The 56,937-nt window shown below is 74.6% G+C and carries 50 protein-coding genes and 1 pseudogene (1 of these 51 only partly in view); 24 read left to right on the forward strand and 27 right to left on the reverse strand.

The features are described from left to right. Together ABZV78_RS11230 and ABZV78_RS11235 are read right to left on the reverse strand one after the other, a co-directional pair. Positions 1–365: pseudogene (locus ABZV78_RS11230) on the reverse strand (hypothetical protein); the annotation flags it as partial. A gap of 164 nt (positions 366–529) precedes the next feature. After that, positions 530–889: a YsnF/AvaK domain-containing protein gene (locus ABZV78_RS11235; RefSeq protein WP_355637590.1), complete on the reverse strand. Its 360-nt coding sequence runs from the start codon at positions 887–889 to the stop codon at positions 530–532. A 458-nt stretch (positions 890–1,347) separates the two neighbouring features. On the opposite strand from ABZV78_RS11235, the gene ABZV78_RS11240 reads away from it, so the two are divergent. Beyond that, entirely contained in the window at positions 1,348–2,550 is a 1,203-nt protein-coding gene (locus ABZV78_RS11240) for a GH25 family lysozyme (RefSeq protein WP_355637592.1), read from the forward strand. A 60-nt stretch (positions 2,551–2,610) separates the two neighbouring features. On the opposite strand, the gene ABZV78_RS11245 is transcribed toward ABZV78_RS11240, so the two are convergent. From ABZV78_RS11245 to ABZV78_RS11285, 9 genes are all read right to left on the reverse strand, one after another. Continuing rightward, positions 2,611–3,774, reverse strand: a complete 1,164-nt coding sequence (locus ABZV78_RS11245; RefSeq protein WP_355637594.1) for an acyl-CoA dehydrogenase family protein — start codon at positions 3,772–3,774, stop codon at positions 2,611–2,613. Next, positions 3,771–5,852, reverse strand: coding sequence for a biotin carboxylase N-terminal domain-containing protein (locus tag ABZV78_RS11250; protein ID WP_355637596.1), 2,082 nt, complete (start codon positions 5,850–5,852; stop codon positions 3,771–3,773). The genes ABZV78_RS11245 and ABZV78_RS11250 overlap by 4 nt, the downstream gene beginning before the upstream one ends. Before the next feature lie 11 nt (positions 5,853–5,863). Further along, a complete protein-coding gene (locus tag ABZV78_RS11255; protein ID WP_355637598.1) occupies positions 5,864–7,465 on the reverse strand; it encodes a carboxyl transferase domain-containing protein in 1,602 nt (533 codons plus the stop codon). Beyond that, positions 7,462–8,601, reverse strand: coding sequence for an acyl-CoA dehydrogenase family protein (locus ABZV78_RS11260; RefSeq protein WP_355637600.1), 1,140 nt, complete (start codon positions 8,599–8,601; stop codon positions 7,462–7,464). Before ABZV78_RS11260 ends, ABZV78_RS11255 begins: the two co-directional genes overlap by 4 nt. Then, the gene (locus ABZV78_RS11265) at positions 8,598–10,277 is read right to left on the reverse strand and encodes an acyclic terpene utilization AtuA family protein (protein ID WP_355637602.1); all 1,680 of its coding nucleotides are present in this window, start codon (positions 10,275–10,277) and stop codon (positions 8,598–8,600) included. The genes ABZV78_RS11260 and ABZV78_RS11265 overlap by 4 nt, the downstream gene beginning before the upstream one ends. Next, on the reverse strand, positions 10,274–11,068 hold the full coding sequence (locus ABZV78_RS11270) for a TIGR03084 family metal-binding protein (RefSeq protein WP_355637604.1): 795 nt from the start codon (positions 11,066–11,068) through the stop codon (positions 10,274–10,276). The genes ABZV78_RS11265 and ABZV78_RS11270 overlap by 4 nt, the downstream gene beginning before the upstream one ends. Positions 11,069–11,084: 16 nt before the next feature. Continuing rightward, positions 11,085–11,729, reverse strand: a complete 645-nt coding sequence (locus ABZV78_RS11275) for a TetR/AcrR family transcriptional regulator (protein WP_355637606.1) — start codon at positions 11,727–11,729, stop codon at positions 11,085–11,087. A gap of 359 nt (positions 11,730–12,088) precedes the next feature. Beyond that, complete coding sequence (locus ABZV78_RS11280) at positions 12,089–12,832, reverse strand: metallophosphoesterase family protein (RefSeq protein ID WP_355637608.1); 744 nt, start codon at positions 12,830–12,832, stop codon at positions 12,089–12,091. Positions 12,833–12,943: 111 nt separating this feature from the next. Continuing rightward, the gene (locus ABZV78_RS11285) at positions 12,944–13,621 is read right to left on the reverse strand and encodes a Crp/Fnr family transcriptional regulator (RefSeq protein WP_007073398.1); all 678 of its coding nucleotides are present in this window, start codon (positions 13,619–13,621) and stop codon (positions 12,944–12,946) included. Between the two features lie 219 nt (positions 13,622–13,840). On the opposite strand from ABZV78_RS11285, the gene ABZV78_RS11290 reads away from it, so the two are divergent. The 6 genes from ABZV78_RS11290 to ABZV78_RS11315 all read left to right on the forward strand — a co-directional run bounded on the left by ABZV78_RS11290 (position 13,841) and on the right by ABZV78_RS11315 (position 19,173). Beyond that, complete coding sequence (locus ABZV78_RS11290; protein WP_355637610.1) at positions 13,841–14,503, forward strand: adenosylcobinamide amidohydrolase; 663 nt, start codon at positions 13,841–13,843, stop codon at positions 14,501–14,503. A gap of 86 nt (positions 14,504–14,589) precedes the next feature. Further along, on the forward strand, positions 14,590–15,780 hold the full coding sequence (locus tag ABZV78_RS11295; RefSeq protein ID WP_355637612.1) for a CapA family protein: 1,191 nt from the start codon (positions 14,590–14,592) through the stop codon (positions 15,778–15,780). A 59-nt stretch (positions 15,781–15,839) separates the two neighbouring features. Beyond that, on the forward strand, positions 15,840–16,619 hold the full coding sequence (gene nth / locus ABZV78_RS11300) for an endonuclease III (protein WP_355637614.1): 780 nt from the start codon (positions 15,840–15,842) through the stop codon (positions 16,617–16,619). Beyond that, positions 16,616–17,218 carry a TlpA disulfide reductase family protein gene (locus ABZV78_RS11305; protein WP_355637616.1) on the forward strand — a complete coding sequence of 201 codons (603 nt, stop codon included), beginning with the start codon at positions 16,616–16,618 and terminating at the stop codon, positions 17,216–17,218. Before nth ends, ABZV78_RS11305 begins: the two co-directional genes overlap by 4 nt. Beyond that, the gene (locus ABZV78_RS11310; protein ID WP_355637618.1) at positions 17,215–17,907 is read left to right on the forward strand and encodes a CoA pyrophosphatase; all 693 of its coding nucleotides are present in this window, start codon (positions 17,215–17,217) and stop codon (positions 17,905–17,907) included. The genes ABZV78_RS11305 and ABZV78_RS11310 overlap by 4 nt, the downstream gene beginning before the upstream one ends. Positions 17,908–17,994: 87 nt before the next feature. Further along, on the forward strand, positions 17,995–19,173 hold the full coding sequence (locus ABZV78_RS11315; protein WP_355637620.1) for a MarP family serine protease: 1,179 nt from the start codon (positions 17,995–17,997) through the stop codon (positions 19,171–19,173). 15 nt (positions 19,174–19,188) lie between these two features. On the opposite strand, the gene ABZV78_RS11320 is transcribed toward ABZV78_RS11315, so the two are convergent. From ABZV78_RS11320 to eccCa, 4 genes are all read right to left on the reverse strand, one after another. Then, positions 19,189–19,911, reverse strand: coding sequence for a phosphatase PAP2 family protein (locus tag ABZV78_RS11320; protein ID WP_355637622.1), 723 nt, complete (start codon positions 19,909–19,911; stop codon positions 19,189–19,191). A 30-nt stretch (positions 19,912–19,941) separates the two neighbouring features. Beyond that, on the reverse strand, positions 19,942–20,739 hold the full coding sequence (locus tag ABZV78_RS11325; RefSeq protein WP_355637624.1) for a phosphatase PAP2 family protein: 798 nt from the start codon (positions 20,737–20,739) through the stop codon (positions 19,942–19,944). 100 nt (positions 20,740–20,839) lie between these two features. Beyond that, entirely contained in the window at positions 20,840–22,090 is a 1,251-nt protein-coding gene (gene mycP / locus ABZV78_RS11330) for a type VII secretion-associated serine protease mycosin (RefSeq protein ID WP_355637626.1), read from the reverse strand. 152 nt (positions 22,091–22,242) lie between these two features. After that, entirely contained in the window at positions 22,243–26,187 is a 3,945-nt protein-coding gene (gene eccCa, locus ABZV78_RS11335) for a type VII secretion protein EccCa (protein ID WP_355637628.1), read from the reverse strand. Between the two features lie 100 nt (positions 26,188–26,287). On the opposite strand from eccCa, the gene eccD reads away from it, so the two are divergent. Next, positions 26,288–27,685 carry a type VII secretion integral membrane protein EccD gene (gene eccD / locus ABZV78_RS11340; protein ID WP_355637630.1) on the forward strand — a complete coding sequence of 466 codons (1,398 nt, stop codon included), beginning with the start codon at positions 26,288–26,290 and terminating at the stop codon, positions 27,683–27,685. A gap of 63 nt (positions 27,686–27,748) precedes the next feature. Here the strand turns inward: eccD and ABZV78_RS11345 are convergent, their stop codons facing one another. Then, positions 27,749–28,255: an inorganic diphosphatase gene (locus tag ABZV78_RS11345; protein ID WP_091266984.1), complete on the reverse strand. Its 507-nt coding sequence runs from the start codon at positions 28,253–28,255 to the stop codon at positions 27,749–27,751. Positions 28,256–28,921: 666 nt separating this feature from the next. On the opposite strand from ABZV78_RS11345, the gene dacB reads away from it, so the two are divergent. From dacB to ABZV78_RS11365, 4 genes are all read left to right on the forward strand, one after another. Next, on the forward strand, positions 28,922–30,352 hold the full coding sequence (gene dacB, locus ABZV78_RS11350) for a D-alanyl-D-alanine carboxypeptidase/D-alanyl-D-alanine-endopeptidase (RefSeq protein WP_355637675.1): 1,431 nt from the start codon (positions 28,922–28,924) through the stop codon (positions 30,350–30,352). A gap of 80 nt (positions 30,353–30,432) precedes the next feature. Next, a complete protein-coding gene (locus ABZV78_RS11355) occupies positions 30,433–31,503 on the forward strand; it encodes a zinc-dependent metalloprotease (RefSeq protein WP_355637632.1) in 1,071 nt (356 codons plus the stop codon). 1 nt (position 31,504) lies between these two features. Continuing rightward, on the forward strand, positions 31,505–32,485 hold the full coding sequence (gene tilS / locus ABZV78_RS11360) for a tRNA lysidine(34) synthetase TilS (RefSeq protein ID WP_355637634.1): 981 nt from the start codon (positions 31,505–31,507) through the stop codon (positions 32,483–32,485). A 109-nt stretch (positions 32,486–32,594) separates the two neighbouring features. Next, the gene (locus ABZV78_RS11365) at positions 32,595–34,223 is read left to right on the forward strand and encodes a gamma-glutamyltransferase family protein (protein ID WP_355637636.1); all 1,629 of its coding nucleotides are present in this window, start codon (positions 32,595–32,597) and stop codon (positions 34,221–34,223) included. Here the strand turns inward: ABZV78_RS11365 and ABZV78_RS11370 are convergent, their stop codons facing one another. After that, positions 34,224–35,186, reverse strand: coding sequence for a helix-turn-helix domain-containing protein (locus tag ABZV78_RS11370; protein ID WP_355637638.1), 963 nt, complete (start codon positions 35,184–35,186; stop codon positions 34,224–34,226). A gap of 150 nt (positions 35,187–35,336) precedes the next feature. Between ABZV78_RS11370 and ABZV78_RS11375 the strand changes: the two genes are divergently transcribed. From ABZV78_RS11375 to folE, 4 genes are all read left to right on the forward strand, one after another. Then, positions 35,337–35,474 (forward strand): hypothetical protein, encoded by a 138-nt coding sequence (locus ABZV78_RS11375; protein ID WP_192579893.1) that lies wholly within the window; start codon positions 35,337–35,339, stop codon positions 35,472–35,474. Positions 35,475–35,573: 99 nt separating this feature from the next. Then, positions 35,574–36,149, forward strand: a complete 576-nt coding sequence (gene hpt, locus ABZV78_RS11380) for a hypoxanthine phosphoribosyltransferase (protein WP_091267002.1) — start codon at positions 35,574–35,576, stop codon at positions 36,147–36,149. 378 nt (positions 36,150–36,527) lie between these two features. Beyond that, positions 36,528–38,537: an ATP-dependent zinc metalloprotease FtsH gene (gene ftsH, locus ABZV78_RS11385; RefSeq protein WP_355637640.1), complete on the forward strand. Its 2,010-nt coding sequence runs from the start codon at positions 36,528–36,530 to the stop codon at positions 38,535–38,537. A 35-nt stretch (positions 38,538–38,572) separates the two neighbouring features. After that, on the forward strand, positions 38,573–39,238 hold the full coding sequence (gene folE / locus ABZV78_RS11390) for a GTP cyclohydrolase I FolE (RefSeq protein ID WP_355637677.1): 666 nt from the start codon (positions 38,573–38,575) through the stop codon (positions 39,236–39,238). Between the two features lie 70 nt (positions 39,239–39,308). Here folE and ABZV78_RS11395 read toward each other — a convergent pair whose 3' ends face one another. Together ABZV78_RS11395 and ABZV78_RS11400 are read right to left on the reverse strand one after the other, a co-directional pair. Next, positions 39,309–39,989: a hypothetical protein gene (locus ABZV78_RS11395; protein WP_355637679.1), complete on the reverse strand. Its 681-nt coding sequence runs from the start codon at positions 39,987–39,989 to the stop codon at positions 39,309–39,311. Between the two features lie 17 nt (positions 39,990–40,006). Next, complete coding sequence (locus ABZV78_RS11400) at positions 40,007–42,523, reverse strand: FtsK/SpoIIIE domain-containing protein (RefSeq protein ID WP_355637642.1); 2,517 nt, start codon at positions 42,521–42,523, stop codon at positions 40,007–40,009. 212 nt (positions 42,524–42,735) lie between these two features. Here ABZV78_RS11400 and ABZV78_RS11405 point away from each other — a divergent pair, with 212 nt between their 5' ends. After that, positions 42,736–43,296 carry a hypothetical protein gene (locus tag ABZV78_RS11405; protein WP_355637681.1) on the forward strand — a complete coding sequence of 187 codons (561 nt, stop codon included), beginning with the start codon at positions 42,736–42,738 and terminating at the stop codon, positions 43,294–43,296. 6 nt (positions 43,297–43,302) lie between these two features. On the opposite strand, the gene ABZV78_RS11410 is transcribed toward ABZV78_RS11405, so the two are convergent. Genes ABZV78_RS11410 through ABZV78_RS11440 form a run of 7 tightly spaced genes read right to left on the reverse strand, consistent with a single transcriptional unit; the run spans position 43,303 to position 51,731 of the window. Further along, entirely contained in the window at positions 43,303–43,902 is a 600-nt protein-coding gene (locus ABZV78_RS11410; protein WP_355637644.1) for a hypothetical protein, read from the reverse strand. 13 nt (positions 43,903–43,915) lie between these two features. After that, on the reverse strand, positions 43,916–45,091 hold the full coding sequence (locus ABZV78_RS11415; RefSeq protein WP_355637646.1) for a M23 family metallopeptidase: 1,176 nt from the start codon (positions 45,089–45,091) through the stop codon (positions 43,916–43,918). Next, positions 45,088–45,648, reverse strand: a complete 561-nt coding sequence (locus tag ABZV78_RS11420; RefSeq protein WP_355637648.1) for a hypothetical protein — start codon at positions 45,646–45,648, stop codon at positions 45,088–45,090. Before ABZV78_RS11420 ends, ABZV78_RS11415 begins: the two co-directional genes overlap by 4 nt. Continuing rightward, on the reverse strand, positions 45,645–47,576 hold the full coding sequence (locus tag ABZV78_RS11425) for an MFS transporter (RefSeq protein ID WP_355637650.1): 1,932 nt from the start codon (positions 47,574–47,576) through the stop codon (positions 45,645–45,647). The genes ABZV78_RS11420 and ABZV78_RS11425 overlap by 4 nt, the downstream gene beginning before the upstream one ends. A 1-nt stretch (position 47,577) precedes the next feature. Next, positions 47,578–50,991: an ATP-binding protein gene (locus ABZV78_RS11430; protein ID WP_355637652.1), complete on the reverse strand. Its 3,414-nt coding sequence runs from the start codon at positions 50,989–50,991 to the stop codon at positions 47,578–47,580. Between the two features lie 49 nt (positions 50,992–51,040). After that, positions 51,041–51,403 carry a hypothetical protein gene (locus tag ABZV78_RS11435; protein ID WP_091267032.1) on the reverse strand — a complete coding sequence of 121 codons (363 nt, stop codon included), beginning with the start codon at positions 51,401–51,403 and terminating at the stop codon, positions 51,041–51,043. Between the two features lie 13 nt (positions 51,404–51,416). Continuing rightward, on the reverse strand, positions 51,417–51,731 hold the full coding sequence (locus ABZV78_RS11440) for a hypothetical protein (RefSeq protein WP_148430941.1): 315 nt from the start codon (positions 51,729–51,731) through the stop codon (positions 51,417–51,419). A gap of 361 nt (positions 51,732–52,092) precedes the next feature. Between ABZV78_RS11440 and folP the strand changes: the two genes are divergently transcribed. The 7 genes from folP (at position 52,093) to ABZV78_RS11475 (ending at position 56,748) form a co-directional block, all read left to right on the forward strand. After that, a complete protein-coding gene (gene folP / locus ABZV78_RS11445) occupies positions 52,093–52,959 on the forward strand; it encodes a dihydropteroate synthase (protein ID WP_355637654.1) in 867 nt (288 codons plus the stop codon). Between the two features lie 52 nt (positions 52,960–53,011). Next, a complete protein-coding gene (folB, locus tag ABZV78_RS11450) occupies positions 53,012–53,371 on the forward strand; it encodes a dihydroneopterin aldolase (protein WP_148430943.1) in 360 nt (119 codons plus the stop codon). After that, on the forward strand, positions 53,368–53,895 hold the full coding sequence (folK, locus tag ABZV78_RS11455; RefSeq protein ID WP_355637656.1) for a 2-amino-4-hydroxy-6-hydroxymethyldihydropteridine diphosphokinase: 528 nt from the start codon (positions 53,368–53,370) through the stop codon (positions 53,893–53,895). The genes folB and folK overlap by 4 nt, the downstream gene beginning before the upstream one ends. A gap of 19 nt (positions 53,896–53,914) precedes the next feature. After that, a complete protein-coding gene (locus ABZV78_RS11460) occupies positions 53,915–54,445 on the forward strand; it encodes a DUF3180 domain-containing protein (protein WP_355637658.1) in 531 nt (176 codons plus the stop codon). A 119-nt stretch (positions 54,446–54,564) separates the two neighbouring features. Next, positions 54,565–55,785: an ABC transporter permease gene (locus ABZV78_RS11465; RefSeq protein WP_355637660.1), complete on the forward strand. Its 1,221-nt coding sequence runs from the start codon at positions 54,565–54,567 to the stop codon at positions 55,783–55,785. A gap of 70 nt (positions 55,786–55,855) precedes the next feature. Further along, positions 55,856–56,164 carry a hypothetical protein gene (locus tag ABZV78_RS11470; protein WP_148430946.1) on the forward strand — a complete coding sequence of 103 codons (309 nt, stop codon included), beginning with the start codon at positions 55,856–55,858 and terminating at the stop codon, positions 56,162–56,164. Positions 56,165–56,247: 83 nt separating this feature from the next. Next, positions 56,248–56,748 carry a hypothetical protein gene (locus ABZV78_RS11475; RefSeq protein ID WP_355637662.1) on the forward strand — a complete coding sequence of 167 codons (501 nt, stop codon included), beginning with the start codon at positions 56,248–56,250 and terminating at the stop codon, positions 56,746–56,748. A 6-nt stretch (positions 56,749–56,754) separates the two neighbouring features. Here ABZV78_RS11475 and ABZV78_RS11480 read toward each other — a convergent pair whose 3' ends face one another. Further along, a protein-coding gene (locus ABZV78_RS11480; RefSeq protein ID WP_355637664.1) for an ATP-binding cassette domain-containing protein crosses the window boundary here: on the reverse strand, positions 56,755–56,937 show its 3' portion. It continues 810 nt past the right edge of the window; only the last 183 of its 993 coding nucleotides appear in the window; its start codon lies off the right edge, out of view; its stop codon occupies positions 56,755–56,757.

The following is a 56,937-nucleotide window of genomic DNA, read 5'->3' on the forward strand; positions in this document are numbered from 1 at the left end:
ATGACGATGGCCACGAACGCCCGGGGCAGCCAGGCCACCACGCCGTGGATCAGGTCCGAGATCGGGTTCGGGCCCCAGATGCCGAAGGCGAGCTGCAGGGTCACCAGCAGCACCGCGTAGTAGGCCAGCTTCGCGACGATGTCGCTGGCGTCGTACTTCGAGCGGGCGAGGGCGGTCTTGATGCCGCCGCGCTCGACGGCCCGGTCGAAGTGGACCCGCTCCAGGACCTTGTCCACGATCTTCAGCACGGCCTTGGCGATCAGCCAGCCCACCACCAGGATGGCGATGAAGGCGACCGCCTTGGGCAGGAACAGCATCACCGAACGGAACGCGTCACCCACCGCGTCCCCGAAATTGTCTCTCATCGAATCGGCCTCCAGTCGATAGAAGCATTTCCCGGCGCAGATGTACCCACGCGCGCAAAGGGGAAAACGAAGGCGCGACCCGCGGTGGTGAATTGCGGGCGCAGACGCCAGGCGGCGCCGTTCCGGAAAGTCGGGCCGGCGCCGCCTGGCGTCTGATCGTCAGCTCAGGTCGCGCGACCCCGGTCGGGCAGGTCGGCCTCGATGCGCTCCTTGCGGACCTCCCCGCCCACGGTCTCAGTGTCGGTGACCGTCTCCTTGCCGAGGCGGACACGCTCGACCGGCACGGTCTCCTTGGCCACCACCGGGCGCTCCTCGTGCAGGGTGACCTCGTGCTCCTCCTCGCTGATCGCCGGGCCGTCCATCGCCCTGCCGATGTTGGCGTCGGTGACAGGCTCCCGCTCCAGCCGCACCTCCTCGCGCTGCACCGGCACGCTGACCTGCTGCTGTTCCGTCACCACGTACTTGCGCAGGCGGGCCGTGCCGGCCTGCTCCCGCTCGGTGCCGACGTTCGGGGCGTCCTTCACCCGGTCCTTCTCGAACGGACGGTGGTCACCTGTTCCTGGCCAATCATGCGGTCCCTCTCCTTCCGTCGGTGCGGAATCAGTACCCACGAACGTGGCGGGAAACCTTTCTCAAAGGCGTTTCACCGCAGGCGGATCCGGCGTTACGGAATCGCCTGTTCATTAGCCGTCAACGACAATAATCGGGCCCGTCGATCGAAGCGCGGTATCGTGAGCGGGACCGGACGCCAGAGGTATACATCGATTCCTCCGAGGGGCCGCTCGCCCAGGCCGCCGCGGGCGGGACACCGCGCAGCCGGTCCGGCGGGTTACAGTACGGCCGAACCCGCTCCGGCCGATCCCGAGCCGAAGGCGAAGAGCGATTCCGCCGCCGTGATCCGCCCCTTGGCGACCGGCGGCCCTCGACCTCCCGACCAAGGAGTTTCTCGACAGCCATGTCAAGAAGATGGGTCTCTGTTCTGATGTCCGCCGCGCTCGCGCTCGGCGCGCTCGGCATGTCGCAGCCGGCCAGCGCGGCCGACGCCGCTCCCGACGGTGGTGGCCGGGCGAACGCCGGCGTCAAGCCGGGCGCGCGCACCACCTCGGCGTCCACGAGCGCCGACACCCCGGCCGGCTACACGATCCGCGGGATCGACGTCTCCAGCCACGACCACAACCTCGGCGCCATCGACTGGCCGGCCGTGGCGGCGAACGGCTACAAGTTCGCGTACGTCAAGGCCACCGAGGGGCAGACGTACCGCAACCCCTACTTCGCCGAGGACTACGCGGCGGCCAAGGCCGCCGGCCTGCTCGTCGGCGCCTATCACTTCGCCCGCCCGGACGGGCGTGACCCGGTCACCGAGGCGAACTTCTTCGTCGACAACGCGCAGTTCGCCAAGGACAGCCAGACGCTGGTGCCGATGGTGGACATCGAATGGCCCTACTGGAGCGGCGCGCCGACCTGCTACGGGCTGACCACGACGGAGATGTCGACCTGGATCCGGTCCTTCACCGACCAGGTCAAGGCCCGCATCGGGCGGCCGGTGATGATCTACACGAACACCAACTACTGGAACCCGTGCACCGGCAACAACGCGACCTTCGGCGCCAACCCGCTGGACATCGCCGGCTACACCGCCACCCGCCCGCCCCTGCCGGCCGGCTGGACGACCGAGACCATCTGGCAGTACGCCGCCGGCGACCCCAGCAAGCCCGGCAACTACAGCCAGAACGTGTTCAAGGGCGACTACGCGGCCCTCACCCGGCTCACCGGCGCTCCGGCGGTCGCGGCCCCGGTGGCCCTCCGCGCCCGGATCAACAGCCGCTACGTGGTGGCCGAGAGCGCCGGTGCCAAGCCGCTCATCGCCAACCGGACGTCGATCGGCCTGTGGGAGCAGTTCGACATGGTCGACGCGGGCGGCGGGTTCGTCGCCTTCCGCTCGCGGGCCAACGGCAAGTACGTGGTGGCCGAGAGCGGGGGCACCAAGCCGCTGATCGCCAACCGGACGTCGGTCGGCGCCTGGGAGAAGTTCACCGTCATCAACAACTCGGACGGCAGCATCAGCCTCCGGGCCAACGCCAACGGCAGGTACGTGGTGGCGGAGAGCGCCGGCACTCAGCCGCTCATCGCCAACCGGACGTCGATCGGGCCGTGGGAGAAGTTCGACAAGGTCGCCACCTCCTGAAGCCCGCCCCGTTGCCCGGCGCCCCGACGACGGGGTGCCGGGCAACGGCGCTTCCGGCGCTCAGTAGGACTTGTCCTGGCCGAGCACGTGCTGGGCGACGAAGTTGAGGATCATCTCGCGGCTGACCGGGGCGATCCGGCCGGCACGGACCGCGCCGAGCAGGGTGGCCACGCCGTACTCGGTGGTCATGCCGGCCCCGCCGAGCGCCTGCACGGCGGTGTCCACGGCGAGCGCGGCGGCCTCGCCGGCCGCGTACTTGGCCATGTTGCCGGCGACGCCGGCCTCCAGGTCGCGGCCCGCGTCGTAGAGGGTGGCCGCCTTGTGGATCATGAGGCGGGCCAGTTCCACCTGCACGGCCGCGTGAGCGAGCGGGTGGGCGACGCCCTGGTGCGAGCCGATGCTCTTCCCGCCCCACACCTGCCGGGTGGCGGTGTACCCGCTGGCCCGCTCGATGGCGTACCGGCCGGTGCCGGCGCCCATCGCGGCGACCGTGATCCGCTCCGGGTTGAGGCCGGAGAAGAGCGCCGGCAGGCCGGCGTCCAGCGACTCGCCGACCAGCGCGTCGGCGGGCAGCCGGACGTTGTCCAGGTAGAGCAGGAACTGGTTCTCCGGGGAGAGGATCTCCATGTCCAGCTTGGACTTCTCCAGCCCCGGCGCGTCGGTCGGCACGAGGAACAGCGCCGGCTTGAGCTTGCCGGTGGAAGAATCCTCGGTGCGGGCGACAACAAGCACGTGCCCGGCCTCGTCGACGCCGGAGATGTAGCACTTGCGGCCGGTGAGCAGCCAGTCGTCGCCGTCGCGGCGGGCCACCGTGCCGAGCCGGTGGAAGTTCGACCCGGCCTCCGGCTCGGTGATCGCGAAGACGATCTTCTGCGAGCCGTCGGCGAGGCCGGGCAGGTGGCGCTTGCGCTGCTCGTCGGTGCCGTGCTTGTTGATGACCGTGGCCGCGATGGCGGGCGAGACCACGAGCAGCAGCAGCGGGCAGCCGGCCGCCGCGAGTTCCTCGCAGACGATGGCCAGCTCGGTGATGCCGCCGCCCCCGCCGCCGTACTCGGTGGGGATGTTGACGCCCAGGTAGCCGAGCCGGCCGGCCTCCTGCCACAGCTCGGTGGTGTGCGCGCCGGCCTTGGCCTTCTCGACGAAGTAGCCGTGGCCGTACTTGCGGCCCAGCGCCCGCACGGCGTCGCGGAGCTGGTCCTGCTCGGGGGTGAGGTCGAAGTTCATCGCGGGTCCTCCTGGGGGTTCGACGGCTCCAGGTCGCGGCGCGGCGTAAGACGCGCCGAGCTGGAGTTGTCGATAACGGCAAGCACGGCCCCGGTGTCGACCTGGTCGCCGGCCGGCACCGGCAGCTCCGCCACCACGCCGTCGGCCGGGGCGAGCACGGGATGTTCGAGCTTCATGGCTTCGAGGGTCAGCAGCAGGTCGCCGCCGGTCACCCGCTGGCCGACCTCGACGTGCACCCGGGTCACCGCTCCGGGCAGCGGCGCGAGCAGCGACCCGGCCGCCAGCTGCGCGGTGGGCAGGGGGAAACGCGGCAGCTCGGTGAGGCTCGCCGCCCCGTCCGGGCCGGCCACGAAGACCTCCGCCCCCACCCGGTGTACGCGGAACGCCCGCCGCGTCCCGTCGACATCGAGCACCACCCGATCCGGCGTGACCACGGCCACGGCCACGGCCGGTACGCCGTCCCCGCCGGACGTGGCGTCGCCGCCCGCTGCCGAACCGTCCGGGCCGGCCGACGCGGCGGTGGGGGACACCGACCACTCGGCGAGCGCGCCCGCGCGATCCAGCCGGTACCGGACCTCGATCTCGCCGTCGGCCCCGGTTAGGCGGGTGACCTGCGGGAAGGCCGGCACGTTCCGCCAGCCGGACGGCAGCCCGCCGAGCACGGGCGCGGACGCCCGACGTCCGGCGGCGCCGGCCAGCGCGGCGGCCAACGCGACCAGGGGGAGCCGGTCGGCGGGGAGCAGCGGGGCGAACACCTCCGCGTGCCGGTCGAGAAAGCCGGTGTCGACCTCCATCGCGCCGAACTCCGGGCTGCGCAGCACCCGGACCAGCAGGTCCCGGTTGGTGGCCACCCCGTGCAGTTCGGCCCGGGCCAGCGCGCCCGCGAGGGCCCGGGCCGCCTCGGCGCGGGTGGGCGCCCAGGCGACCAGCTTGGCGAGCATCGAGTCGTAGTGGACGCCGACCGTCGAGCCGTCCACCACGCCCGAGTCCAGGCGCAGGCCCTTCGTCGGGGTGAACTCGCCGATCAGACCGGGGATCGCGAAGCGGTGCAGGATGCCGGTCGCGGGACGGAAGTCCTGGACGGGGTCCTCGGCGCAGAGCCGCACCTCGATCGCGTGGCCCTCGGCGGGCGGGGTGGCGGTCAGCGGCAGCGGCTGGCCCTCGGCGACCAGCAGTTGCAGCCGGACCAGGTCGAGTCCGGTGGTCGCCTCGGTGACCGGGTGTTCCACCTGAAGGCGGGTGTTCATCTCCAGGAAGTGGAACTCCCCGTCGGGCGCGAGCAGGAACTCGACCGTGCCGGCGCCGACGTAGTCGACGGCCCGGCCGGCGGCCACCGCCGCCGCGTGCAGCCGCTCCCGGAGCCCGGGAGGGAGGACTGCGGGTGCCTCCTCGACGATCTTCTGGTGGCGGCGCTGGATCGAGCAGTCCCGCTCGCCGAGGGCCAGCACCGTCCCGTGGGTGTCGCCGAAGATCTGCACCTCGACGTGCCGGCCGCGCTCGACGTACCGCTCGATGAAGACCGTGCCGTCGCCGAACGCGGCGGCCGCCTCGCGGCGCGCGGACGCGACGGCCTCGGCGAGCCCGGCCGGGTCGCGGACCACCCGCATGCCCCGGCCGCCGCCGCCCGCGGACGCCTTCACCAGCACCGGGAAGTCCGTCACCTGGCCGGCCTCGGTCCAGGTCGGCAGCATCGGCACGCCCGCGTCGGCGAGCAGCGCCTTGGCCGCCATCTTGTCGCCCATGGCGGCGATCGCCTTGGCGGACGGGCCGACCCAGGTGAGCCCCGCGTCGGTGACGGCGGCCGCGAACTCGGCGTTCTCGGCCAGGAAGCCGTAGCCCGGGTGGACGGAATCCGCGCCGGCCCGCCGGGCCGCGGCCAGGACCAGGTCGATCCGGAGGTACGTCTCGGCCGGCGTGTTCCCGGGCAGCCGGACGGCCAGGTCCGCCTCGGCCACGAAGGGCGCGTCGGCGTCCGCGTCGGAGTGCACGGCGATCGTCGTGATCCCGAGCGCGCGGCAGGTGGCGAAGATCCGGCGGGCGATCTCCCCCCGGTTGGCGACCAACAATCGACTGATCATCAGTTGACCCCTCACATCCGGAAGACGCCGAAGCCGTCGGCGCCCTGCACCGGTCCGTTGTGGATCGCCGACAGGCAGAGCCCGAGGACGGTACGGGTGTCCCGGGGGTCGATCACCCCGTCGTCGTAGAGCCGGCCGGAGAGGAAGAGCGCCCCGGACTGGGACTCGATCTGCTGTTCGACCATCATCCGCATGGCGGCGTCGGACTCCTCGTCGTAGTCGCGGCCCCGCGCCGCGGCGGCCTGCCGGGCGACGATCGACAGCACCCCGGCGAGCTGCGCCGGCCCCATCACCGCCGACTTGGCGTTCGGCCAGGTGAACAGGAACCGCGGCTCGTACGCCCGGCCGCACATGCCGTAGTTGCCGGCACCGTAGGAGGCGCCCAGGTTGACGGTCAGGTGCGGCACCTTCGAGTTCGACACGGCGTTGATCATGAGGGCGCCGTGCTTGATGATGCCGCGCTGCTCGTACTCGGTGCCGACCATGTAGCCGGTGGTGTTCTGGAGGAAGACCAGCGGGGTGTCGGCGGCGTTGGCGAGCTGGATGAACTGCGCCGCCTTCTGCGCCTCCTCGCTGAACAGCACGCCCCGGGCGTTGGCCAGCACGCCGACCGGGTAACCGTGCAGCTCGCCCCAGCCGGTGACCAGCGCGGTGCCGTAGGCGGGCTTGAACTCGTCGAACTCGCTGCCGTCCAGCACCCGGGCCAGCACCTCGCGCGGGTCGAACGGCACCTTGAGGTCGGCGCTGGCGATGCCGAGCAGTTCCTCCGGGTCGTGCTTCGGCGGCCGGGGGAACGGGTTGCGCGGCGGCGGGCCCTGCTTGCGCCAGTTGAGCCGGCGTACGCACTGCCGGGCCAGCCGGATGCCGTCCCGCTCGTCCTCGGCGAGGAAGTCGGCCAGGCCGGACGTCGTGGCGTGCATGGCGGCCCCGCCCAGCGACTCGTCGTCGGTGACCTCGCCGGTGGCCATCTTCACCAGCGGCGGCCCGGCCAGGTAGACCTGCGACCGGTCCCGGATCATGATCGTGTAGTCCGACATGCCCGGCACGTACGCGCCACCGGCGGTGGCGTTGCCGAAGACCACGCTGACCGTGGGGATCTTCGCCGCGGAGAGCCGGGTCAGGTCGCGGAACACGCGGCCGCCCGGGATGAAGATCTCCGCCTGGGTGGGCAGATCCGCACCGGCGCTCTCCACCAGGTTGACCATGGGCAGCCGGTTGGCCAGGGCGATCTCGCCGGCCCGCCGGGTCTTGGCGAGCGCCCAGGGGTTCACGGCCCCGCCGCGTACCGTCGGGTCGTTGGCGATGACCAGGCACTCCACGCCCTCGACCACCCCGATGCCGGTGACCGTGCTGGCCCCGACCGGGAAGTCGGTGCCGTAGGCGGCCACCGGTGACAGCTCCAGGAACGGGCTGTCCGGGTCGAGCAGCAGCTCGATGCGTTCCCGGGGGAGCAGCTTGCCGCGCTTGTGGTGCCGGGTCACGTACTTCTCGCCGCCGCCGGCCCGGGCCTGGTCCAGCGCGGCCTCCAGCTCCGTGAGGCGCTCCAGCAGCGCCTCACGGTTGGCCCGGTGGGCCCGCGAGGACGGGTCGATCGCGCTCTCCAGTGTCGTCACAGGCCCATGCCCTTCGCGATGATCTCGTTCATGATCTCCGTGGTGCCGCCGCCGATGCCGAGGATCCGGGCGTCCCGGTAGTGCCGTTCCACCTCGGCGTCGCGCAGGTAGCCGAAGCCGCCGTGCAGTTGCAGCGCCGCGTCGACGACGAAGTCGCAGGCCGCCACCGCGACGTTCTTCGCCATCGCCACCTCGGTCACCACCGGCTCGCCGGCGGCGACCCGCTCGGCCACGTCGTGCACGTACTCCCGGGCCGCCTCGGCGCGGGTGTGCATCTCGGCCAGCCGGTGCCGGACGAGCTGCCGGCTGGCCAGCGGGCGGCCGAAGGTGGACCGGTCGCGGCACCAGCGGGTGGCCAACTCCACGCAGCGCTGCGCTGTGGCGTAGGCCTGGGTGGCCAGGGAGAGCCGCTCGGTCGCGAACTGCTGCATGATCGCCAGGAAGCCGGTGTCCTCCGGGCCGATCCGATTGGTCACCGGCACCCGGACGTCGACGAAGGAGAGCTCGGCGGTGTCTGAGCAGTGCCAGCCGAGCTTCTCCAGCCGCCGGCCGACGGTGAATCCGGGCAGGCCCTTCTCGATCACGAGCAGGCTCAGCGAGCCGGAGCCGGGGAAGTCGGTGCAGACCGCGGTGGTCACGAAGTCCGCCCGGATCCCGCTGGTGATGTAGGTCTTCGCCCCGTTCACCACGTAGTGGTCGCCGTCCCGCCGGGCGCAGGTGCGGATGCCCGCCACGTCGGAGCCGCCGTCCGGCTCGGTGATCGCCAGCGAGCCGATCATCGTGCCGGCGAGCGTCGGCCGCACGTACCTCTCGAGGAGGCCGTCGTCCCGCGAGGCGACCATGTGCGGCAGCGCGATGCCGTGGGTGAAGAGCGCGGCGATCAGCCCGGACGAGCCGCCCGAGCGGATGATCTCCTCGGTGACCAGGATCGAGTCGAGCAGGTCGCCGCCGCTGCCGCCGACCGACTCGGGGAAGCCGATGCCGAGCAGCCCGATCTTCGCGGCGGTCTCGTGCAGCGACCGGGGCACCTCGCCGGCCCGCTCCCAGTCGTCGAGGTAGGGCAGGACCTCCTTGGTCACGAAGGCCCGGGTCAGCTCGCGGAGCTGCCGCCGTTCGGGAGTGTCCACGATGGTCACGACGGCACCTCCGCGGTGAGGTCGGCGGGCAGGTCGACCACCCGGGAGCGGAGCAGCTCGCCGAGCGCCTTGGCCTGCGGGTCGAAGCGGGTGGAGGCCGCCACCCCCTGGCCGAGCAGCCCCCGGATCACGAAGTTGACCGCGCGCAGGTTCGGCAGCTCGTGGCGTTCGACGGTCAGCGGGGCGGTCTCCGGCAGCAGCTCGGCCAGCCGCGCCACGGTCAACCAGCCGCGCAGCCAGGCCCAGGTCGCGTCGGTCCGGGCCCAGACGCCGAGGTTGGCGTCGCCGCCCTTGTCGCCCGACCGCGCCCCGACCAGCTCGCCGAGCGGCGCCCGCCGGGTCGGCCCGGTGCCGGGCTCCGGTCCCGTCGCCGGCTCGTAGGGCGGGGGAGCCGCCGTCCGCGTCGGCGGGGCGATCGGCACCCGGGTGCCGTCCGGCAGCACGGCCACGTGCGCGACCGCGTCCTGCGGCACGGCGTCGGCGGTGAACACCCCGTACGGGGTGGCGTCGCCGGGCAGCGTGGTCAGCGTGCAACCCGGGTAGGAGGCCAGGGCCAGCTCCACGGCGGCCGCCGAGAAGGCCCGCCCGGCCCGCGTCTTGTCACCGTCCCGCAGGTGCACGTGCAGCAGTGCGCTCGCCGCCTCGGTGTCGGTGGCGTCCGGGTGGTCGGTCCGGGCCAGCGTGAACTCCAGCCCCTCCTTGCCGACCGCCTCCTCCAGCTGCCCTCGGACCAGGGCCGCCTTGGCGGGGATGTCCAGCCCGCAGAGCACGAACGTCATCGAGTTGCGGAAGCCGCCCAGGTTGTTGACGCCCACCTTGAGGGTGCCCGGCGGGGGCGTGCCCCGGACACCGGAGACCCGCACCCGGTCCGGCCCCTCCTGGGCCAGCTCCACGGTGTCCAGCCGGGTCACCACGTCCGGCCCGAGATACGCCGGCCCGCCCACCTCGTACAGCAGTTGGGCGGTCACCGTCTCGACGGTGACCGCGCCGCCGGTGCCGGGGTGCTTGGTGAGCACCGCGGAGCCGTCCGGGTGCAGCTCGGCGATGGGGAAGCCGGGGCGGTGCCCGCCGTCGGGCAACTCGGTGAAGAAGCTGAAGTTGCCGCCGGTGACCTGCGCCCCGCACTCGATGAGGTGCCCGGCCACGGTCGCCCCGGCCAGCGCGTCGAGGTCGTCCCGGGTCCAGCCGAAGCGGGAAATGGCCGGGCCGACCGCCAGCGAGGCGTCACTCACCCGCCCGGTGACCACCACGTCCGCCCCGGCGTCGAGGCAGGCCGCGATCCCGAACGCCCCCAGGTACGCGTTCGCGGTCAACGCGTCCGGTCGGGCGAGGGCGTCGCCTTCGACGTACCCGACCCGGACGGTGAGGCCGAGCCGGTCGGCGAGCGCGCCGATCGCGGCGGCCAGCCCCGCCGGGTTGAGCCCGCCGGCGTTGGTGACCAGCCGGACCCCGCGCTCCAGCGCGGTGCCGAGGGTGCCTTCGAGCTGGCGCAGGAACGTCTTCGCGTAGCCGAGCGAGGGGTCGCGCATCCGGTCCCGGCCGAGGATCAGCATGGTCAGCTCGGCCAGGTAGTCGCCGGTCAGCACGTCCAGCTCGCCGCCGTCGAGCATCTCCCGCCAGGCGGAGAGGCGGTCGCCGTAGAAGCCGGAGGCGTTGCCGATCCGCAGCGCGGTCACCGGAGCACCCCGCTGCCCGCCGCCGCCCGCTTGCCGCCGGGCGGCCCCGCGAACGCCTGGGCCACGTCCAGCCACTCGTCGGCGACCGGCCCGGTGGCCACCAACGCCAGGTCGGCGCGGTGCCGGCGCTGGGTCACCAGCAGGCAGAAGTCGAGCGCCGGGCCGGTGACCCGGTCGGCCGCGTCCACGGGCCCGAAGGCCCAGTCGTCCCCGTCGGGCCCCACCAGCTCGATCCGGACCGGCGCCGCCGGCACCGCGCGGCCGTGGGCCGCGAAGCCGTGCCCGAGGGTACGGAAGCCCAGGTGCGCGACGTGCCGCAGCCGGGCCGTCGGGGTACGCCGGACGCCCAGCGCGTCGGCCACGTCCTCGCCGTGCGCCCAGGTCTCCATGAGCCGGGCGGTCGCCATCGAGGCGGGCGACATCCGGGTGCCGTACCAGGGCAGCTTCTCCCCGGCCGGCGCGGCGGCGAGCGCCGCCGCGAGCGCGGCCCGGCCCGCCCGCCAGCGGGCCAGCAGCGCGGCGGGTGGAGCGAGGAACGACTCGGCACCGTCGTCGACCAGCCGGGACGGGTCCGGGGCGGCGGTGACCGAGGCGAAGAACGCCGCGGCGTCGGTCGCCGCGAGGTGGGCCACGTGGTCGGTCCACGCCAGATGGGCGATCTGGTGGGCGACGCTCCACCCCGGTGCCGGGGTCGGCCGCGCCCAGGCGTCCGGCGGCAGCGGCGCGACGAGGGCGTCGAGCTGCTCGGACTCGGCGGCCAGGTCCGCGAGCAGGGCTGTCAGGTCGACCATGGTGCCTCCGGGGGACTCAGTGCGGCCGCGCGCTCCCGGGCGTCGGCGGTCCGGCGTCGGGGGTGAGCAGGGCGGCGAGCTGGCGCTTCCAGGTGTGCAGCAGGGCGGCGCGGCGGGCCGAGTCGTCGCTGAGCAGGTTGGCCACGCCGAGGCCGCGGAGCAGGTCGAGGGTGGCCTGCACCGCCTCGCGGACGCCGGGTCGCCGTTCGTCCACGCCGAGCAGCTCGACGGTCAGCCGGTGCATCTCGCGGCCGACCCGGGCTTCGAGGGGGACCAGGGCGCCGCGCAGCTCGGCGTCGGTGCGGGCGGCCACCCACAGCTCCAGCGCGGCGACGAAGAGCGGCCCGGTGAAGGCGGCGGCGAGCAGGTCGACCACCCCGTCGAGCCGCCGCGGCCCGGCCGGCAACGCGGCCGCCTCGGTGCGCAGCTCCGCTGCCCGGCGCTCGGTGAGGTGGGTGACCGCGGCGGTGACCAGGGCCGCCTTGGTCGGGTAGTGGTGCAGCTGGGCGCCCCGGGAGACGCCGGCCCGGGCCGCCACGACCGTCGTGGTGGTGCCGGACCAGCCGTGCTCCACCAGGCACTCGACGGTCGCCTCCAGCAGCCGGGCCTGGGTGGCGCGGCTGCGCTCCTGCTGAGGGACGCGGGTCGATGCGGCGGGCACGGGGACAGCGTGCCGCCCCCGAAACAAACAGTCAAGCCTGACTTTTTTTGGCCGACGGCCGTCCGTCCGGAGTGGTGGGCCGGCGCGGTAGGTCGGCATCCGATTGGTCGTGCGCCGCTAGGAACTTGATGACGTGGATGACTCGCGCCAGGGCCGGCCGGCGCGAGGGGGACAGCCGGCGTGGCGGACGGCGCGGCCGGCGGCGCCTTCGAGGGCGGCCTGATCCGCATACGTCATCAAGTTCGTAGCCGGCGCGAGGTCATCGCCGGCCGCCCCGGGGCTCGACGGCCCCGGTCCGCCACGCCGACGGTCGCCCCGTCCTTTGTGGAGCTGATGTCACAAACGGTTCACACTTCTTGTCAGCGGCCGTCGCGCGGGCCGAAGACGGTGAGCGCGTCGGCGTCCGAGTGGCGGGAGCGCAGGTACTCGTCGGCCCAGGCGGCGGCGTCCGGGAAGCCCGACTCGGCCGCCACCCGGGCGCAGGCGACGTCCACGTCGTAGCCCGTCCGGCGCAGCTGCACGCCCGGCCCGAGCAGCGCCCACCAGGCGCCCGCGCCGCCGTACGGCATGCCGACGCTGCCCGGGTTGACCACCAGGCGGCGGTCGACCAGCCGGGTGAACGGCATGTGGGTGTGCCCGCAGACCACCGTGCCGACCTCGGCGGGCAGCCCCGCGAAGACTTCGGCCCACCGTTCCAGCCGGGAGTCGACCAGCACGACCTCCTCGTCGTCGCGGGGCGTGGCGTGGCAGAAGAGCACCTGGCCGAGGCCGGCGACCGGCAGCGTGACGGTCGGCGGCAGCGCGGCCAACCGGGCCACCTGGTCGTCGCGGAGCTGGGTCGCGGCCCAGTCGGACACCTCGATGCTGGCCGGCCGCCCGGCCCGCGCCTCGACCAGTTCGCGGTCGGCGTTGCCGCCGACCCAGCAGGCCCGGTCGCCGAGCGAGGCGAGCAGGTCGAGCACCTCGACCGGCTGGGGGCCGGCGGCGATGTCCCCGGTGAGCACGATCAGGTCGGCGCCGGCGACGTCCGGCTCGGCCAGGACGGCCTCCAGCGCCGGCAGCGCGCCGTGGATGTCGGAGAGGACAGCTACCCGCTCGATCATCGCCCCAGCCTCCGCCGCCCCGGCCGGATGGTCCAGCAATTCTGCGCCGGGCAGAGACGGAACCGGCCCGGACCGCGTGGGCGGGCCGGGCCGGGACGTCGGGTGGAGCGGTCAGACCCGCGCGCGGCGGGCCAGGCGCTCCGGGTCGAGGATGATGATGCTCTTGCCGTCCAGCCGCAGCCAGCCGCGCGAGGCGAAGTCGGCCAGGGCCTTGTTGACGGTCTCCCGGGAGGCGCCGACGAGCTGGGCGATCTCCTCCTGGGTCAGGTCGTGGGTCACCCGCAGCACGCCGCCGTCGCGGGTGCCGAACCGGCCGGCCATCTGGAGCAGGTTCTTGGCGACCCGGCCGGGCACGTCGGTGAAGATCAGGTCGGCCAGCGAGTCGTTCGTCCGGCGCAGCCTGCGGGCGAGCACGCGCAGCAGCTGCTCGGCGATCTCGGGCCGGTTGTTCAGCCAGGGCCGCAGCGCCTGCTTGCGCAGCCGGACCAACCGGGTGTCGGTGACCGCCGTGGCCGTCGCCGTACGCGGGCCGGGGTCGAAGAGCGACAGCTCGCCGACCATGTCCGACGGGCCCATCACGGCGATCAGGTTCTGCCGGCCGTCCGCCGCGCGGCGACCCACCTTGATCTTGCCGGACAGGAGGATGTAGAGACTGTCACCGGGCTCGCCCTCGTTGAAGACGACCTCGCCCTTGCGGACCTCGATCGTCTCCATCTCCTTGGCGAGCGCCTCGGCAGCCTCCGGGTCGACACCCTGGAAGATCCCGCTGCGGGCCAGTACCTCGTCCATCGCGCACCTCCGCTTGCGCGTGCCGTCCGTCGGCCGGGTCCGCCGTCCGCTGATCCCTCGCGCGCCGCCAGTCTAGGCGCACATGAGCAGGAATCAGAGGTGCACCCCTGGAATCTTGATCGTTGGGCGTAACCTGCCCGACCCGGTCAAGGACTAGGATCCCGCCTCCGGTGCGGGCCGACACCACCCGTCCCCACCTGTGATCGTAGGGTGACCGGCGTGCTGAGCGAGCCGTTCCTGACCAGCCGGCCCGAGGACGGGTCGGACATCCCGCTGCTGGTCTGGCGGGCCGAGGCGCCACTGCTGGCGGTCGGCTCCGCCCCGCTGGGCGGTGGGATCGGCGTACGCCGGTGGGTGGTCAACGCGACCGTGCCGATGTCGTACGACCGGGCGGACCCGGCCGCGCACCTGGCCGAGCTGGCCGATGGGCTCGGCCTGGCCGGGCCCGGCGTCGGGCTGCTGACCGGGGTCGACGTGACCGAGGTGGTGGCCCGTACTGACAGCGGCGTACGGGTCTGGGCGACCGTCGGCCTGGGCACCCCGGTCTGGGCCGCCGCGCCCGCGCCCGCCACCCCCGCCCAGCGGGTCGGCACGGTCAACATCGTCGTCTACGTGCCGGCCCGGCTCGGCGACGCCGCCCTGGTCAACGCGGTGGCCACGGCCACCGAGGCGAAGGCGCAGGCGATCTGGGAGCTGGGGTTGCCGGCCACCGGCACCCCCACCGACGCGGTCACCGTGCTCTGCCCGGCCGCCGGCGACCCGGCCCCGTACGGCGGTCCCCGCTCGGCCTGGGGCGCCCCGCTGGCCCGGGCCGTGCACGCGGCCGTCCTGGCCGGCGGCGCCGCCCCGGTCGTGCCCTGGTCCGACCGGCGGGCGGGCTGAACGTGGCCCGTCCCGCCCGGCGGGGCCGGGTTTTCCGACCGATCGGCCCTCGTCGTCGCGTTCCCGGGACGGTAGCGTCGCGCACGATGTACGCTCCCGCCCTCTCCGTGCCTTCTCCCCGCCGCCGCCGCGCGGCCCGCGGCCTCTCCGCGGCCCTCGGCGCGCTGCTCGTCGTCCTGCTCGCCGCGGGGTGCGGCGACGGTTCCGGTGACGGGCCGATCTGGCAGCCGGGCCAGGGCGGGGGCGCGACCGGGTCGGCGGTCCCCGCCGAGGCCGACCAGCCCAGCGCGTCGGGCGAGCCGGCCGAAAAGTCGATCTCGCTGACCGCGACCGGTGACGTGATCATGGGCAACGCCCCGTCCCGGCTGCCCGCCAACGGCGGGAAGGGCTTCTTCGACGACGTCAAGGCCGCGCTCAAGGGCGACCTGGTGATGGGCAACCTGGAGGAGCCGCTCACCGACGACACCGGCGCCGGCAAGTGCGGCCCGCAGCCGAAGAACTGCTACCAGTTCCGGGCGCCCCCGGGCTGGGCGGCGCACCTGCGCTCGGCCGGGTTCCAGCTGCTCAACCAGGCCAACAACCACGGCTACGACTACGGCCAGCAGGGCTACGAGAACACCCAGTCGGCGCTGGAGGCGCACGGGCTCAAGCACACCGGCGCGCCCGGCGAGATCACCGTGGTCGACGTCAAGGGCATCAAGGTCGCGGTGGCGGGCTTCTCGTCGTACCCCTGGTCGAACAGCCTGGTCGACCTCGACGCGGCGAAGCAGGTCATCACCATGGCCAAGGGGATGGCCGACCTGGTGGTGGTGCAGGTGCACATGGGCGCCGAGGGCGCCGACCGGAGTCACGTGAAGCCGGGCACCGAGATGTTCTTCGGGGAGAACCGGGGTGACCCGATCCGCTTCTCGCACGCCGTGATCGACGCGGGCGCCGACCTGGTGATCGGGCACGGCCCGCACGTGCTGCGCGGCATCGAGTTCTACAAGGGGCGGCTGATCGCCTACAGCCTGGGCAACTTCGCCGGCGGCGGGAAGTCGCTGAACAGCTCGGGCCGGCTCGGCTGGGGCGGCGTGCTGAAGGTCTCGCTGACCGCCGAGGGGCGCTTCGTCGGGGGCCAGTTCACCTCGACCCAGATGAACAGCGTGGGCCGGCCGGCCGTCGACGGGCAGGACCGGGGCCTCGGGCTGGTCCGCGAGATGACCCGGGCCGACTTCCCGAAGACCGGCGCGCGGCTCGACGGGTCCGGCAAGATCAGCGCTCCGGCGGGTGGCTGAGGCGCCGCCGCCCGCGTGGGCCCGCCGGGACGTCGTCCCCGCGACGTAGGCTGGCCGGCGTGACCACGCGCTCCCCCGAGACCGACCTCGGCCGCACGCGCCGCGCCCGGCGGATCGGCCGGGTGCTGACCGAGACCCACCCCGACGCGCACTGTGAACTCGACCACTCCAACGCGCTGGAGCTGGCCGTCGCCACGATCCTCTCGGCGCAGTGCACGGACAAGAAGGTCAACGAGGTCACCCCGAAGCTGTTCGCCCGCTACCGCACCGCGGCCGACTACGCCGGGGCCGACCGCGCCGAGCTGGAGGAGCTGATCCGGCCCACCGGCTTCTACCGGAACAAGACCAGCTCGCTGATCAACCTGGGCCGGGCGCTCTGCGAGCGCTACGACGGCGAGGTCCCCGGCAAACTGGCCGACCTGGTCACCCTCCCCGGGATCGGGCGCAAGACCGCCAACGTGATCCTCGGCAACGCCTTCGGCGTCCCCGGCATCACCGTCGACACCCACTTCCAGCGGCTGGTGCAGCGGTGGCGGCTGACCACCGAGACCGACCCGGTCAAGATCGAGCACGCGATCGGCGCGCTCTACCCGAAGCGCGACTGGACGATGCTGTCGCACCGGATCATCTTCCACGGCCGGCGGGTCTGCCACGCCCGCAAGCCGGCCTGCGGCGCCTGCACGCTGGCGAGGCTCTGCCCGGCGTACGGCACCGGGCCGACCGACCCGGTGGCCGCGGCCAAGCTGCTCAAGGGGCCCCGCGCCCGGGACCTGGCGGCGGCCGTCGGCATCGACCCCGACCTGGTGCCGCAGCAGGCCGTCGCGGCGGAGGTGCCGTGACCCGCCGGCTCGCCTACCTGCTCGTCCCGCTGCTGCTCGCGGTGGCCGGCTGCACCGGCAGCACCGAGGAGCCGGCGGGCCCGGCGCCGGCCACCCGGGCCGAGCGCCCCTCGCCGTTCGCCGACTGCGCCCCGCTGACCGCCGCGCCGGCCTCCGGCCCGGCCCCGTCCGGCACCTCGGGTGATCCCCTGCCCGACCTGGCCCTCTCCTGCTTCACCGGCGGCGCGCCGGTGAACGTGCGCGACATCAAGGGGCCGGCGGTGATCAACGTGTGGGCGTCCTGGTGCCCGCCGTGCCGCAAGGAGCTGCCCGCCTTCCAGCGGCTCAGCGAGCGGGCCGGCGGCCGGTTCCAGGTGATCGGGGTCAACAGCCGGGACAGCCGCGGCGGCGCGCAGTCCATCGGTGAGGACTTCGGCGTCCGGTTCCCCATGCTGGTCGACCAGGGGGACGCATTCGAGCGGGCGCTCGGCCGCAACGCCTTCCCGCTGACCGTCCTGGTCGACGCCGACGGGCGGATCCGGCACACCGACTCGACCGGCGCGCTGGACGACGCCCGCCTGGCCGAGCTGGTCCGTACCCATCTCGGGGTGCGGCTGTGACCCGACAGCCGCCGGGCTGGCTCGACCCGCTGCTCGGCCGGCTCGGCACCGCGCGGGCCGAGGACTTCACCCGGCTCACCACCCCGGAGAGCGGCGGCCGGGAGAGCGCGGTGCTGGTGCTGCTCGGCGAGGAGCCGGGCGCGGGCCCGGACGTGCTGGTCCTCCAGCGCGCCGCCACGCTGCGCAACCATGCCGGGCAGCCGGCCTTCCCCGGCGGCGCGGCCGACCCGGAGGACGTCGACGCCAGCGCCACCGCGCTGCGCGAGGCGAACGAGGAGGTCGACCTCGACCCGGCCAGCGTGACCGTGCTCGCCGAGCTGCCCAAGCTGTGGATCCCGGTCAGCGACTTCCTGGTCACCCCGGTGCTCGCCTGGTGGCACGCCCCGCACCCGGTGCACCCGCGCGAGCCGGCCGAGGTGGCGCACGTCGCCCGGCTGCCGGTCGCCGAGCTGGTCGACCCGGACAACCGCATGCGGGTACGCCACCCGAGCGGCTGGATCGGCCCGGCCTTCTCGGTGCGCGGCATGCTGGTCTGGGGCTTCACCGCCGGAGTGCTGAACACGCTCCTGGAGATGGGCGGCTGGGCCCGCCCGTGGCCGCGTTCCCGGGTGCTGGAGCTGCCGCCGACCGGCGCCGCCCCGGCCCCGTCGGCCGGCACCGACGCGGTCGACGAGAGCCCGGTCCGCTGAGTCGGCGGGGATCACCCCCGCGCATCCGAAGGTCACGTTCAGCGAGCGGTCAGCCTCTTCCGGGCACGGTGCCCGTACCCTGGGGGCGTGTCCGCCGTGGATCTCGTACTGCTCCTGCTCATGCTCGTGTTCGCGATCAGCGGATACCGTCAGGGCTTCGTCATCGGGGCGCTGTCGTTCTCCGGCTTCTTCCTGGGCGCGCTGCTCGGGCTTCAGCTCGGGCCGCTGGTCGCCCGGCAGTTCGCCGACAGCGGCACCCGTGTGCTGATCTCCCTGGTGGCCATCTTCGGGCTGGCCGTGGTGGGCCAGGCGCTGGCCGGCTGGCTCGGCTCCAACCTGCGGGCGGCGATCACCGGGCCGGCCGGACGGAAGGTCGACGACGCCGGCGGCGCGATCATCTCGGTCTTCGCCGTCATGCTGGTGGCCTGGCTGGTCGCCGTGCCGCTGGGCTCCTCGTCGGTGCCCTGGCTGGCCTCCTCGGTGCGCAACAGCGCACTGCTGACGGTGGTCGACCGGGTGCTGCCGGACAGGGCGCAGGAGCTGTCCACGGCGCTGCGCGACACGGTCGACACCAACGGCTTCCCCGACGTCTTCGGCGACCTCGCGCCGACCCGGGCCCGGCAGGTCTCCCCGCCCGACCCGGCACTGGCCAACTCGCAGGTGGTGAAGAACAGCCAGCGGTCGGTGGTGAAGGTGCTCGGCTCCGCGCCGAGCTGCGCCCGCCGCATCGAAGGCTCCGGCTTCGTCTACGCCGACGACCGGGTGATGACCAACGCGCACGTGGTGGCCGGCACCCGCTCGGTGGCGGTGGAGCTGCGCGGCGACCGCTACGACGGCGAGGTCGTCGTCTACGACCCCGAGCGGGACCTGGCCGTGCTGCACGTCCCGGGGCTGCCCGGGCCGTCGCTGCGCTTCGCCGCCGGGGAGGCCGGCAGCGGGGCCGACGCCATCGTGCTGGGCTTCCCCCTCGACGGCCCGTACGACGCCCGCCCGGCCCGGATCCGCGACGTCGACCGGATCACCGGGCCGGACATCTACTCGGCCGGCGACGTGACCCGGGAGATCTATACGATCCGAGCGCTGGTGCGCAGCGGCAACTCGGGCGGCCCGCTGGTCTCCTCGAACGGGCTGGTGCTCGGCGTGATCTTCGCGGCCGCCGCGGACGACCCGAACACCGGATTCGCGGTGACCGCCGCCGAGGCGCGGTCGGTGGCGCTGGCCGGCGCGGAGCGTACCCGGGGGGTCGCCACCGGCGAGTGCACCTGAGCCGACCGCCGTCGGTCAGCCGGCGGAGGCGCCCGCCGGGGTCACGTCGTCGCCGGAACGGCCGAGCGGCAGCTTGGCCCGGCCCCAGGTGAGCGTGCGGTCGAGCACCGCCCGCGCCATGATCGCCACGCAGACGCCGCCGTTGACGAAGGACGCCACCACGTCGCTGGGGTGGTGCATGCCCCGGTACATGCGGGTGAGCGCGACCCCGACCGGCACCAGCACCAGCAGGGCCCACCAGGTGACCTTGGCCGGGGTGCTCCGCGCCCGCAGCGCGAGCAGCACCGCGATGCCGACGTAGAGCGCCATGGCGGCCGACGTGTGCCCGGACGGGAAGCTGGAGGTCGGCGGCGAGTCGTCCATGTGCTCGACGGCCGGACGGTGCCGGTCGATGACCATCGTGGTGAAGAGGAAGATCAGCGCCTGTGCGCTCACCGCGGCGCAGAGGAAGATCGGCTCCCGCCAGCGGTGCAGCACCAGCCGCAGCACCAGCGCCACCAGCACGGTCACCACCACGATCAGCTGGGTGCTGGCCAGCGTGCTGAACACCAGCGAGACGTCGTTCCACCCGGGGGACCGGTGCGCGGCGAACTCGCGGTTGACCGCGTCCTCCATGGTGAACGGCCAGGTCTTCGCGAGCACCCGGGTGACCAGGAGGCCCAGCGCCACCAGGACGGCGAAGAGCAGGGCCACCGGCAGAAGGACGCGCCGGGCGATCTGGACCGCGACATCGGACATGAGCCGCCCTTTACCCCGACGGGTGCCGGACTACGCGTGGCGGCCGTCCGGCCCCGGTTCGGCCAACTCCGGCTCCACCCCCTCCCGGGCGGTACGCGCCGGCCGCCGCCCGACCCGGGTCCGCCAGGTGGAGAACGCGGCCGTGGTGGCGGCGACCACCGCCACGCCCAGCAGCCAGCCGCCGACCACGTCGCTGGTCCAGTGCACACCCAGCGCGATCCGGCTGAGCCCGGTCACCACCGCGACCAGCACCGCCACCGCCCAGAGCACGCCGCGCAGCGGCCGGCTGTGCCGAACGAACGGCAGGAACACCAGCAGCAGCACCCCGGCGGCCAGGGTGGCGTTCAGCGCGTGGCCGGACGGGAAGGAGTAGCCGGCCGCCCGGGCCACCGGATCGAGCAGGTCCGGCCGGTGGCGGCCCACCAGCAGCTTGAGCAGCGCGCCGAGCAGCCCGCCGACGGTCATCGTGGTGACCACCCAGAGGGCCAGCCGGGGCGCGCCGCGCCACAGCAACCAGACCACCACCCCGGCGGCGACCACCCGGAGCGGGCCGGGCCCGAAGACGTTGGTCCAGACCCCCATGAGCCGGACCCAGGCCGGATGGTCGAGGGCGTACCCGTGCAGCGCGTCGGTGATCGCGGCGTCCAGCCGGGACAGCGGCGGCCAGGCGCCCAGCACCAGGAGCGCGAGCAGGGCGAACGGCACCAGCACCAGGAACGCCGCGCCGGCCGCCAGGGTGAGCCGGAGGCCCAGCGAGTGGTCCGGGTCGAGGCGGCGGCGCCGCCAGGACCGCTCGGGCGTGGAGATCAGGCCGCCGGAGTTGTTCATGCGCTGTTCACTACCCAGGGTGGGGTCCGGTCAGACGGGCCGGAACGACGACTCCAGCTCGGCGCGTCTTCGCCGCGCCGCGACCTGGAGCCGTCGCCAATCAGCGGCGGGACTGCCGGAACCGGCGGACCATCAGCGCGGCGCCGGTGACCAGGGCGACGAACAGGGCCAGGCCGGTCCAGAGCCGTTCCGGCGCCGAGTCGTCGGCCTGGCCGGCCGGGCGGGCCGACCACCGGGTCTGCTGCTTCGGGTTGTAGCCGAACGGGTCGCCGCCCTGCCCGGCCGCGGCGGCCCGGGTGTCCTGGCCCGCGCCGGGCGCCGGCCCGAAGCCCACCACGCCGGGGGAGTCGTTGTCGTCGAGCGGGTTGCGGCCGACCGACGGCACGTCGGTGGTGAGCGCGGCCACCGGGTCGACCAGGCCGTAGCCGAACCGGTCGTCGCGCCCGGTGGGGCCGAGATCCCGGGCCGTCGTGATCAGCCGGTTGACCACGTCCCCGGCGGACATCCGCGGATAGCGGGCCCGCACCAGCGCGGCCGCCGCGGCGACCAGCGGGGCCGCGAAGCTGGTGCCCTGCACCCGCCAGTAGCCGCCGTCGGTGCGGGCGCCGTAGAGCGCGGTGGCCGGTGCGGTGAGCACCGTCTGGTGGCCGGTGATCGAACCGGACCAGAGGTTCTCGCTGTTGCGGTCCAGGCCGGCGACCGCCAGCACACCCGGCTCCCGGGCCGGGTACCAGACCTTCGGGCTGTTCGAGGTGGCCAGGTTGCCGGTGCAGGCGACCACCACGACGTCCCGGGCGAAGGCGTAGTCGAGGGCCGCGGCCAGGGCGGGACTGTCCCCGCCGCCGCCGAGGGACAGGTTGATCACGCGGGCGCCGTTGTCGACCGCCCAGCGCACCCCCTTGGCGACGATCATGGCGTCGTCGTAGCGGTTCTCGTCGTCGAGCACGCGGACCGGGAGGATCCGGGCGTCCGGCGCCAGCCCCACGACGCCGCTGTCGTCGTCGGCCCGCCCGGCGATCAGCCCGGCCACCGTGGTGCCGTGGCCCACCGGGTCCGGCCCGTCGGCGCCGCCCGGCGCCACCAGGTCGAGGCCGGGAAGCACCTGGCCGGCCAGGTCCGGATGGGAACCGTCCACCCCGGAATCGATCACCGCGACCACCACGCCACGGCCGGTCGATGTGCGCCAGGCGGTCTTCGCGCGCAGCTCATCGAGCTGCCACTGCTCGTCACGGACCTGGTCCGTCCGGGCCGCCGGCGCGAGCCGGACCGCTTCGGGGATCGCGACGGACGCGGCCGGGGCGGCGTGCGCGGGCGGGGCCGGCGGACCGATGACGGCGGCCACGACCGCCATGGCACCGAGCAGCGCGGGTCCGGCGAGACGCCGGGGCGGCGCGGTGGAACCCCCCTGCCGATCCCTGGTCACATTCCCCAGCCATTTCCTCGCGTCAGACACATGCTGCTCGGAGATTACCGGTTTTCCCATGCGCCACGGTGCAACTCCGGTCACCCGGGTGGGAGGTGGGCCAGCTGTACCAGGCGTACGCCCTCGCGCCGGGTCACCAGCCGACCGCGACCGGGCGGCAGCGGACCGGCCTTCACCTGACCGACGAGCGGCCCCTCCTCCGGGCCGCCCGACATCACCAACCCGGCCGTGGAGAGCTCCCGCAGCCGCTGGATGATCGGCTCGAACGAGGTCCGGCCGGCGCCTCCGGAGCGGCGGGCCAGCACCAGGTGCAGGCCGACGTCGCGGGCGTGCGGCAGGTGCTCCTCCAGCGCCCGCAACGGGTTGGTCGGCCCGCCGGCCACCAGGTCGTAGTCGTCCACCAGCACGAACAGCTCCGGCCCGGTCCACCACGACCGGGTACGCAGCTCGGCCGGGGTGACCTGCGGCCCGGGCAGCCGGCCCTGGAGGTAACCGGCCGCCGACTCGATCAGCTCGGCGGTGTGCGGCGCGGCGGTCCCGTAGCCGATCAGGTGCGCCGTCTCGACGGCGCCCATCAGGCTGCGCCGGTAGTCGACCAGGATCACCCGGGCCTGCTCCGGGGTGAACCGGTGGACGATCGAGGTGGCCAGCGCGCGCAGGAACGACGACTTGCCGCACTCGGCGTCGCCGAAGACCAGGAAGTTCGGCTCGGTGGCGAAGTCCAGCACCACCGGGCGCAGGTCCGCCTCGGCCACCCCGATCGGGAAGGCCAGCCCGGTGGTCGCGGCCCGGTCCAGCTCGGCGTAGGGCAGCACCGGCGGGAGCAGCCGCACCCGGGGCGCGGCCGGCCCGGTCCAGGCCCCGGCGACCGCCTTGACCAGGTCGCCGGTCTCGGCGCCGAGCCCGGCGACCCGGGGCTCGGCGGTGAGGAAGTGCAGCCCGCCCGCGGTGATCCCGCGCCCCGGCCGCTCCTCCGGCACGCTCGCCGCGAGCGTGCGCTTCACCACCACCGAGTCGGCCGGGTCGCCGAGGCGCAGCTCCAGCCGGGAGCCGAACAGGTCGCGGATCGCCGGCCGGAAGTCCGACCAGCGCAGCGCGCTCGCCACCACGTGCACCCCGTACGCCAGGCCCCGGGTGGCCAGCTCGGTCACCAGCGGTTCCAGGTCCTCGTACTCGCCGCGCAGGGTGTTCCAGCCGTCGACCACGAGGAACACGTCGCCGAACGGGTCGGCGCCGGCCCCCGCCGTGGCCCGTCGCCGGCGCCAGGCCGCCATCGACTCCACCCCCGCCTCGGTGAACCGCCGTTCCCGCTCGGCCAGCAGGGTGGCGATCTCGCCCACGGTCCGGCGTACCGCGGTGTCGTCGGCCCGGCCGCTCGCCCCGCCGACGTGCGGCAGGTCGCGCAGCGCGCCGAGCGTCCCGCCGCCGAAGTCCAGGCAGTAGACCTGCACCTCGGCCGGCGTGTGGGTGAGCGCCAGCGCGCAGACCAGGGTGCGGAGCAGGGTGGACCGGCCGCTGCGCGTGGTGCCGACCACCGCGACGTGCCCGGCCGCCCCGTCCAGGGCCAGCCAGAACAGGTCGCGGCGCTGCTCGAACGGCTTGTCCACCACGGCCACCGGCACCTGGAGAGCGCCGTGCAGCTCCGGATTGGTCACGGTGAGCCCGCGGGCCGGGTCCGCGCCGACCGGGCCGAGCAGCTCGTCGAGGGAGGGTGCGGAGTCGAGCGGGGGCAGCCACACCTGGTGCGCCGGCGGGCCCTGCCCGGCCAGCCGCCCCACCATCAGGTCGAGCAGGGTCTCGCCGGTCTCCTCCTCGACGGGGAGGGCGGCGGGGGTGGCCGGCTCGGGCACCGGCACCAGGTGGGTGGAGAAGGCGAGCAGCCGGGGGCTGCCGGCGCCGGCCGTGCCGACCGGGCCGCCGCGGCGACGCACCGCGCCGGACACGTACGCGGCCTTGAACCGGACCAGCGGGTCGGTGCCCGAGCGCAGGTAGCCGTGCCCCGGGCTGCGGGGCAGCTCGTGCGCGTCCGGCACGCCGAGCACCGTCCGGGACTCCAGCGCCGAGAAGGTGCGCAACCCGATCCGGTACGACAGGTGGGTGTCCAGCCCGCGCAGCCGGCCCTCCTCCAGCCGCTGCGAGGCGAGCAGCAGGTGCACGCCGAGCGACCGGCCGAGCCGGCCGATCTGCACGAAGAGGTCGATGAAGTCGGGCTTGGCGGAGAGCAGCTCGGAGAACTCGTCGCAGACGAGCAGCAGCGACGGCAGCGGGGCGAGCGGGGTGCCGGCCGCCCGGGCCCGCTCGTAGTCGCGTACGCCGGCGAAGTTGCCGGCCCGGCGCAGCAGCTCCTGCCGGCGCATCAGCTCGCCGTTGACGGCGTCGACCATCCGGTCGACCAGCGGCAGCGCGTCGGCCAGGTTGGTGATCACCGCGGCGGTGTGCGGCAGCCGGTCGAACGGCGCGAAGGTGGCGCCGCCCTTGAAGTCGACCAGCACGAAGTTGAGCTGCTCCGAGCTGTGCGTCGCGGCCAGCCCCAGCACCAGCGTGCGGAGCAGCTCCGACTTGCCCGAGCCGGTGGCGCCGATGAGCAGCCCGTGCGGGCCCATCCCGTCCTGTGCCGACTCCTTGAGGTCCAGTTCGATCGCCCCGCCGTCGGCGCCCACCCCGATCGGCACCCGGAGCCGGTCCCGGGCCGACCGGGGCGCCCAGCCCTGCTCGGCGGTGAAGTTCTCCGGGTCGCCGAGACCGAGCAGCTCGGGCAGGCCCGGCTCGGCGCCCGGCGGGGCGTCCGGTCCGCGGGCCGTGCCGGCCAGCCGCAGCGGGGCGAGCCGGCGGGCGACCGCCTCCGCGTCGGCCGGCTCCAGCGCGTCGGCCGCGCCCACCTCGGCGTGCCCCTCGGCGGAGTGCGAGTGCAGCCGGCCGTCGACCAGGTCGAGCAGGAGGGCGTACCGGTCGAGCAGGCGGGGCGGCGGGGTGTCCAGGTCGAGCACGGTGACCGCGTCGATCCCGCCGTCGCCGGCCAGGTCGGTGGCCCCGGTCAGGTCGCCGCCGTCGAGCACCACCACGACGTGCGGCCCGTCGATGGCCGGGCCGGCCGGGCTGAACCGGGACCGGCTGGCCAGCACGTCGTCGAGGAGCCGTTCCAGCTCGGCGGCGGAGCTGGTGACCAGCCGGACCGGGCCGAGCGCGTCGGTGCGCCCCGGGTGGTGCGCGTGCGGCAGCCACTTGACCCACTCCCACCGCGCCCGGCGTTCCGGCCCGGCGCAGACCGCGATCAGCAGCTCGTCGGGGGCGTGGAAGACGGCGAGCTGGGTGAGCACGGCCCGGGCCAGCGCCTGGGCGGCCGGGGAGCCCGCCCCGGGGACGCCGCCGGCCGGGCCGCGCACGAAGACCCGGGCGAAGCTGCGCAGCGAGAGCGCCACCGGCAGGTCCGGCACCACCGAGTACGCGTCCAGGAATCGCCGCAGCGCCCCGGCGGTCATCGGCTCCAGCTCGTCCAGCGGCCGGGTGACCGGCGGGACCAGCGGGGTGGCCAGCGTCTGCGGCCCGACCCCGACCCGGACCACGGCGAAGTCCGGGTCACCCGGCCGGCGCTCCCAGACCCGGTGGCTGTCCACCGTCGACCAGAGCCGCCCGGGGTCGGGATGCCGGTAGTAGAGCCCGGCCCGCTGTGCACCGACGGTCTCCCGGACCCGGCGGCGCAGCGCGGCCAGGTGCCGCAGGTACTCCCGGCGGGCGGCCATCATCTCCGACCTCCGCGGGCCGGCGCCGCCCCAGGAGGTCACCAGCATCGCCACCGAGGAGAGCCCGAACATGCCGCCCACCACGTACGAGTAGGCCCCGCCGCCCCGGCCGAACATCATCGCCATGGCCACCGTCCCGCCGAGCATCGGCAGCACCATCAGCGCCTGCTGCCACCGCCCACCGGTCACCGCGGGGATCTCCGGCGGCGCCTCCACGGGCAGCTCACCGGCCGGGATCGCCGGCGCCGGGCGGCGTGGCGGCCGCTTGATGACGACAGTGGACACTGAGCCTCCCCGTGGCTCTCGGTAACCCGAGCCTGGCTCATCGTAGGTAAAGTCCACTCGTCCGTCAGCCACCGTTCCCGCTCGATATGGAGAAAAATCGATGACAAGCGGGCTGGCCCGGGTCACGATCAGCGCCCCCCGGCGGCGGGTCGACGTGGCCCTGCCGGAGCAGATCCCCCTCGCCGAGTTGCTGCCCGAGGTGCTCCGGCACGCCGGGGAGGGCCTGGCCGACGACGGCGAACGGCACGGCGGCTGGGTGCTCCGGCGGACCGACGGCGGGGTGCTGGCCACCGCGCAGGCGCTGCTGCCCCAGGGCGTCCGTGACGGCGAGGTGCTGCACCTCGTCCCGGCCCGCGCCGAGTGGCCCGAACTGGAATACGACGACGTGGTCGAGGCGATCGCCGACGGGGCCCGCCGACGGGGCGCCGCCTGGTCGCCCGGGGCCACCCGCGCCGCCGCCCTGGCCGGGGCGGGCGTGCCGCTGGCCGTCGGGCTGCTCGCCGTGCTGGCCGCCGGCCCCGGGCCGCACAGCGGCTGGCCGGTCGCCGCGGCGGTGGCCCTGCTCCTGGTACTCGCCGCCACCGCCGCGTCCCGGGCGTACGGGGACGGGCCGGTCGGCGCCACCCTCGGCGGGTACGCGCTGCCCTGGGCCGCCGCGGCCGGCGCCCTCGCGGTCGGCTCCGGCGATCCGGTCGGCCCGCTCGGACCGCTGCGCTGGGTCGGGGCGCCCGAGCTGCTCGCCGGCTCGGTGGCGCTGCTGCTCGTGTCGGTGCTGGGCCTGCTCGGGGTGGCCAGCCGGTCCCGGGTCTTCCTGGCCGGCGCGACCACCGGCGCGGCCGGCGCGGCGGCCGGCCTCGGCGGGCTGTTCCTCGACCCGGCCGGCACCGCCGCCGTGCTGCTCTGCGCGCTGGTCTTCGCGCTCGGCGGGCTGCCGCTGCTGGCCATCCGGCTCGGCAAGGTGCCGTTGCCGCCGATCACCCTGCCCGCCCCGGCCGGTGGCCCGCCCGACGTCCGCGACCTGCCCGACCGGGGCCGGGTGCACGCGGCCGTGGCCCGCACCGAGGAGATGCTGAGCGGGATGCTGCTCGGGCACGGCGTGCTGGCCGTCGCGGCCGCGGCCGTCCTCGCCACGACCGGCGGGCTCGCCGGGCGGCTGCTCGTGGCGGTCGGCTGCGGGGTGCTGCTGCTGCGCTCCCGGCTCTTCGTGGCGGTCCGCCACCGGGTGCCCGCCGTCGCCGCAGGGCTGGCCGGGTACGCCCTGCTCGGCGCGGTGCTCGCCGAACGGTCCGGTCCGGCGGGTCGGCTGGCGCTGACCGTCGGCGGGCTGGCCCTGGCCCTGGTCGCCGTGGCGGCCGGCGCCACGTACGCCCGACGGCCGGTCTCCCCGTACCTCGGTCGGCTGGCCGACCTGACCGACACCGCGCTGGTGGTCGCCGTGGTCCCGGTGGCCTGCGCGGTGCTGGACCTCTACGACCGGGCCCGCGGCCTGCTCGGCTGACCTGCACGCACGCGGGCCCGGGTCGCTCGGTGGAGCGGCCCGGGCCCGTCGGCGCGGATCAGGTCAGTGCAGGGTCTCGCCGCGCTCCGCGGCCTCCTTGGCCCGCTGGTAGGAGGCCACGATCTCGGCCTCGGCCTCGGTGCGACCCACCCAGGTCGCGCCCTCGACCGACTTGCCCGGCTCCAGGTCCTTGTAGACCTCGAAGAAGTGCTGGATCTCCAGCCGGTCGAACTCGCCCAGGTGGTGGATGTCCCGCAGGTGCTCCTGGCGCGGATCCTCGTAGGGCACGCAGAGGACCTTGTCGTCGCCGCCCTTCTCATCCGTCATCCGGAACATGCCGATGGTGCGGCAGCGGATCAGGCAGCCCGGGAAGGTCGGCTCGGGCACCAGCACCAGGGCGTCCAGCGGGTCGCCGTCCTCGCCCAGGGTGCCCTCGATGAAGCCGTAGTCGGCCGGGTACTGGGTGGAGGTGAAGAGGGTGCGGTCCAGCCGGATCCGGCCGGTCGCGTGGTCCACCTCGTACTTGTTGCGGTGACCCTTGGGGATCTCAACCGTGACGTCGAAATCCATCTCCCACGCTCCCTCGTTTGCCCACGCTGGCTAACGGAAACCAGTGGCGTCGCCCACCGGACGGGGTGAATGTCCCCCGCCGGCTCCGACCGCCGCATAGTGTTCGGACCGAAGTAGTGTCACCCAAGGCGCTTTTGAGCGGGGGAGGAGGGGGTCGTGGGGAGGGAAGATTCACACTACCGCCCCGAAGGGGTTGACGGGCGCAGGTCCGCAGGTTCCGGTTCCGGCGGGGCCACCGGCCGCGTCTCGGTCCCCGGCACCAACCCCGCCCACCGTCCCGGGCCGCCCGTCGGGTCTGCCCCGATCGGCCGCGCCAACCCCGGGCAGCACGGCAACCCCGGCCCCGCGGACCACGGTCGCGCCGCCCCTCGGGAGTACGGCCAGGCCGCCCCCCGGGACTACGGCCACGCCGCCGCTCGGGAGTACGGCCAGGCGGACCCCCGGCAGTACGGCCAGGCCGCCCCGCGGGACTACGGGCACGCCGCGCCGCGCGACTACGGGCACGCCGACCCGCGGGACCACGGCCCGGGTCCGGCCGCCCCGGTGAGCTGGCCCGGGTACGACGCGCCCGGCGGCATCCCGGTGAGCCCGCCCGTGCCGCCGGTCGGCGCCGCCCCGCTCCCGCCGTCGCCTTCGCCGCCCCCACCCCGCCGTCGCCCGCTCCGGCTGGTCGCGGTGCTGGCCAGCGTGCTGATCGTGGCCCTCGCCGCGGTCGGGCTGGCCGTGGTCCGCCCCGGCCCGGTGGCCGGCTGGCTGGGCGGCGAGGACACCCCGACCGCGGCCGCGCAGTCGCCCGAGCCCGCCCCGGTCGCGGTGCTGGCCGGCGCGGACGGCAACGCGCCGCTGCCCACCCCCGAGGGGGTGCGCGCCGCGCTCGAACCCCTGGTCCGCGCCGCCGCCCTCGGCGAGCGGGTGAACGTCTCGGTGGCCGACGTGACCACCGGCCAGGCGCTCTACGGGAGCGGTCAGGACGCCCCGACCGTGCCCGCCTCGGTGACCAAGCTGGCCACCGGGGTCGCCGTGCTGGCCGCCCGCGGTCCGGCGTACCGGATCCCCACCCGGGCGGTGGCCGGCGCCACTCCCGGCGAGGTGGTCCTGGTCGGCGGCGGCGACCCGACCCTCGCGGTCGACAAGAACGGCTTCTATCCCGGCGCGGCCCGGCTGGACGACCTCGCCGCCCAGGTGCGCAAGGCGCTCGGCGGCACCGCCCCGACCAAGGTCACCGTCGACTCGTCCCTGTTCAGCGGCCCGGTGTACGAGCCCGGCTGGGACTCCGACATCCCCACCGGCGGGTTCGGCGCGGCGATCACCGCGCTGATGACCGACGGCGCTCGGCGGGACCCGGCGGAGGCACGCCGGACCGAGGAGGCCATGAACCACGCCGCCGAGCGGGTGCCCCAGCCGGACCTGACCGCCGGCCGGCAGTTCGCGAAGCTCCTCGGGCTCTCCGGAGCCGCCGGCGAGGTGAAGCGGGGCACGGCGCCCGCCGACTCCGGCGCGTCCGCGGCCGGCACACCCGCCCCCGGCGCCGAGCTGGGCAAGGTCCAGTCGCTGCCGATGGTCCGCCTGGTCGACATCATGATCAGCGACAGCGACAACGTGATCGCCGAGGCGATGGCCCGCCAGGTCGCGCTCGCCAAGGGCAAGCCCGGCTCGTTCGCCGGCGGCGCGGCCGCCACCGACCAGGTGCTCGGCGAGCTGGGGCTGCCGGCCGACGAGATCAGCCTGGCCGACGGCAGCGGGCTGTCCCGCACCAACCGGATCAGCCCGTCGCTGCTCACCGACCTGATCACGCTCGCCGGCAACGGCAGCCACCCCGACCTGGCCGCGATCTTCGGCGGCCTGCCGGTGGGCGGCTGGTCCGGCACCCTGGACGAGCGCTACCAGGCGTCCGTGACCAAGGCCGGTGCGGGCGTGGTCCGGGCGAAGACCGGGACGCTCAGCGGGGTGAACGCCATCGCCGGGCTCGTCACCACGGCCGACGGCCGGCTGCTCACCTTCGCCGTCCTCACCGACCGCACGCCGGACAGCCTCGACGAGACCCGGCAGGCCCTCGACCGGATCTCCTCCGCGCTGGCCGGCTGCGGCTGCCGCTGACCGCCCCGCCCGGATGCGACCGCCGTCGATCGCGGTCGCGAGCCCGGGTGGGGGTGTCGCGGCGCGGGTACGGTGGGTTCATGGCGCAGTTCGTGGACTGGGATCTGGCCGCCGCGACCGCGGGGGCGCTGGGCAAGTCGGGCCCCCGGGTGTCGTATGCCGAGGCCACCGACGTGGTGGGCGAGCTGCGCCGGCTGACCGAGGAGGCCGCCGGCCACGTCGCCGACTACACCGGCCTGCGCTCCCAGGTCACCCACCCGCCGGTGCGGGTGGTGGACCGCCGGGACTGGGCGGCGGCGAACATCACCGGTCTGCGCGAGGTGATCACCCCGCTGGTGGACCGGCTCTCCGGCGACAAGCGCCCCGGGCCGCTCACCGAGGCGATCGGGTCCCGGCTCACCGGGGTGCAGGCCGGCACCGTGCTGGCGTACCTCTCCGGGCGGGTGCTCGGCCAGTACGAGGTCTTCGCCGGTGACCCCGGCCAGCTGCTGCTGGTCGCCCCGAACATCGTCGAGGTGGAGCGGAAGCTGGGCTGCGACCCCCGCGACTTCCGGCTCTGGGTCTGCCTGCACGAGGTGACCCACCGGACCCAGTTCACCGCCGTGCCGTGGATGCGGGCGTACTTCCTCAGCGAGGTGCAGGCGTTCGTGGACGCGTCGCAGGGCGGCGAGCACCTGCTGGAGCGGCTGCGCCGCGGCGTGGCCACGCTCTCCGACGCCGTGAAGGACCCGAACAGCCGGGCCAGCGTGCTGGACATCGTGCAGACCCCGGCGCAGCGGGCCGTGCTGGACCGGCTCACCGCGCTCATGACCCTGCTGGAGGGGCACGCCGAGTTCGTCATGGACGGGGTCGGCCCGCAGGTCATTCCCAGCGTCGAGTCGATCCGGGCGGCGTTCAACCGCCGCCGCGAGTCCGGCAACCCGCTGGAGAAGGCCATCCGCCGGGTGCTCGGCATCGAGGTCAAGATGCGCCAGTACGCCGAGGGCCGCAAGTTCGTGCACGGCGTGGTGGACCGGGTCGGCATGGCCGGCTTCAACAAGATCTTCTCCTCGCCGCTCACCCTGCCCCGGCTCGACGAGCTGGGCGACCCGGACGCCTGGGTGGCCCGGGTGCACGGCGGGCCGGCGAACGTCCCCCCGGCCGCCGGCTGAGTTGGCGGCGCTCGCCCCGTCCGTCGCCGCCGTCCGGCTCGCCGTACGTCGGGCGTTGACCGGGCTGCCCGGGGCCGGACCGGTGCTGGTGGCCTGCTCCGGCGGCGCCGACTCGCTCGCCCTGGCCGCCGCCACCGCCTTCGTGGCGCCCCGCCTCGGCCGCCGGGCCGGCCTGGTGACCGTGGACCACGGCCTGCAACCCGGCTCGGCCGAGCGGGCCGAACGGGTGGCCCGGTGGGCGCGCGAGGCGGGTCTCGAGCCCGTCGAGGTGGTCCCGGTGACCGTCGCCGGCCGCCCCGGCGGCCCGGAGGCGGCTGCCCGCGAGGCCCGGTACGCCGCCCTGGTCGCCGCCGCCCACCGGCACGGCGCGGCCGGGGTGCTGCTCGGGCACACCCGCGAGGACCAGGCCGAGACGGTGCTGCTCGCGCTGGCCCGGGGCGCCGGACCGCGCGGCCTGTCCGGCATGCCGCCCCGGCGTGAGCTGGACGGCGTGCCGCTGCTGCGCCCCCTGCTCGACGTCCCCCGCGACGACACCCGGGAGGCGTGCGCCGCGCTCGGCCTCACACCCTGGGCGGACCCGCACAACGTCGACCCCGCGTACGCCCGGTCGCGGGTCCGCGCCGACGTGCTGCCGGCCCTGGTCCAGGCGCTCGGTCCCGGAGTGGTGGACAACCTGGCCCGGACCGCCCGCCTGCTGGCCGCCGACACCGCCGCGCTGGACGACTTCGCCGCCACGGCGCTCGCCGAGGTCCGGGCCGCCGAGGGCGGGCTCTCGGTCGACGGCCTGGCCGCGCTGCCGGCAGCGGTACGCACCCGGGTGCTGCACGCCTGGGCCCGGGAGCTGGGCGCCCCGCCGGCCGCCCTCTCGCACCGGCACGTGGCGGCGCTGGACGCCCTGGTCACCGACTGGCACGGACAGGGCCCCGCACACCTGCCGGGCGGCCTCCCGGTCCGCCGCCACGCCGGCCGCCTCACCACCTGACCGCCCCGGCCCCCGCGTCGAGTCGCCAGCTCACCGATGTGGCGGTGTCCGGGCGGGCGGGACGGTGGAGGGGGTCGCCGGGAGCCGCCGGAGGCGGTAGACAGGGCGCATGGCGTACCCCCGACAGCCGCTGTTGGCCCCCCACGGTGCCGTCGCGACCAGCCAGCCGCTCGCGGCGGCCGCGGGCCTGGCCGTGCTGCGGCGCGGCGGCAACGCCGTCGACGCGGCGCTGGCCACCGCGATCGCCCTGACCGTGTTGCAGCCGCCCTCGAACGACATCGGCGGCGACCTGTTCGCGATCGTCTGGGACGGCGAGCGGCTGCACGGGTTGAACGCCTCCGGCCGCTCCCCGGCGGCGCTCACCCGGGAGCTGGTGCTGGCCGCGACGGGCGGACGCGGCGCCGCGCCGGTCGACGCGCTCGGCGGGGCGCAGGGCTCGGGGCCGACCGTGCCGGCCCGGGGCTGGCTGCCGGTGACCGTGCCGGGCGCACCGGCCGGCTGGCGGGACCTGCACGAGCGGTTCGGCTCGTTGCCCTTCGCCGACCTGTTCGCCGACGCCATCGGCTACGCCGAGCACGGCTGTCCGGTGGCCCCGGGCACGGCCGCCACTTGGGCACGCGGGGTCGCCGCGCACGACGGGCTGGCCGGGGCCGAGTACGCCGAGTTCCGCCGGGTGTTCACCGTGGACGGCCGGGCGCCGCGCCCGGGGGAGTGGTGGCGCAATCCGGATGGGGCCGGCACGTTGCGGCGGATCGCGGAGAGCGGCGCGGCGGACTTCTACCGGGGGCGGATCGCGGCGGCGATCGACGACCACGCGGCCCGGACGGGGGGCTTTCTCACCGGCGACGACCTGGCCCGGCACGCCTCGGCCTGGGTCGACCCGGTCTCGGTGCGCTACCGGGGGCACGAGGTGTGGGAGTTGCCGCCCAACGGGCAGGGCATCGCCGCGCTGCTGGCGCTCCAGGTGCTCGACGGGGTGGACCTGGCCGCGCTGTCGCCGGAGGAGCGGCTGCACTGGCAGATCGAGGCGGTGAAGCTCGGCTTCGCCGACGCGCACGCCCACGTGGCCGACCCGGACCGCGCCGAGGTGCCGACGGCGGCGCTGCTCGACCCGGGCTACGCGGCGGCCCGGCGGGCGCTGGTCACCGGGCGGGCGGGCGATCCGGTGGCGGGCGACCCGGAGCGCGGCGGCACCGTCTATCTCTGCACGGCCGACGCCGGCGGCATGATGGTCAGCCTGATCCAGTCGACCTATCTGGCGTTCGGCTCGCACGTGGTGGTCCCCGGGCACGGCTTCGCGCTGCAGAACCGCGGCCTGGGCTTCCGCCTCGACCCGGACCACCCGAACGTGGTGGGGCCGGCGAAGCGGCCGTATCACACGATCATTCCGGGCTTCCTGACCCGGGACGGGGCGCCGGTCGGCCCGTTCGGGGTGATGGGCGGGCACATGCAGCCGCAGGGCCACGTGCAGCTCGTCTCGGCCACCCTCGACGCGGGGCGCGACCCGCAGACGGCCCTGGACACCCCCCGCTGGTACTGGCACGCCGGGCGCACGCTGCTGGTCGAGCCGGACCTCGACCCGGCGCTGGTCGCGGGGTTGCGGGCACGCGGCCACGAGATCACCGTCGCGGCCGAGCCGTCGGTCTTCGGCTACGGCCAGGCGATCTGGCGGTCGCCCGACGGAGGCTACGTGGCCGGGTCGGAGTCCCGGGTCGACGGCGCGATGCTGGGCTGGTGATCAGGCGTCGACCCGCTCCCGGAAGGTCGTCCGGTAGGCGTGCGGGGTGGTGCCGACCCGGCGGGTGAAGTGGTGCCGCAGCGCCGCCGCGTCACCGAACCCGGCCTGGTCGGCGACGTTCTCCACGCTCAGCCGGGTCTCCTCCAGCAGCCGCCGGGCCAGCAGCACCCGCTGGTTGGTCAGCCAGTCGTGGGGGGTGGTGCCGGTCTCGGCACGGAACCGGCGGGCGAAGGTGCGCGGCGCCATCCCGGCCCGGGCGGCCAACTCGTCCACGGTCACCGTCCGGTCCAGGTGTCCCATGAGCCACTCCAGCACCGGCTCCAGGGTGGGCGCCTCGGGCGCCTTGGGGATGGGCGCCTCGACGTACTGGGACTGGCCGCCGTCGCGGTGCGGCGGGACGACCATCCGCCGGGCCAGCCGGGTGGCCGTGGCCGAGCCGTGCTCCTGGCGGACCAGGTGCAGGCAGGCGTCGATCCCGGCGGCGGTGCCGGCGCTGGTGAGCAGCCGCCCGTCCTGCACGTAGAGCGAGTTGCAGTGCACCCGGGCCGCCGGGAACCGCTCCTGGAGATCGTCGACGTGCCGCCAGTGGGTGGTGCAGTCGCGCCCGTCGAGCAGGCCCGCCTCGCCGAGCACGAACGCGCCGGAGCAGACGCTGAGCAGCCAGGCGCCCCGGTCGGCGGCCCGGCGCAGCGCGGCCAGCACCGGCTCGGGGACCGGCGTGGTGCCGTCGCCGTGGGCGGGCACGGCCACCAGGTCGGCGTCCTCGACCGCGGTCAGGTCGGCGGTCGGGGTGAGCAGGAACCCGGAGCGGCTGCGGACCGGCCCTCCGTCGGCGGTGCAGACGTCGAACCGGTAGCCGGGGAAGCCGTCGGCCGTGCGGTCGGTGCCGAACACCTCGGCGACGACACCGAGTTCGAACGCGGCGACCTCTTCGAGGGCGATGACGGCGACGGTGCGAAGCATGTGACGAGGGTAACCCGACAGGTGGCAGGAAATCGAGGCCCACTGGCATTCCTGCCACTGTCCGAAGGGTACGGCGGGTCGCAAACTTGATGGTGTCCGGTGCGCACCGGCGGCGAAAACCACATCAACCACGCGAAAGTGAGCGCCGCCATGACCGTTCTGCTGCTCCTGCTCTTCCTGCTCCTCCTCGTGGGCGCCAGCGCCTTCGGGCTGACCGCCGACACCCGGGACTCGGCCGACTGGAAGCCGACCGACGACGGGCGGCGCTGGCGCTCCCGCACCTGCTGAGGTGATTTGCTCCATCTGCGCCGTTAATCCCCGGCGGGACCGCGCCAAAAGGGGCGGCCCCGCCGACGGAGGCCATCCGGCGTACGGCAGGCTAGGAGCATGGCTGACGGCTCCTGGTACGACGCCGACATCGACCACGTGATCATCTCTGAGGCGCAGATCCGCGAGAAGACCGCGGAACTGGCCAAGCAGGTCTCGGCGGACTACGCCCACGTCGAGGACGGTCTCCTGCTCGTCTGCGTGCTCAAGGGCGCGGTCATGTTCATGGCCGACTTCGCCCGCGCGCTGGGCCGCCAGGGCCCGCCCGCCGAGCTGGAGTTCATGGCCGTCTCCTCGTACGGCCAGGGCACCACCTCCTCCGGGGTGGTGCGGATCCTCAAGGACCTGGACCGCGACATCGCCGGCCGGCACGTGGTGGTCGTCGAGGACATCGTCGACTCCGGCCTGACCCTCTCCTGGCTGCTGCGCTACCTGGAGTCGCGCTCCGCGGCGAGCGTCGAGGTGGTCGCCCTGTTCCGCAAGCCGGACGCGGTCAAGGTGCCGGTGCCGGTGAAGTACGTCGGCTTCGACATCCCGACCGAGTTCGTGGTCGGCTACGGCCTCGACTTCGGCGAGCGCTACCGCGAGGTGCCCTACGTGGGTGTGCTCAAGCCCGAGGTCTACGCCCGGGCCTGACCCCGGCGCCCCGCCGGTCGTCAGCCGACATTCAGCGGGCTCTCAGCCTTCCGGTCTACGGTAGGGGCCGGTGACGTGGAGGCACCCTCCACGCCCGACCCCTCGAACCGCGTGACCGGGCGTTCGGGTGGCCGGGTGGGGAGCTCCCCGCCACGCCGGCTCAAACCCGGGTTCGCCGTACGCGTAAGTGCCGGGCTCGCAAGCTCACATCTGGCACGAACGGTGTACCGTCGAATGACCGCGGCGCAGCAGTTGGGGCGCCTCGGGGTCGGGGCCGGCCCGCACGGCGGCTACGGCCGCCGCCCGACGCGGCGACACCATTCAGACGGTCAGGACGTCGATCAGGAGGATGCGGGCGTCTCGATGCCCGACAACAGCATGGAACGTACGCGTTTCTTCCGCCGACCGGTGGTCTGGATCATCCTGGTCATCCTCGGCGCCGTTGTGCTCAGTCAACTTTTCACGGCTGGCCCCAGCTACCACCGCGTGGACACGTCGGTGGCGCTCGACCAGCTCCACACCGCAAAGATCAACAAGGCGGTCTTCCAGGACAAGGAGCAGACGCTCCAGCTCGACCTGGCCACGAAGACGAAGTTCGGCGACACCACCACCGACCGGATCGAGGCCCAGTTCCCCTACGAGGTGGGCAGCCAGGTCTGGAACGACGTTCTCAAGGCCAAGTCGGAGAACCGGATCACCGGCCCGGCCGACACCAAGGTCTCCTCGGACAGCATCTGGGTGAGCCTGCTGGTCAACCTGCTGCCCATCGCGCTGCTCGTGCTCCTGCTGCTGTTCTTCATGTCGCAGATGCAGGGCGGCGGCTCGCGGGTGCTCAACTTCGGCAAGTCCAAGGCGAAGATGATCACCAAGGACACGCCGAAGACCACCTTCGCGGACGTGGCCGGGGCGGACGAGGCCGTCGAGGAACTGCACGAGATCAAGGACTTCCTGCAGAACCCGGCGAAGTACCAGGCCCTCGGCGCCAAGATCCCCAAGGGCGTGCTGCTCTTCGGCCCGCCCGGCACCGGTAAGACCCTGCTGGCCCGCGCGGTCGCCGGCGAGGCCGGCGTGCCGTTCTACTCCATCTCCGGCTCCGACTTCGTGGAGATGTTCGTCGGTGTCGGCGCCAGCCGGGTCCGCGACCTCTTCGAGCAGGCCAAGTCGAACGCGCCGGCGATCGTCTTCGTCGACGAGATCGACGCGGTCGGCCGGCACCGCGGCGCCGGCATGGGCGGCGGCCACGACGAGCGGGAGCAGACCCTCAACCAGCTGCTGGTCGAGATGGACGGCTTCGACACCAAGGGCGGGGTCATCCTGATCGCCGCCACCAACCGGCCCGACATCCTCGACCCGGCGCTGCTGCGCCCGGGCCGCTTCGACCGGCAGATCCCGGTCGACGCCCCCGACATGGAGGGCCGCAAGGCCATCCTGCGGGTGCACGCCAAGGGCAAGCCGTTCACGCCCGACGTCGACCTCGACTCGGTCGCCCGGCGGACCCCCGGCTTCAGCGGCGCCGACCTGGCCAACGTGATCAACGAGTCCGCGCTGCTCACCGCCCGCAAGGACCAGCGGGCGATCACCAACGACTCCCTGGAGGAGTCGATCGACCGGGTGATCGCCGGTCCGCAGCGGCGGACCCGGGTGATGAGCGACCAGGAGAAGAAGATCACCGCGTACCACGAGGGTGGGCACGCGCTGGTCGCCTGGGCGCTGCCGCACGCCGCGCCGGTGCACAAGGTGACCATCCTGTCCCGGGGCCGGTCGCTGGGCCACACCCTGGTCCTGCCGACCGAGGACAAGTACACCCAGACCCGGGCCGAGATGATCGACACCCTGGCGTACGCGCTGGGTGGCCGGGCCGCCGAGGAGCTGGTCTTCCACGAGCCCACCACCGGCGCCGGCAACGACATCGAGAAGGCCACCCAGCTGGCCCGCGCGATGATCACCCAGTACGGCATGAGCTCCAAGCTCGGCGCGATCAAGTACGGCACCAGCGGCGACGAGCCGTTCCTCGGCCGCAACATGGGCCACGAGCGGGACTACTCGGACGCGGTGGCCGCCGAGATCGACGGCGAGATGCGGGCACTGATCGAGCTGGCGCACGACGAGGCCTGGGAGATCCTGGTGGAATACCGGGACGTCCTGGACAACATCGTGCTCGAGCTGATGGAGAAGGAGACCCTCTCCACGGCCGACATGGCCCGGATCTGCGCCCGGGTGGCGAAGCGCCCGCCGATGGCTCCCTACCACGGCTTCGGCAAGCGTCAGCCCTCCACCGAGCCGCCCGTGCTCACCCCGGCCGAGAAGGACGCCCTGAAGGCGCAGGCGCAGGCCGACGGTGCCTCGGTCGGCGGGTCCCCCTCGAGCAACTCGGACGGTACCCACTGAGCAGCGACCCGACGGCCAGCTCCCACGACCGGGAGCTGGCCGTCTCCGCTACCGAGCCCGACGGGGACGACGCGCTCGACTACGTCGCCGCGCGCCTGATCAGCGGCAAGCTGACCGGCCGGCCCGTGGAGGAGAGCGTCGACCTGGCCCGCATCGAGAAGGCGGTCCGGGAGATCCTGGTCGCCGTCGGTGAGGACCCGGACCGGGACGGCCTCCAGCAGACGCCGGCCCGGGTCGCCCGCGCGTACGCCGAGCTCTTCGCCGGCCTGCGGGTCGACCCGGCGCAGGTGCTCAGCACCACCTTCGAGGCCAACCACGAGGAGCTCGTGCTCGTCCGGGACATCGATGTGATGAGCCTCTGCGAGCACCACCTGCTGCCGTTCCGGGGCAGCGCGCACATCGGCTACATCCCCGGGCCGGACGGCCGGATCACCGGCCTGTCCAAGCTGGCCCGGCTGGTCGAGGTGTTCGCCCGGCGCCCCCAGGTGCAGGAGCGGCTCACCTCGCAGATCGCCGACCTGCTGATGGCCAAGCTGGCGCCGCGCGGCGTCGTGGTGGTGCTCGAGTGCGAGCACATGTGCATGGCGATGCGTGGCATCCAGAAGTCCGGGGCCAAGACCATCACCTCGGCCGTCCGGGGCACCCTCCAGCACGACGCCAAGTCGCGGGCCGAGGCGATGTCGCTGATCATCCCGCGCTGACCACATCGGTAACAGGGCCCTTCCCCCAGGAAGGGCCCTGTGCCGTGTCCGGGGTCGGCCGTTTCCCGGCTCAGCCGGAGAGCATGGCCAGCAGCAGGCCGGCCGTGGTCAGCACCGCTGGGACCAGGCAGACCAGCGCGCCGAAGCGGGGCGTCCGGTCCACCCGGTCCTCCGGGCGCGGCCGGAACAGCCGACCCACCGCGAGCCAGCCCAGCATGAAGGCGACCGCCGGCAGCGGCAGCCCCACCACCAGCGCGAGCACGCTCACCGGGCCGGTGCCGGTAGCCAGGAAGAGCACGAGCTGGACCAGCGGCACCAGCAGCGCCAGCGGCCCGTAGACCAGCAGGTTGCGGGGCCGCGCCGGCCAGCGGGCCAGCCGGGGCAGGCCGCGCGCGGCGAGGCTGTCGTCCGCCGAGTCCGCCCAGCCACGGGCGGTCCGCAGGGCGGTCAGCACGGCCGCCGGTCCGGCCGCCATCGGTCGGGCCGCCTCGGTCACCTCGGGGGGCGTCGGCAGCAGCGAGATCGCCGGCACGCCCAGCTCCCGCAGCCGCGACTGCTGCGGGGCGAGCCGTTCGCGGACCGCGGTCAGCTCCTCCCGGGCCGCCGCCACCGACCGGGCCTGCTCGCTCGCGGCGGTCGCCGCGGCCCGGCGTACGCCGTCGAGCTGGCGGGCGGCGGCCACGTAGTCCGCCCAGGCCGCCCCGGCCGGATCCACGTCGACCGTCGGGCCGCCGGACCGGGGCGCGGGCACCGCCGTGCCGGTCTCGCTCAAGGTGCCTCCTCCTGGCCGAACGGGACCAGCACCGTGCCCTGCTCGCCGGGGCCGTCCCAGAGCACCGCCCGGCCCGGGCGGGGTCGCCAGAGCACCGGCCGGTCGAAGAGCTGCTCCAGCCGGCCGCCGGGCACGTCGGTGACCACCACGGCGGTGAGCTTGTCCACCTCGCCCTCCGGGCCGAGCAGCCCGGCCAGCGGCGCCACCGTGCGCCACCAGCCGAGCAGGTGCCGGCCGGCGGGCGGCCCCTCCAGCAGCAGCGCGCGCAACAGGTCGGGCGGCAGCTCGGTCGCGTCCGGCACGTCCAACCCGAACACCACGAGATAGCCCGGCTCGTCCGCCACCATCGCCGCCCGCAGCCCGGTCACGTCGACGATCTCCACCCGGTGCCGCCCGGCCAGCTCGGCGGCGAGCACGCCGGCCGGCTCGGCCGACCCGTTGGCCAGCGGCGCCAGCAGGAACCGCCCCGCGCCGGGATGCGCCGCCGCCGCGCTGCGGACGGCCGTGACCAGCAGCCGCTCGGCCTCCTCGTCCCGGCCCAGCACGGCCAGGTTCCGACCGGCGGCCGGACCGAGCGGTACGGCCACCGTGGAGCGCCGGACGTCCACCGCCCGACCGAGCAGCGCGGCCGGCGCGTGCGCCCGGCCGGCCAGCGCGGCCCGGTGCCGCGGGTCGTTGGCGAGCAGCGGGCGGGCGAACCCGGCGAAGACCACCGGCGGGGTGGCCCCCTCGGGCCGGGCCGACCAGAGCCGGTGCCGCAGGTCGGCGAGGACCGCCGGATCCTCGTGCGGGTCGGGGAACCGGATCATCCGCTCGTGGCCCCGGGTCGCGCCGCGCGGGCCGCCCAGCCCGCCGGCGGTGTTCACCACCGCGCTGCCCACCGGCAGGCCGGCCGCCGCGTCGTTGGTCGGCTCCAGCACGGCGGCGCCGCCCGGCAGCGCCACCCGGACCGGGAACTGGCCGAGCAGCGGGTCGCGCGGGCCGCCGATGCCGAGGTCGCCCTCGCCGGCCAGGACCAGATGGATCCCGTACGAGCGGGCGGCGCGGGACAGCCCGTCCAGCCGGGCCAGCAGGTCGGCGGCGAGCCGGTCCCGCTCGCGTAGCAGGAGCGGGAAGTTGTCGATCACGCAGACGATCCGGGGCAGCGACTGGTGCTGGCGCAGCTCGGCGTAGCGCTGCCCGCCGGCCCGCCGGGCCGCCTCCTCCCGGCGGCGCAGTTCGGCCTCCAACTCGCCGAGCAGGTCCGCCACGTACTCGCGGTCGGCGGCCATTCCGGCGGCCCGGACCTGCGGCACCCAGGACCGGTCGCGCTCGGTCTGGAGGAACTCCACGAAGGACTCGCCGTCGGCCAGGTCGGCCAGATAGAGGACCAGCTCGTCCGGGCCGTAGCGGGCGGCCAGGCCGAAGAGCGCGTCGGTGAGGAACGCCGACCGCCCGGCCTGCGAGCGGCCGCTGACCAGCCAGTGCGGGGTCAGCTCGGTGAAGCCCAGGCTGACCGGCCGGCCGGCGGCGTCACCGACCGTCGTGGTGAGCCCGTCGACCGAACTCTCCGCCCAGAGCTCGCCCTGCGGCAGCAGGTCGCCGAGGGCGAGGCGGGAGCCGTCCTCGATCTGCCGCACCAACCGCCGGCACACCCCGGCGACCAGTTCCCCGGGCGGATCCTCGTCGAGGAAGACCGGGGAGTTCAGCCCGCCCGGCGGTTCGGCCCCGGGGCTGCTGAACCCGGCGGCGGGCGGGTCACCCACCAGCGCGTACGCGGTGCGCACCGCGAGCGGGGTGGCCTGCGGCAGTGGTGCCTCGGCGGGCCAGCCGGCCACCACCAGGTGCAGCCCGGCCCGGGGACCCTGGGCGGCCAGCTCGGCGAGCCGGTCGAGATCGGACGGTGTGGCCCCCTCCGGCAGGGCGGCCACCACCAGCAGCAGCGTGCGGTCGTGCCCGCGCTGGCGGGCGGTGGCAGCGGCCACCCACTGCTCGGCCTCGGCCAGAACCGCCCGGAGCCCGGCCAGGTCGGTGGCGGGCGGCGGCAGCAGGCCGGCGTCGGCGAGCGCCGCGTAACCGGCGAAGGTGGCGTCCGGGCCGCCGTCGACCGCGCGGGCCAGCAGGGCGCCGGCCGGGCTGGCCGCGAACAGCCGCAGCACCAGCGCCCGGAGCAGCCCGGCCACCCGCGGGTCACCCGCGTCGGCGTCGACACTCAGATGTCCACTGCCGAGCAGCGGCACCAGCGTTGGGAACCGGGCGTCGTCCAGCGGCGCGGCGGTGCCGACCCGGACGAAGGCGGGCGGGCCGTCCCCGGGTGGAGTCGTCGGGGCCAGCGTCTCCAGCGGGTCGCCGGCCCAACCCGGCGCGGCGAGCGTCGCCGCGGCCCGGAGCCGCTCGGCCAGCTCGTACTGCCGGTGGTGGTCGGCGGGCGCGGGCCGGATCTCGTCGAGGATCCCGGCCGCCGCGGTCGCGGTGGCCTCGGCCCTGCGGTGCAGCGCGGCGGCCCGGCCGGCGCGCGCCTTCGGACTCGCCACCCGTCCACCTCTCTTCCCGAGGCCGACATGTCCTCCCCGGCTGTGACGGTATCCCAGCCGGGGGCCGTCCTCCGGGATGTCGGTCGGCGCGGTGCCCGGTCCGGCGGTGAGCAGCCTCACCCGCCGGGCGGCCCCGGCGGTTCGCCACGATCCGCCAGTTCTGAGGCATTGGGTACGCGGCGCGCAGCCGATAGCCTCAGGAGGTGGAATCAGTGCAGCCCCCCGCCGGTTCCCAGGTCTCCCGCGTACCGGCGCAGCGGACCCCGCCCGAGCAGTTGGCGCCGCCCGCGCCCGCTCCGGCGCCGGTACGCCCGAAGCGGCGGCTGCGGACCGTTCTCGCCGTGGTCGCCGGGGTGCTGGCGCTGCTCTGTGCCGGTGGCGGTGTCGTCGGCTTCGTGCTGTACGACCGGGCCACCGCCCCCGACCGCAGCGCGCCCGACGTGGTGGTGGACAACTACCTCCGGGCGTTGCTGGTGGACCGCAACGACACGAAGGCGCAGGAGTTCGCCTGCACGTCCGGCACCGATCTCGACGCGGTCCGCGCTCTCCGCGCAGAAGTGGAGCAGCGCGAGGCCAACTTCAATGTCGTGGTTCGGGTCTCCTGGGGACCGCTCAACAGGGCGAAGAGCGACGACGGTGAGTCGGTGACGACCACGTTGACCATCTCCGGCTCGGCGGACGGGCAGATCCGCAGTAGCCGTCGCGAGGACTGGCAGTTCCGCGTAGTGGAGCGGGACGGCTGGCGTGTCTGCGGCGGCAGCAAGGTCAGCTGACCTGGCTCACTCCAGCCAGAGAAGGTGCACCGGTACCTCCATGGTGGTCGGTGCCTGGCCGCGCCAGGCCCAGCGGTACCACTCCAGCTCCGGTGCCACCCGCACGCAGATGTCCCCGTCCGCGCCGGAGTAGGTCTCGGTGACCGCGCGCAGGTCGCGGTGCTCGGTCGCGCCGCTCACGTGCACCACCCGCCGGCCGGTGACCGAGTCGGCCTCGAAGACCGGGGTGGGCGGGCGCCGGGTCGGGGCGTCGAGCGAGACCAGGCGGATGCCCGACTCGGGCGGGCCAACACTCGACCGCCGCTCACCCACGGTCTCCACCCAGACGCGCTCCATCGGCACCAGCGGCGCGAAGACCTCCACCTGCTCGGACTCGGCGCGGTACCACTCGTGCTCCGGGATGACCGGCACGTAGGTCCGGCTGCCCTGCACCACCCGCTCGTCGGCGCGCAGGTCACCACGCCAACCGAGGCCGGGCAGGCCGACCAGCACGCGGCGGCCGCGCAACTCGATCCGGCCGGTGGCCGGGACGATCTCGACCGGGCGGGGTGGCAGCGGTGCCCAGTCGGGCCGGTCCGCGAAGGGGTCGGGCAGCGGGTTGCTCATCTGTCGGTGCGCCTCACGCGGTCCCGTCCACCGGGGCGCCCCGCTCGCGCATGAACGGCACCGGGTTGACGGCACCCCGGCTGGACCGGTCGCTGTCCACGTGCACCTCGAAGTGCAGGTGCGGGCCGGAGGAGTTGCCGCTGCTCCCGGAGAGCCCGATCAGCTGGCCCGCCTCCACCATCTGCCCCGGCACGACCTTCGGTCGGTGGACCATGTGGCAGTACCGGGTGATGTAGCCGCCGGCGTGCAGGATGTCCACGAACCAGCCGCAGCCGCCCTTGTCGGGCCAGCCGTCGCGGTCGCAGTCCCGCCGGCCGGAGTGGTCGGGATCGCAGCGGGCCACCAGCACCCGGCCGGCGGATGCGGCGTGGATCGGGGTCTCCTTGTCGGCGGCGAGGTCGACCCCGTTGTGGCTGGGCCGCTCGGTGGTGCGGAAGCCGGAGACCACGCCGCCGGGCAGCGGCGCGGTCCAGCCGGAGGCGGCGATCCGGGTCCCGGCGGCGGCGTCGCAGACCGCCTTGCCGGCGATCTCGACGGTCCGGGCGGCCCCGCCGGCGAGCGCATCCACGATCCGGCCGGCCACGTCCTCGTGCTTGGCGTAGGCGTCCGGGAAGGCGCTGACCTGCACCCGCTGCGCCACCACGGTCAGCGGCCGCTGCTGCCAGCTCCGCACCTTGATCATCTTCTCGTAGAACTTCCGGGCCGCGTACGACGGGGTCATCCGCTGCTGGACGCTGCCCCACCCCGGCCGCTGCTGGAACAGGCCCAGCGAGTCGTGGTCTGCGCCGACGCCCTCGTGCGGCAGGGCCAGCGAGGCCGGCACGGTGCTGTTGGCCAGGTTGCGCAGCGCGGACTCCTGCATCGCGGTGGACAGCGCGATCACCCAGCCGCGGGCGGGCACCTTCATGTCCTGGCCGACCTTGATGATGACGGCGGCGTTGCGAAGCTGGTCGTCGCCGTAGTCGGTGAAGCGTGGCATGTCCCCGGTGAGGTCGACCTGGTAGGCCGGGTCACAGTTCAGGCCAGCGAGCACGCCGTCCTTCTGGTCGCCGCCGAGCTCGGTGAGGAGGAACGCGCCCGCGCCACCGACGCAGCAGAGCAGGGTGAGCACCGTGGTGACCGCGGTGACCAGCACGCCAACCCGCAGCTTGCGGCGGACCGGCGCGGCGACGCCGGACGCGGCGCTCACTGCCGCTCCCAGTCGACCGCGTCCACCAGCCACAAACCGTCCGTAGCCACCAGTTCCAGCCGGAGCCGCCCGTCGTCGAGCGGCACCAGCGCCTCCACGAAGGACTCCGTCCGGGGCCGGAGGGTCACCGCGCCGGTCATCCGGTGGGCGGGCACGGTCTCCGGGTCCGCGCCGGTCATCTTCTCGATGAGCGCGGGCGTGGAGAGCGGCCGCAGGCGCGAAAGCCACGCCTCGCCGCTGCTGCCCGGGCCGGTCAGCCAGGCGGTGGTGAACCGGCTCGCCGTCTGCTCCGGGGTGGCCTCGCCCGGTCGGGTCTTCGGGGAGACCGCCGCCGGCGGACTCGACAGCACCCCGTCGTCACCGGCGTGCGGGTCCACCGTGCTGATCGGCTGGCTCGGGCGGGTGCTCAGGCCGGTGGTCGAGTCGACCGGGCCGGAGACCAGCCGGGCCGCGCCGATCACGCCGAAGACCAGGACGGCGATCGCCAGCGCGACGCCGAGCCGGGACCGCAGTACCCGAGTGACCAGGAATTCCAGCGCCCGCCGCACCGGTCTCACCGTGCCTCGGAGCGGACCCGCGGCGCCGGCTTCGGTGCCGGAGCGCGGTCGGCCGAGTCCGGCCGGTAGACGGCGTACGAGGGCGCTTCCTCGGGCGGCACGTCGGGTCCGGTCCAGTTTGCCGGCGAGCGGCGTGGCCGGGGTGCGGCGGCGCGGCTCGACCGCCGCTCGGCCGGCGGGGCCTCCTCGGGCTGCTCCCGCCCGTCGGGCCGCTCCCGTTCGACCACCGTGACGGTGTGCGCCGGGTCCTCGTGCCGGGCCTCCGGCCGGAGGCTGCGCTGGTCGGCCGTCACGGCGCGCCGTCGGCCCATGGCCGGCTCGGCGGTGCCACCCGGCTCGGCCACGTCGAGGCGGGCCGCGACCCGCATGTCCCGGAAGAACCGCCGGTGCCAGGAGCCAGCCGAGCTGACCGCCTCGCTGCTGTCCTTGCCGCCGAGTTGCGTGATCCGCCGGTAGGGGCGGAGCAGCAGCCAGCCCACCACGCCGCAGAGCCAGACCAGCACCACCTGGAGCCAGCCGGGCAGGGTGGGGGTGTTCATGATGAGATCCACCGCGAACAGGTAGATGGCCGCGCCGGTGCCGAAGATGGCGATGTTGAACACCGCGGCGACGACGGCGTTCGCCAGCCGCCGAAGCCCGGCGCTGGCCGGGCGCATCAGCCCGACCGTGCCCAGGATCGGCGCGGCGATCACCGCCCAGCGGAAGATCAGGAAGCCGAGCAGCACCAGCAGCGAGGCGGTCAGGTCGAACATGGCGAAAAGCAGGGAGGCCAGCACCGCGATGAAGCCGGCGCCGATCCGGTCCATGTCCCGGACGCCCTGGAGGTACTCGTACGCCTCCGGGTCCTCCGACTTGATCTGCTCGGCCACCCGGGCCCACTGCTGCTGCTTGGCCTTGATGGTGGCCTCGCGCGTCGCCGGGTTCTGCCGGAGCTTCTCGGCCTCCTCCCAGGAGAGGGACTTGGCGTCGTAGAGGGCCGGGCCGTACTTCTTGGCGGTTTCGCTGTCGGCCGAGCCGAGCACACCGCGCAGCCAGTTCCGGTAGAGCATCGTCTCGGTCGCGGTATCGCTGGCGCGCACGGCCGGGGGCCGGTGGTCCTTGCACGCCGCCGGGTTCGGGTCGTCGCACTGGCCCGGCGGCGTGTCCTTGGATGCCGGGCCGACGGCGTCGTGCACCACGCCCAGGGTGGTGATCAGGGTGTTGTCGGCGATGTTCGCCGACTTGACCGGCCAGGCGGCCAGGGCGGTCACCGCCACCATCACGAGGATCGCCCAGCCGGCCGTGGTCATGGCGTTGCTCATGTCCGACTGGCGCGACCGCCAGAGCAGGTAGAGGCCGACCACGCAGATGGTGATGATGCCGAAGACGCTGAACACCTTCTGGTAGACGGCCTTGGTGGCCTGCTCCACCAGCGGGTCCGCCCAGCGCCACATCGTCCGCGGGTCCCAGGCGCGCTCGCGCAGCGCGTTGGACGCCCCGATAATCGCGTTGGCGAACATGAACTCGCCGTTCGCCACCATTGTGGTGAACCGGTAGTCCGGATGCAGCACCGAGGAGGCGCAGCCGCCGTCGACGTCGTACGTCGTGTAGCTGTACCCGGCGTAGCCGTAGTCGCTGTAGAGGCCCTTGGGGCCGGGCTGCTTGGCGGAGTCGGGGCGGGAGGCGAACCAGCCGGCCAGGCCCGAGTCCGGCGCGCCGGGCACCGGCGCGTTGCGGCACTCGACCTGGTCCTCGCTGACCGCCTTGAGCTTGGCCACGCAGGCGCGGAAGTCGGTCTGCCACTCCTTGGTGCTGCACAGCTCGGCCCGGGCCTGGGCGGCCGGCGCGGCGGCGTACGCGGGTGTCGCCCCGACCAGCGGCCAGCCGATGGTGGCCCCGGCCAGTACGCCGAGCGCGAGGAGGAGCGCCGCGATCCGTGCCCGGGCCATGTCACGCCTCCAGATCAGCCAGGACGGTCGGCAGCTGCCCGGCGGCCTGGGCGACCGCGGCGGGGGTGGTGTCCAGGTGCTCCAGCAGCCCGTCGACGTACGACACGTCGACCCGGACCTTCTGCACCCGCCCGTCGACGTCGCGCATGACGAACTCACGGAAGCCGAGCCGGGCGGACGAGCCGCTGTCGGCCTGGGACAGCGAGGCGAGGGTGGCCTCGTAGCCGTCGTTGACCGGCACCCGGAGCAGCCGCAACGCCTCGGAGGCGATCTCGGTGTCCTCGGCGATCCGGCCGACGAAGACGGTGGAGACCAGGTTCTGCACGTCGAGGCCGAGGATGTCCTTCGGGTTCTGCGAGGCGACCAGCGCGGCCAGGTTCCACTTGCGGGAGTCGCGGGCGAGGCGGACCAGGAACGACCGGCCGGAGCGCCAGCCCTCCATGAAGTGCGCCTCGTCGAGGCCGACCAGCTTGCGGGAGGACATCGAGCCGCCGTAGCAGCGGCGGACGGCCAGCCGGTGCGCGGTGTGCAGCATCGGCAGGGCCAGCGCCTCCTCGGCCGACCAGTACTCGCGCTCGATCTTGAGATCGGGCAGCCGGAGCCCGGCCATGGTGATCACGGTGAGCGCCGCGTCGGCGCCCAGCAGCCCCTCCGGCGGCCGGCCGAAGAAGAGCATGGCCAGCGGCATCTCGGCGGTGTCGAGGAGCAGGTTGGCCAGCTCCCGGCCGGCGTCGTCGTCGAGCCCCTGGAGGCAGGCGACCACGTCGTCGAGCGTGGAGGTCTCCTCGGCCGGCACCTGGCGGACGGCGTGCCGGAACAGGGTCGCGGTGGACGCCTCCCGGGCCACCTGCGGCGGCACCAGCATCATGCAGATGTCCTGCACGAGCATCCGGCGCTCGGCGCGGGCGTTGGAGACCGCGATCTCGAACTCGCGGTCGCCGGCCGCCCCGGCGCCGAACTCGCTGCGCAGCGGCGTGGGGATCAGCGCGTACGGGGCCAGGGTGCCCTGCTCCGAGCCGGTCAGGTTGAGCACCCGCGAGTACGGCGCCAGCTCGGGCATGGCGCAGAGCCGGGCCAGCGGGCCGGACGGGTCGAGCAGGGTCACCTGCACGCCGCGCCGGGCGGCCAGGTAACCGAGCGCGCCGAGCAGGGTGGACTTGCCACCGCCGGGCTCGGCGACGAAGACCGCGAGGCCGGAGCGCTCGCGTACCTCCATGGGGAAGTGCAGGTCGAGGAAGACGGGGCGGCGGCAGGTGCCGGCGGTCCGGCCGATGAGGTCGCCGCGCCGGTCGCCGACCGTGGAGGCGGCCTGGGGCAGTGCGGCGGCCAGCAGGTTGACCGGCATCCGCCGGACGTAGCCGGTGTTGGCGATCGGCTCGCCGGGGATGAACTCGCGGGCCAGCCAGTCCTGGTTCTTCGGGTGCTGGAGCGAGATGCGCAGCTCGCGTTGGTAGAGCTGGATGAGCCGACGGGCCCGTTCGAGGCACTCCTCGCGGGTCCGTCCGCCGACCGCGATCCGGTGCCAGCCGTGCGCGCGGGCCGAGTCCACCGGCAGGCCGGTGGTCATCTCGTCGCCGATCACCAGCGCCCGCTTGGCCAGCCGTTCCAGCTCGGGCGGGGCGTCGATGCCGTGCTCGGCGTAGTCGAGCTGCTGGGAGCGGATCATTCGGAGCCGGTGTTCGAGGTTCCGGAAGGAGTCGCCGGGGCCGAGGATGTCGACCCGGGTGGAGAGTTCCATCGGCCACGGCAGCCGCTCGTGGAAGTGCAGCCAGGGCTCGTGCCGCTCGGGGATCTCCAGCGGTTCCATCCGGCCGACCGCGAGCACGGCCACGTGCCGCTCCTCGCCGGTCATCCGGTTGACCAGCTTGACCGTCGAGCCGTAGGGGGTGCGGTAGCGCTCGACCTGCTCGGTGAGGGCCAGCAGGTCACCGCGTTCCCACCGGCCGTTGGTGACCGGGGAGAGCACGCCGGGGGGCGCCATGCAGAGCGCCACCGAGCGGTAGAGCAGCCACTCCAGTTCCTGCGCGGTGACCCGGCGACCGCGCATGCCGAACGCGCCGAGCACCTCGTCGAACTGCTCGACGGTGCGGCCCAGCCGGCGCCGTTCGCCGTCGGCGGTGCCCCGGCCGAAGGCGCGCAGCAGCCGCTCGGTGAGCGAGTCGCCGAGCGACCGGCGGGCGAACGTGACGCCGAGGTAGGTCTGCCCCTCGGCGTGGTTGACCGCCATGAGGTGCCGCTGTGCGGCGACCAGGTGGTCGGCCCAGCCGGTGGTGCCGGGCACGTCGGGCAGCGGGGCGGCGGTGTGCGCGTCGATGGTGCGGGCCCACTCGTCGGCCGGGAACGGCCGGGTGGTGCGGCGCAGGTGCAGCCGGAAGCCGGCCAGGCCGGCGTACTGCTCGGAGATCGCGGAGAGCAGCGCCTCGCGCTCGGCGTCGGGGCGGAACGCCCAGCGCACCTCGGGCAGCCAGTACCAGGCGGTGACCGTGTTGGGGGTGAAGGTGAGGTGACCGGCGATCTCGGTGATGGCCAGCTCGACCGAGGGGTCCCGATCGCTGAACTTGATCTTCGGGGCCCGGACCCGGACCGGCTTGGTGGGCTTGCCGCTGCGCTCCGGGGACCGCTGCCGGGGTGGGGCCACCTCGCGGGCGGCCGGGGCGGCCACCTCGCGCCCGTCCGGGCGGGCCTCCTCCGCCGGCCGCCGACCGGCCCGGCGGCCGGGGCGCTCCACCGGGGGCCCGGACTCGGTCGGCTCCGGCTCGACGGTGGACCGCAGCGCCGGGAGCCGGTCGCCGACCTGATGCGGCACCCGGGTGGCCGGTGCCGGTCCGAGGGCGGGCTGCTCCGGTGGTTCGGGGAGGGCGGGCGCCGCCGGCCGGGCGGCCTCGGGCGCCTCGCGCGGCCGCCCCACCGGGCGGACGCCGGGCGCACCCTCCTGGAGCCGGACGGCCGGCGGCTCGGCCTCCGGCACGGCGGGCAGGGCGGGCGGCGGCGGCAGGACGGGCGCGGCTGGCAGGCCCGGCTCGGCCGGGGCGCTGTGCTGGTGCGGGATCGGCAGCGCCTCCCGCCCGACGCCGCGACGGGGTGGCGCGACCACCGGCTCCACGGCCGGCGGGCCGGCGGGTGGGCTCGCCGGGCGGCGGACCCGGGGCTGCGCGCCGCCGAAGAGGTCGAGGAAGGGGGAGTCGATGTCGCCGCGGTCGGCCACCGCCGGCTCCCGCTGCTCGCCGCGCGGGGCGAGCGGCCGGGGCGGCTGGAAGACGCCGACGCGACCGTGCTGGGGGCTGGTCACCAGGGCCGGGTCGAGGGTGGTCTCGTCCAGCTCCTCGTCCGGTGGGTAGTCGAACGATCGCGCACGGTTACCGTAGGGCCCGGCCGGACGTCCGGCCGGGGAACCCGGCGTGGAAGAGCGACTCATGCGACCGCCTCACCCGCGTCGTTCGTCTGCGCCGTCGGCGTACGCCCGGTCATGCCAGTTCCTCCCGGATCCTGATCCGGCTCGCGACGAGGCGCGGGTCGCGCTGCTCGGCGGCCGGCTCCCGGGTGCGTCGCCAGTCCGTCAGCGCGGTCCGGATGACCATGCGCGCCGGCCGGTCCGGGTCGACGTACCGGAAGATGAACGAGGTCGTCACGATGGCGAGCGAGATCTCCCAGGCGGGAAAGAGCTCGACCTGGAGCGTGAACAACCAGTGGATGAACATGTAGAGGGGTACGAGCAGCATGAACAGGCCGTACTGGGCGTACGGCAGGTGGACGGGAAGGGTGTACCCGGGCGGCCCCAGGTAGACGAGGCGAGCCCGGTAGATGTCGTCGTCGGTGCGCAGCCGCATCGTCGCCCAGCGCCTATTCGAAGATCAGCTTGATCAGGTAGTCGCCGACGAAGAAGAGTGTGGCGGCGCCGGCGATGAAGGCCAGCCCGATGATCGCGATGGCCGAACTGGTCAGCACCTTGGAGATCTCGCCCCGGCTGGCCCGGCCGATGAAGATCACGCCGAGCACCGCGAGCAGGATCGGCGCGATCTTGCTGGCGAAGAAGGAGACGACACCGCTGGTGTCGATGCCCTTGGGAGCCGGCTCGGCTAGTGGAGTCGACGCCAGGGTGTGGAGCGCGTGGTCGACGGCGGCGGACGCCGTCCCCATGAGCTCGATGGCGATCACTGGAAAACCTCCCCAAGGTCGCGGCCGGCGGCGCCGCGGTGGTGCATGTGGGCAAAGCCTGGCGGGATGGTGCTCGTTCCACACAGCGTCGACGACGCTGGGTTCGTCACCCACCACGGAGGGTGGTGAGCTCTGGGGGGATTCGTCCCGCTTCGGCCCTCCCTCCAGGCTTCGCCATCTCGATGCTGGGCAATTCCAAAGCGTACGGCGCGGTCACCTTTGCGACAACCCGCGAAGACTCGACCCGGAACGGACCTGACGACCGATCGTACACCTGTTCCAATCCGCACGTCAGGGGTGTCGTCGGCCGGGCTTGCCGGGGCCGCCGGAAGCCCTGCTGGCGACCGGTACTGTCGGGTCCGTGACCGATCTGGTACGGGCGGAGACCCCGGTGGTGATGGGCGTCCTCAACGTCACGCCCGACTCCTTCTCCGACGGCGGCAGATACGCCGACCTGGACGCCGCCGTCGCACACGGAGTGCGACTGCGGGCGGCCGGCGCGGACCTGGTCGACGTGGGCGGCGAGTCCACCCGGCCGGGCGCCGACCGGGTCGACGCGGAGACCGAGATCGCCCGGGTGCTGCCGGTGATCCGCGAGCTGAGCGCCGCCGGCATCCCGGTCAGCATCGACACCAGCCGGGCCCGGGTGGCCGAGGCGGTCCTCGCCGCCGGCGCGGACGTGGTCAACGACGTCTCCGGCGGCCTTGCCGACCCGGACATGGCCCGGGTGGTCCGGGACGCCGGCTGCCCCTGGGTGCTCATGCACTGGCGGGGTCACTCGCGCGAGATGCGGGACCTGGCCCGCTACACCGACGTGGTCGCCGACGTGCGCGCCGAGCTGGGCCGGCGGGTCGACGAGGCGCTGGCCGCCGGGGTGGCCGCCGACCGCATCATCGTCGACCCGGGGCTGGGCTTCGCGAAGACCGCCGCGCACAACTGGGAGCTCAGCGCCCGCCTGCCCGAGCTGGTCGACCTCGGCTTCCCGCTGCTGTTCGGGTCGAGCCGCAAGTCCTACCTGGGCCGGCTGCTCGCCGACCCGGCGGGCAACCCCCGACCCACCGCCGAGCGGGAGGCGGCCACCGTCGCCACCAGCGTGCTCGCGGTGGCGGCCGGCGCCTGGGGGGTACGCGTGCACGACGTCCGGGCCACCGCCGACGCGCTCGCCGTCTGGCGGGCCACCGGCCGCCCACGCCTGACCCGGGCGACCGGAGACGAGGGGGACCGATGAGCGCGAGGAATGAGCTTGCGAGTCCCGCAGTCGCGAATGAAAGGCGGCTCAGATGACCGACCGGATCGAGCTGACCGGCCTGCGCGCGCACGGCCGGCACGGCGTCTACGACTTCGAACGCGCCCAGGGGCAGGAGTTCGTGGTCGACGCGGTGCTCGAACTCGACCTCGCCCCGGCCGCCCGCTCGGACGAGGTGACCGACACCGTGCACTACGGCGAACTGGCCGAGAAGCTGGTCGCCGTGGTCACCGGCGAGCCGGTCAACCTGATCGAGACGCTCGCCGACCGGCTGCTCGCGGTCTGCCTGGCCGAGCCGCTGGTCGCCGCCGCGACGGTCACCGTGCACAAGCCGGAGGCACCGATCCCGCACACGTTCCGGGACGTGGCCGTGACGATGCGGCGTACCCGATGACCCGGGCCGTGCTGTCGATCGGCAGCAACCTGGGCGACCGCCTCGCCCACCTGCGCGCCGCGGTGGCCTCGTTCGGCGACACCGTGCTGGTGGTCTCCGGCGTCTACGAGACTCCACCGTGGGGGGACGCCGAGCAGCCCGCGTACCTCAACGCGGCCGTGCTGGTCGGGGACCCGGCGGCGGCCCCGCGCGACTGGCTGGCGCGGGCCCGGGCCGCCGAGGCCGCGGCCGGGCGAACCCGCGACCCGGAGCGGCGGTACGGGCCGCGCACCCTGGACGTGGACGTGATCGCGGTCTGGGACGCGGCCGGGGAGCCGGTGCTCAGCGCGGATCCGGAGCTGACCCTGCCGCACCCCCGGGCCCACCTGCGCGCCTTCGTGCTGCGGCCGTGGATCGACATCGAGCCGCACGGCCGGCTGCCCGGCCACGGCTGGCTGACCGACCTGCTCAACGCCGAGCCACTCGCCTCCGACGCGCTGGAACTCAGTCCGCGCCCCGATCTGGCGTTAGAGTCGGACACATGACCCTGTGGAGCCGGACGGCATGAGCCAGGCGCAGTCCCCGCGCGACCCCGACCGTTTCCGGATGGGTCCGACCCGGATCTCCACGCTGGTGGTGGCCGCCCTGGCCGCCGCCGCGCTGGCCTGGCTGCTGATCAGCACCTTCTACTACGAGATGGCGCCCGACCTGCCCTGGCTGCCGGTGGTCACGCTGGGCGGCCTGGCCGTGCTGGAGGCGTACGCGGCGGTCAACACCCGCGGCCGGATCGAGCGCCGCCCCGGCCGGGACCCGGTGAACCCGCTGCTGGTCGCCCGGTTCGTGGTGCTGGCCAAGGCGTCCGCCCTGGCCGGGGCCATCTTCGCCGGCTTCTACGCCGGCCTGACCGGCTGGCTCTTCGTCGAGCAGACCAACGCCGCCGTGAGCGACCGCCCGGCCGGCCTGGGCGGCGTGGTCGCCTCGCTCGCCCTGGTCGCGGCGGCGCTCTGGCTGGAGCGGTCCTGCCGGGTGCCCGAGCAGGAGGACGACGAGGACCGCGAGCCCGGCGACCGGGAGACTCCGCGCGGCCGCCTCTGATCAGGGGGTTCCCAGCACCTTCCCCCGCAGGTACCGTGCCTGGCGACCGGAGAGCAACGGCCGCCGCCGGTCCGCCCGCGCGTCGGGCCGCGCGGCCGGCCATGTGGGAGGCGCGGGCCATGGGGTACGACGAGGCGGGCCGGAATGCGCCGGGAGAGACGTCGTCCGGCGTGCCCACGGCCGTCTTGGAGAACGTTTTCGACGACCCCTCCCACGGCGAGCCCGGCCGGGACCGGATCGCCGTGCACGTGGTCTGGGAGTTCCTGCTGCTGGTCGGGCTGGCCGCGGTGACCTGGCTGCTCTGGCGCGAGGACGCGGACGCGCTGCGCGGCGGCGCGTTGAAGACGCTGCTGGTCGACGTGGCCGGGCTCGGGCTGCTCACCCTGGCCGCCGGGCTCAGCCTGCGGGCCGCCGCGGTGAACCTGGCCATCGGGCCGGTCGCGCTGGCCGCCGCGCTGCACTTCGCCGAGCAGGGCGACCGCGGGGTGCGGGAGGCACTGCTCCCGGCGCTGGTGGTGGCGGCGCTCGGCGGCCTGGCGCTCGCGCTCGCCGTGGTGGTGCTGCACGTGCCCGGCTGGGCGGCCAGCCTGGCCGGCGCGGCGGGCGTGATCGTGTACATCGAGCGGCGGACCACCCCGATCGTGGTGCAGGGCGACTACGACCCCCGGCGCACCGCCCTCTACCTCTTCGTCGGCTTCGCCGCCGTCGCCGTCCTCGGCGGCCTCTTCGGCGCGATCAAGCCGGTCCGCCGGCTGGTCGGGCGGTTCCGGCCGGTCGCCGACCCGGCCCGGCGGCGGGGTGCGGTGGCCGCCACGGTGACCGCGCTGGCGCTGGTCGGCTCGACGGTGCTGGCCGTGCTCGGCGGGGTGCTGATCGCCGCGAACGGGGACGGCCCGGTGGCGCCCGCCACCGGGCTCGACTGGTCGGTGCTGGCGATCGGCGCGGTGCTGCTCGGCGGCACCAGCGCGTACGGCCGGCGCGGCGGGATCTTCGGCACCCTGCTGGCGGTCTGCACGGTGGCGGTCTTCCTGGCCTGGGCCGTGGCGCAGGACTGGACGATCAGCCGGTGGGCGGTCGGCGGGGCCACCCTCGGCGCCGGGCTGCTGGTCACCCGGCTGGTCGAGACGTTCGGCCGGCCGCGACCGGCCCCGCCGGGTGCGGTCCCGGCCGGTCCGACCGGTGACGGCACGATCAGCACCGGCTGGGCGTTGACCCCGCCGCCCGACGCGGGCGACGCCTGGCCGTCGGTGCTGCCGGTCCGGGACACCGACACGGTCGACTCGTGGGAGTCGCCGCGCTGGGAGAGCGAGCCGCGCCGCTGGGACGCCGGCGACCGCTGACCCGGGCCCCTCCGGCGCCGGCGTCGCGTCCGGCGGGCCGGAGCTGATCTCGCCGGTTAGGCTCGGCGGCATGACGGAGACTCCTGCCCCCGGCGGCCGTACCTTCGACGAGCTGGACAAGCTCTCCACCGAGGAACTGCGCGAGCAGGCGTTCCACCTGGCCCGGGAGCGCCGCGACGTCGAGTTCTTCTGGTCGGTGCTGCGGCACATGCCCAACGCGGACGAGGCCGCGATCCTGGACGGCGCCCCCAACTCGATCGGGCCGATCATCGACGAGGCCAACGCCCTGTGGCGGGAGATGACCGGGCACGGCTACGAGGAGGAGGAGTCCACGCCGCTGCTGCGGGCCGCCTTCATCGACTACCTGCTGAAGCACTGACCCCGATGGCCCGCCGCCGACCCTCGGCGGTCGCGCGGGTACGCAGGTTTGCCCGGCGCGGTGGGCCGGGAACTGACCGTTCCATGGCCCTCACCAACCGCCCCCGCACCGTCGCCGCGTACGGTACCGCCGCCGGCACCGGCACTCTCGCCGCGCTCCTGCTCGTCGCGGTGTGCGGCAGCCCGATGTACGTGGGCTGGGTGCAGGACCACACCGACCCGACCGGTGCCGGCGGCTGGTTCCTCCGGCTGCTCGCCTGGCCGGCCTGGCGGCTGCACGCCGACGACCCGTCGCAGGGCGTGCTCGCCACCAACCTGCGGGCGATCCTGCTGGTCGTGCTGGCCGCCGCGCTGCTCTACCTGCTGCCCGGGCCGCAGGTGGCCCGGGTGGAGAGCTCGGGCAGCCAGTTCTTCTCCGGCTGGGGCGCGTACGCCCTGGCCGCCGGGTGCACCGCCCTGCTGGCCACCCTGCTCGGGCCGCACGGCTCGCTCTTCGCCGCCTTCCAGGCCGCCAGCACCGGGGTCACCTACGGCTTCTTCGCCGGCTGGATCGTCGGCCTCGCCAGCCTCGGCGGCCGGGCCTGAGCAGGCTCAGTCCAGCACGCCGAGGCCCAGCACGCGGGCCCGGCTGAGCAGCCCCACCGGCCGGCCGTCCTCGGTGACCACCGCGTGCTCGGCGCCCGAGGTGAGCAGCCCACCCAGCGCCTCGTACGCCGAACTGCCCAGCGGCACGGTCGGCAGGCCGGCCCCGCCGTCGGCTGGGAGCGGGTCGAG

The sequence above is a fragment of the Micromonospora sp. NPDC004540 genome (genome assembly GCF_040610095.1).
In the GTDB taxonomy this organism is placed as follows: domain Bacteria; phylum Actinomycetota; class Actinomycetes; order Mycobacteriales; family Micromonosporaceae; genus Micromonospora.

What these genes read in the sequence shown, in the direction of transcription:
- ABZV78_RS11410 (WP_355637644.1), bottom strand. Translation starts at nt 43,902, where the DNA reads ATGAGCAACCCGCTGCCCGACCCCTTCGCGGACCGGCCCGACTGGGCA.
- mycP (WP_355637626.1), bottom strand. Translation starts at nt 22,090, where the DNA reads ATGGCGGTCGTGGCCGCCGTCATCGGTCCGCCGGCCCCGCCCGCGCAC.
- ABZV78_RS11460 (WP_355637658.1), top strand. Translation starts at nt 53,915, where the DNA reads ATGAGCCAGGCGCAGTCCCCGCGCGACCCCGACCGTTTCCGGATGGGT.
- ftsH (WP_355637640.1), top strand. Translation starts at nt 36,528, where the DNA reads ATGGAACGTACGCGTTTCTTCCGCCGACCGGTGGTCTGGATCATCCTG.
- ABZV78_RS11270 (WP_355637604.1), bottom strand. Translation starts at nt 11,068, where the DNA reads ATGGTCGACCTGACAGCCCTGCTCGCGGACCTGGCCGCCGAGTCCGAG.
- ABZV78_RS11250 (WP_355637596.1), bottom strand. Translation starts at nt 5,852, where the DNA reads ATGATCAGTCGATTGTTGGTCGCCAACCGGGGGGAGATCGCCCGCCGG.
- ABZV78_RS11325 (WP_355637624.1), bottom strand. Translation starts at nt 20,739, where the DNA reads ATGAACAACTCCGGCGGCCTGATCTCCACGCCCGAGCGGTCCTGGCGG.
- ABZV78_RS11430 (WP_355637652.1), bottom strand. Translation starts at nt 50,991, where the DNA reads ATGAGTCGCTCTTCCACGCCGGGTTCCCCGGCCGGACGTCCGGCCGGG.
- ABZV78_RS11355 (WP_355637632.1), top strand. Translation starts at nt 30,433, where the DNA reads ATGGCGCAGTTCGTGGACTGGGATCTGGCCGCCGCGACCGCGGGGGCG.
- folB (WP_148430943.1), top strand. Translation starts at nt 53,012, where the DNA reads ATGACCGACCGGATCGAGCTGACCGGCCTGCGCGCGCACGGCCGGCAC.
- ABZV78_RS11345 (WP_091266984.1), bottom strand. Translation starts at nt 28,255, where the DNA reads ATGGATTTCGACGTCACGGTTGAGATCCCCAAGGGTCACCGCAACAAG.
- ABZV78_RS11320 (WP_355637622.1), bottom strand. Translation starts at nt 19,911, where the DNA reads ATGTCCGATGTCGCGGTCCAGATCGCCCGGCGCGTCCTTCTGCCGGTG.
- ABZV78_RS11365 (WP_355637636.1), top strand. Translation starts at nt 32,595, where the DNA reads ATGGCGTACCCCCGACAGCCGCTGTTGGCCCCCCACGGTGCCGTCGCG.
- ABZV78_RS11370 (WP_355637638.1), bottom strand. Translation starts at nt 35,186, where the DNA reads ATGCTTCGCACCGTCGCCGTCATCGCCCTCGAAGAGGTCGCCGCGTTC.
- ABZV78_RS11295 (WP_355637612.1), top strand. Translation starts at nt 14,590, where the DNA reads ATGTACGCTCCCGCCCTCTCCGTGCCTTCTCCCCGCCGCCGCCGCGCG.
- ABZV78_RS11425 (WP_355637650.1), bottom strand. Translation starts at nt 47,576, where the DNA reads ATGGCCCGGGCACGGATCGCGGCGCTCCTCCTCGCGCTCGGCGTACTG.
- folK (WP_355637656.1), top strand. Translation starts at nt 53,368, where the DNA reads ATGACCCGGGCCGTGCTGTCGATCGGCAGCAACCTGGGCGACCGCCTC.
- ABZV78_RS11245 (WP_355637594.1), bottom strand. Translation starts at nt 3,774, where the DNA reads ATGAACTTCGACCTCACCCCCGAGCAGGACCAGCTCCGCGACGCCGTG.
- ABZV78_RS11465 (WP_355637660.1), top strand. Translation starts at nt 54,565, where the DNA reads ATGGGGTACGACGAGGCGGGCCGGAATGCGCCGGGAGAGACGTCGTCC.
- ABZV78_RS11375 (WP_192579893.1), top strand. Translation starts at nt 35,337, where the DNA reads ATGACCGTTCTGCTGCTCCTGCTCTTCCTGCTCCTCCTCGTGGGCGCC.
- hpt (WP_091267002.1), top strand. Translation starts at nt 35,574, where the DNA reads ATGGCTGACGGCTCCTGGTACGACGCCGACATCGACCACGTGATCATC.
- ABZV78_RS11280 (WP_355637608.1), bottom strand. Translation starts at nt 12,832, where the DNA reads ATGATCGAGCGGGTAGCTGTCCTCTCCGACATCCACGGCGCGCTGCCG.
- ABZV78_RS11475 (WP_355637662.1), top strand. Translation starts at nt 56,248, where the DNA reads ATGGCCCTCACCAACCGCCCCCGCACCGTCGCCGCGTACGGTACCGCC.
- ABZV78_RS11435 (WP_091267032.1), bottom strand. Translation starts at nt 51,403, where the DNA reads ATGCGGCTGCGCACCGACGACGACATCTACCGGGCTCGCCTCGTCTAC.
- eccD (WP_355637630.1), top strand. Translation starts at nt 26,288, where the DNA reads ATGACAAGCGGGCTGGCCCGGGTCACGATCAGCGCCCCCCGGCGGCGG.
- ABZV78_RS11240 (WP_355637592.1), top strand. Translation starts at nt 1,348, where the DNA reads ATGTCCGCCGCGCTCGCGCTCGGCGCGCTCGGCATGTCGCAGCCGGCC.
- ABZV78_RS11285 (WP_007073398.1), bottom strand. Translation starts at nt 13,621, where the DNA reads ATGGACGAGGTACTGGCCCGCAGCGGGATCTTCCAGGGTGTCGACCCG.
- ABZV78_RS11470 (WP_148430946.1), top strand. Translation starts at nt 55,856, where the DNA reads ATGACGGAGACTCCTGCCCCCGGCGGCCGTACCTTCGACGAGCTGGAC.